Source organism: Streptomyces sp. NPDC059851, assembly GCF_042732005.1.
In the GTDB taxonomy this organism is placed as follows: Bacteria; Actinomycetota; Actinomycetes; order Streptomycetales; family Streptomycetaceae; genus Streptomyces.
Genome location: NZ_JBHWJJ010000008.1, coordinates 57,267 through 111,367 on the forward strand (window position 1 = coordinate 57,267; position 54,101 = coordinate 111,367).

Annotated in this window: 52 protein-coding genes, 3 tRNA genes and 3 pseudogenes (1 of these 58 only partly in view); 29 read left to right on the plus strand and 29 right to left on the minus strand. The window is 71.2% G+C overall.

All coding sequences use genetic code 11. The features are described 5' to 3' along the window. Positions 1-106: 106 nt before the first annotated feature. Both ACFV7Q_RS04165 and ACFV7Q_RS04170 read right to left on the minus strand, forming a co-directional pair. Complete coding sequence (locus ACFV7Q_RS04165) at positions 107-1,561, minus strand: FGGY family carbohydrate kinase (protein WP_385423360.1); 1,455 nt, start codon at positions 1,559-1,561, stop codon at positions 107-109. Between the two features lie 120 nt (positions 1,562-1,681). Beyond that, positions 1,682-1,990 carry a YtxH domain-containing protein gene (locus ACFV7Q_RS04170; protein ID WP_385423362.1) on the minus strand — a complete coding sequence of 103 codons (309 nt, stop codon included), beginning with the start codon at positions 1,988-1,990 and terminating at the stop codon, positions 1,682-1,684. A gap of 145 nt (positions 1,991-2,135) precedes the next feature. Here ACFV7Q_RS04170 and ACFV7Q_RS04175 point away from each other — a divergent pair. The 3 genes from ACFV7Q_RS04175 (at position 2,136) to ACFV7Q_RS04185 (ending at position 2,561) form a co-directional block, all read left to right on the plus strand. Then, positions 2,136-2,208: transfer RNA gene (locus ACFV7Q_RS04175), tRNA-Asn, on the plus strand. Between the two features lie 5 nt (positions 2,209-2,213). After that, a tRNA-Asn gene (locus ACFV7Q_RS04180) sits at positions 2,214-2,286 on the plus strand. Between the two features lie 201 nt (positions 2,287-2,487). Then, a tRNA-Ile gene (locus tag ACFV7Q_RS04185) sits at positions 2,488-2,561 on the plus strand. Positions 2,562-3,458: 897 nt separating this feature from the next. Here ACFV7Q_RS04185 and ACFV7Q_RS04190 read toward each other — a convergent pair. The 3 genes from ACFV7Q_RS04190 to ACFV7Q_RS04200 form a co-directional block, all read right to left on the minus strand. Next, positions 3,459-4,349 carry an RNA polymerase sigma-70 factor gene (locus tag ACFV7Q_RS04190; RefSeq protein WP_385423364.1) on the minus strand — a complete coding sequence of 297 codons (891 nt, stop codon included), beginning with the start codon at positions 4,347-4,349 and terminating at the stop codon, positions 3,459-3,461. After that, entirely contained in the window at positions 4,346-5,443 is a 1,098-nt protein-coding gene (locus ACFV7Q_RS04195) for an NAD(P)/FAD-dependent oxidoreductase (protein ID WP_385423366.1), read from the minus strand. Before ACFV7Q_RS04195 ends, ACFV7Q_RS04190 begins: the two co-directional genes overlap by 4 nt. Positions 5,444-5,674: 231 nt before the next feature. Next, the gene (locus ACFV7Q_RS04200; protein ID WP_385423368.1) at positions 5,675-6,844 is read right to left on the minus strand and encodes a glutamate--cysteine ligase; all 1,170 of its coding nucleotides are present in this window, start codon (positions 6,842-6,844) and stop codon (positions 5,675-5,677) included. A gap of 290 nt (positions 6,845-7,134) precedes the next feature. On the opposite strand from ACFV7Q_RS04200, the gene ACFV7Q_RS04205 reads away from it, so the two are divergent. Then, positions 7,135-8,358 carry an MFS transporter gene (locus ACFV7Q_RS04205; RefSeq protein ID WP_385423464.1) on the plus strand — a complete coding sequence of 408 codons (1,224 nt, stop codon included), beginning with the start codon at positions 7,135-7,137 and terminating at the stop codon, positions 8,356-8,358. Positions 8,359-8,367: 9 nt separating this feature from the next. On the opposite strand, the gene ACFV7Q_RS04210 is transcribed toward ACFV7Q_RS04205, so the two are convergent. Then, positions 8,368-9,711 carry a carboxyl transferase domain-containing protein gene (locus tag ACFV7Q_RS04210; protein WP_385423370.1) on the minus strand — a complete coding sequence of 448 codons (1,344 nt, stop codon included), beginning with the start codon at positions 9,709-9,711 and terminating at the stop codon, positions 8,368-8,370. Positions 9,712-9,986: 275 nt separating this feature from the next. Between ACFV7Q_RS04210 and ACFV7Q_RS04215 the strand changes: the two genes are divergently transcribed. Then, positions 9,987-12,743, plus strand: coding sequence for a PKD domain-containing protein (locus tag ACFV7Q_RS04215; protein WP_385423372.1), 2,757 nt, complete (start codon positions 9,987-9,989; stop codon positions 12,741-12,743). A 73-nt stretch (positions 12,744-12,816) separates the two neighbouring features. On the opposite strand, the gene ACFV7Q_RS04220 is transcribed toward ACFV7Q_RS04215, so the two are convergent. Continuing rightward, on the minus strand, positions 12,817-13,563 hold the full coding sequence (locus tag ACFV7Q_RS04220) for a LysE family transporter (RefSeq protein ID WP_385423374.1): 747 nt from the start codon (positions 13,561-13,563) through the stop codon (positions 12,817-12,819). A 70-nt stretch (positions 13,564-13,633) separates the two neighbouring features. Between ACFV7Q_RS04220 and ACFV7Q_RS04225 the strand changes: the two genes are divergently transcribed. Then, positions 13,634-14,086, plus strand: a complete 453-nt coding sequence (locus ACFV7Q_RS04225) for an Lrp/AsnC family transcriptional regulator (RefSeq protein WP_385423376.1) — start codon at positions 13,634-13,636, stop codon at positions 14,084-14,086. A gap of 183 nt (positions 14,087-14,269) precedes the next feature. Here ACFV7Q_RS04225 and ACFV7Q_RS04230 read toward each other — a convergent pair whose 3' ends face one another. Further along, positions 14,270-15,307 carry a rod shape-determining protein gene (locus tag ACFV7Q_RS04230; RefSeq protein ID WP_385423378.1) on the minus strand — a complete coding sequence of 346 codons (1,038 nt, stop codon included), beginning with the start codon at positions 15,305-15,307 and terminating at the stop codon, positions 14,270-14,272. A gap of 221 nt (positions 15,308-15,528) precedes the next feature. On the opposite strand from ACFV7Q_RS04230, the gene ACFV7Q_RS04235 reads away from it, so the two are divergent. Next, positions 15,529-16,278 carry an esterase/lipase family protein gene (locus tag ACFV7Q_RS04235; RefSeq protein ID WP_385423380.1) on the plus strand — a complete coding sequence of 250 codons (750 nt, stop codon included), beginning with the start codon at positions 15,529-15,531 and terminating at the stop codon, positions 16,276-16,278. Here ACFV7Q_RS04235 and ACFV7Q_RS04240 read toward each other — a convergent pair. Then, positions 16,275-16,901 carry a hypothetical protein gene (locus tag ACFV7Q_RS04240; RefSeq protein ID WP_385423382.1) on the minus strand — a complete coding sequence of 209 codons (627 nt, stop codon included), beginning with the start codon at positions 16,899-16,901 and terminating at the stop codon, positions 16,275-16,277. The two genes, ACFV7Q_RS04235 and ACFV7Q_RS04240, sit on opposite strands and share 4 nt — an antisense overlap. A gap of 79 nt (positions 16,902-16,980) precedes the next feature. Here ACFV7Q_RS04240 and ACFV7Q_RS04245 point away from each other — a divergent pair, with 79 nt between their 5' ends. Further along, positions 16,981-17,760, plus strand: a complete 780-nt coding sequence (locus tag ACFV7Q_RS04245; protein ID WP_385423384.1) for a hypothetical protein — start codon at positions 16,981-16,983, stop codon at positions 17,758-17,760. Positions 17,761-17,790: 30 nt separating this feature from the next. Here ACFV7Q_RS04245 and ACFV7Q_RS04250 read toward each other — a convergent pair whose 3' ends face one another. Next, on the minus strand, positions 17,791-18,213 hold the full coding sequence (locus tag ACFV7Q_RS04250) for a MarR family winged helix-turn-helix transcriptional regulator (protein ID WP_385423386.1): 423 nt from the start codon (positions 18,211-18,213) through the stop codon (positions 17,791-17,793). Between the two features lie 92 nt (positions 18,214-18,305). On the opposite strand from ACFV7Q_RS04250, the pseudogene ACFV7Q_RS04255 reads away from it, so the two are divergent. From ACFV7Q_RS04255 to ACFV7Q_RS04290, 8 genes and pseudogenes are all read left to right on the plus strand, one after another. Then, positions 18,306-18,497 (plus strand): annotated as a pseudogene (locus ACFV7Q_RS04255) (NADP-dependent oxidoreductase); the annotation flags it as partial. A 94-nt stretch (positions 18,498-18,591) separates the two neighbouring features. Beyond that, positions 18,592-20,091 carry a recombinase family protein gene (locus ACFV7Q_RS04260; RefSeq protein WP_385423388.1) on the plus strand — a complete coding sequence of 500 codons (1,500 nt, stop codon included), beginning with the start codon at positions 18,592-18,594 and terminating at the stop codon, positions 20,089-20,091. Positions 20,092-20,496: 405 nt separating this feature from the next. Then, positions 20,497-20,769, plus strand: coding sequence for a helix-turn-helix domain-containing protein (locus ACFV7Q_RS04265; RefSeq protein ID WP_385423390.1), 273 nt, complete (start codon positions 20,497-20,499; stop codon positions 20,767-20,769). Between the two features lie 57 nt (positions 20,770-20,826). Next, positions 20,827-21,729 carry a P22 phage major capsid protein family protein gene (locus tag ACFV7Q_RS04270; protein WP_385423392.1) on the plus strand — a complete coding sequence of 301 codons (903 nt, stop codon included), beginning with the start codon at positions 20,827-20,829 and terminating at the stop codon, positions 21,727-21,729. A 176-nt stretch (positions 21,730-21,905) separates the two neighbouring features. Further along, the gene (locus ACFV7Q_RS04275) at positions 21,906-22,247 is read left to right on the plus strand and encodes a hypothetical protein (protein ID WP_385423394.1); all 342 of its coding nucleotides are present in this window, start codon (positions 21,906-21,908) and stop codon (positions 22,245-22,247) included. Between the two features lie 307 nt (positions 22,248-22,554). Continuing rightward, complete coding sequence (locus ACFV7Q_RS04280; protein WP_385423396.1) at positions 22,555-23,022, plus strand: HNH endonuclease; 468 nt, start codon at positions 22,555-22,557, stop codon at positions 23,020-23,022. A 238-nt stretch (positions 23,023-23,260) separates the two neighbouring features. Then, positions 23,261-23,995 (plus strand): hypothetical protein, encoded by a 735-nt coding sequence (locus tag ACFV7Q_RS04285; RefSeq protein WP_385423398.1) that lies wholly within the window; start codon positions 23,261-23,263, stop codon positions 23,993-23,995. Between the two features lie 88 nt (positions 23,996-24,083). Further along, positions 24,084-25,436 (plus strand): DUF3987 domain-containing protein, encoded by a 1,353-nt coding sequence (locus ACFV7Q_RS04290; RefSeq protein ID WP_385423400.1) that lies wholly within the window; start codon positions 24,084-24,086, stop codon positions 25,434-25,436. Between the two features lie 128 nt (positions 25,437-25,564). On the opposite strand, the gene ACFV7Q_RS04295 is transcribed toward ACFV7Q_RS04290, so the two are convergent. The 6 genes from ACFV7Q_RS04295 to ACFV7Q_RS04320 all read right to left on the minus strand — a co-directional run bounded on the left by ACFV7Q_RS04295 (position 25,565) and on the right by ACFV7Q_RS04320 (position 28,815). Further along, positions 25,565-25,993: a hypothetical protein gene (locus ACFV7Q_RS04295; RefSeq protein WP_385423402.1), complete on the minus strand. Its 429-nt coding sequence runs from the start codon at positions 25,991-25,993 to the stop codon at positions 25,565-25,567. A gap of 71 nt (positions 25,994-26,064) precedes the next feature. Then, entirely contained in the window at positions 26,065-26,496 is a 432-nt protein-coding gene (locus tag ACFV7Q_RS04300) for a glycine-rich domain-containing protein (protein ID WP_385423404.1), read from the minus strand. Positions 26,497-26,655: 159 nt separating this feature from the next. Beyond that, the gene (locus ACFV7Q_RS04305) at positions 26,656-26,874 is read right to left on the minus strand and encodes a hypothetical protein (protein WP_385423406.1); all 219 of its coding nucleotides are present in this window, start codon (positions 26,872-26,874) and stop codon (positions 26,656-26,658) included. 303 nt (positions 26,875-27,177) lie between these two features. Next, the gene (locus ACFV7Q_RS04310; RefSeq protein WP_385423408.1) at positions 27,178-28,026 is read right to left on the minus strand and encodes a helix-turn-helix domain-containing protein; all 849 of its coding nucleotides are present in this window, start codon (positions 28,024-28,026) and stop codon (positions 27,178-27,180) included. Between the two features lie 26 nt (positions 28,027-28,052). Then, the gene (locus ACFV7Q_RS04315) at positions 28,053-28,583 is read right to left on the minus strand and encodes a DUF6879 family protein (RefSeq protein WP_385423410.1); all 531 of its coding nucleotides are present in this window, start codon (positions 28,581-28,583) and stop codon (positions 28,053-28,055) included. Further along, positions 28,558-28,815 (minus strand): hypothetical protein, encoded by a 258-nt coding sequence (locus tag ACFV7Q_RS04320; protein WP_385423412.1) that lies wholly within the window; start codon positions 28,813-28,815, stop codon positions 28,558-28,560. The genes ACFV7Q_RS04315 and ACFV7Q_RS04320 overlap by 26 nt, the downstream gene beginning before the upstream one ends. Positions 28,816-29,123: 308 nt before the next feature. On the opposite strand from ACFV7Q_RS04320, the gene ACFV7Q_RS04325 reads away from it, so the two are divergent. The 3 genes and pseudogenes from ACFV7Q_RS04325 to ACFV7Q_RS04335 all read left to right on the plus strand — a co-directional run. Then, on the plus strand, positions 29,124-30,197 hold the full coding sequence (locus ACFV7Q_RS04325; protein WP_385423414.1) for an NADP-dependent oxidoreductase: 1,074 nt from the start codon (positions 29,124-29,126) through the stop codon (positions 30,195-30,197). Positions 30,198-30,261: 64 nt separating this feature from the next. After that, entirely contained in the window at positions 30,262-30,684 is a 423-nt protein-coding gene (locus ACFV7Q_RS04330; RefSeq protein WP_385423416.1) for an organic hydroperoxide resistance protein, read from the plus strand. A 69-nt stretch (positions 30,685-30,753) separates the two neighbouring features. After that, positions 30,754-31,503 (plus strand): annotated as a pseudogene (locus ACFV7Q_RS04335) (EI24 domain-containing protein); the annotation flags it as partial. 358 nt (positions 31,504-31,861) lie between these two features. Here ACFV7Q_RS04335 and ACFV7Q_RS04340 read toward each other — a convergent pair. Continuing rightward, positions 31,862-32,752 carry an NAD(P)-dependent oxidoreductase gene (locus ACFV7Q_RS04340; RefSeq protein WP_385423418.1) on the minus strand — a complete coding sequence of 297 codons (891 nt, stop codon included), beginning with the start codon at positions 32,750-32,752 and terminating at the stop codon, positions 31,862-31,864. Positions 32,753-32,849: 97 nt separating this feature from the next. Between ACFV7Q_RS04340 and ACFV7Q_RS04345 the strand changes: the two genes are divergently transcribed. Then, positions 32,850-33,194 carry a winged helix-turn-helix transcriptional regulator gene (locus tag ACFV7Q_RS04345; protein WP_385423420.1) on the plus strand — a complete coding sequence of 115 codons (345 nt, stop codon included), beginning with the start codon at positions 32,850-32,852 and terminating at the stop codon, positions 33,192-33,194. On the opposite strand, the gene ACFV7Q_RS04350 is transcribed toward ACFV7Q_RS04345, so the two are convergent. Beyond that, positions 33,191-33,925 (minus strand): hypothetical protein, encoded by a 735-nt coding sequence (locus ACFV7Q_RS04350; RefSeq protein ID WP_385423422.1) that lies wholly within the window; start codon positions 33,923-33,925, stop codon positions 33,191-33,193. The genes ACFV7Q_RS04345 and ACFV7Q_RS04350 overlap by 4 nt on opposite strands. A 123-nt stretch (positions 33,926-34,048) precedes the next feature. Between ACFV7Q_RS04350 and ACFV7Q_RS04355 the strand changes: the two genes are divergently transcribed. The 3 genes from ACFV7Q_RS04355 (at position 34,049) to ACFV7Q_RS04365 (ending at position 38,256) form a co-directional block, all read left to right on the plus strand. Further along, positions 34,049-34,699, plus strand: a complete 651-nt coding sequence (locus ACFV7Q_RS04355) for a DUF1707 and DUF4190 domain-containing protein (protein WP_385423424.1) — start codon at positions 34,049-34,051, stop codon at positions 34,697-34,699. 241 nt (positions 34,700-34,940) lie between these two features. Continuing rightward, entirely contained in the window at positions 34,941-36,653 is a 1,713-nt protein-coding gene (locus ACFV7Q_RS04360; RefSeq protein WP_385423426.1) for a hypothetical protein, read from the plus strand. Positions 36,654-36,666: 13 nt separating this feature from the next. After that, positions 36,667-38,256 carry a DUF2142 domain-containing protein gene (locus tag ACFV7Q_RS04365; protein WP_385423428.1) on the plus strand — a complete coding sequence of 530 codons (1,590 nt, stop codon included), beginning with the start codon at positions 36,667-36,669 and terminating at the stop codon, positions 38,254-38,256. 7 nt (positions 38,257-38,263) lie between these two features. Here ACFV7Q_RS04365 and ACFV7Q_RS04370 read toward each other — a convergent pair whose 3' ends face one another. Together ACFV7Q_RS04370 and ACFV7Q_RS04375 are read right to left on the minus strand one after the other, a co-directional pair. Beyond that, a complete protein-coding gene (locus ACFV7Q_RS04370) occupies positions 38,264-38,977 on the minus strand; it encodes a carbon-nitrogen hydrolase family protein (protein ID WP_385423430.1) in 714 nt (237 codons plus the stop codon). A gap of 87 nt (positions 38,978-39,064) precedes the next feature. Beyond that, positions 39,065-39,961 carry an SGNH/GDSL hydrolase family protein gene (locus ACFV7Q_RS04375; protein ID WP_385423432.1) on the minus strand — a complete coding sequence of 299 codons (897 nt, stop codon included), beginning with the start codon at positions 39,959-39,961 and terminating at the stop codon, positions 39,065-39,067. A gap of 252 nt (positions 39,962-40,213) precedes the next feature. Between ACFV7Q_RS04375 and ACFV7Q_RS04380 the strand changes: the two genes are divergently transcribed. Then, complete coding sequence (locus ACFV7Q_RS04380) at positions 40,214-40,708, plus strand: DUF3145 domain-containing protein (protein WP_385423434.1); 495 nt, start codon at positions 40,214-40,216, stop codon at positions 40,706-40,708. A 115-nt stretch (positions 40,709-40,823) separates the two neighbouring features. Here ACFV7Q_RS04380 and fabF read toward each other — a convergent pair whose 3' ends face one another. The 5 genes from fabF to ACFV7Q_RS04405 form a co-directional block, all read right to left on the minus strand. Further along, positions 40,824-42,089, minus strand: coding sequence for a beta-ketoacyl-ACP synthase II (gene fabF / locus ACFV7Q_RS04385; RefSeq protein ID WP_385423436.1), 1,266 nt, complete (start codon positions 42,087-42,089; stop codon positions 40,824-40,826). A 79-nt stretch (positions 42,090-42,168) separates the two neighbouring features. After that, entirely contained in the window at positions 42,169-42,417 is a 249-nt protein-coding gene (locus ACFV7Q_RS04390) for an acyl carrier protein (protein WP_385423438.1), read from the minus strand. 57 nt (positions 42,418-42,474) lie between these two features. Then, the gene (locus ACFV7Q_RS04395; RefSeq protein ID WP_385423440.1) at positions 42,475-43,479 is read right to left on the minus strand and encodes a ketoacyl-ACP synthase III; all 1,005 of its coding nucleotides are present in this window, start codon (positions 43,477-43,479) and stop codon (positions 42,475-42,477) included. A gap of 19 nt (positions 43,480-43,498) precedes the next feature. Beyond that, a complete protein-coding gene (locus tag ACFV7Q_RS04400) occupies positions 43,499-44,416 on the minus strand; it encodes an ACP S-malonyltransferase (RefSeq protein ID WP_385423442.1) in 918 nt (305 codons plus the stop codon). A gap of 89 nt (positions 44,417-44,505) precedes the next feature. Next, on the minus strand, positions 44,506-45,711 hold the full coding sequence (locus tag ACFV7Q_RS04405; RefSeq protein ID WP_385423443.1) for a PucR family transcriptional regulator: 1,206 nt from the start codon (positions 45,709-45,711) through the stop codon (positions 44,506-44,508). A gap of 69 nt (positions 45,712-45,780) precedes the next feature. On the opposite strand from ACFV7Q_RS04405, the gene ACFV7Q_RS04410 reads away from it, so the two are divergent. Continuing rightward, positions 45,781-46,434 (plus strand): pirin family protein, encoded by a 654-nt coding sequence (locus ACFV7Q_RS04410; RefSeq protein ID WP_385423444.1) that lies wholly within the window; start codon positions 45,781-45,783, stop codon positions 46,432-46,434. A 24-nt stretch (positions 46,435-46,458) separates the two neighbouring features. Here the strand turns inward: ACFV7Q_RS04410 and ACFV7Q_RS04415 are convergent, their stop codons facing one another. Beyond that, complete coding sequence (locus ACFV7Q_RS04415; RefSeq protein WP_385423466.1) at positions 46,459-47,286, minus strand: serine hydrolase domain-containing protein; 828 nt, start codon at positions 47,284-47,286, stop codon at positions 46,459-46,461. A 70-nt stretch (positions 47,287-47,356) separates the two neighbouring features. On the opposite strand from ACFV7Q_RS04415, the gene ACFV7Q_RS04420 reads away from it, so the two are divergent. Both ACFV7Q_RS04420 and ACFV7Q_RS04425 read left to right on the plus strand, forming a co-directional pair. After that, positions 47,357-47,743: a MerR family transcriptional regulator gene (locus ACFV7Q_RS04420; RefSeq protein WP_385423446.1), complete on the plus strand. Its 387-nt coding sequence runs from the start codon at positions 47,357-47,359 to the stop codon at positions 47,741-47,743. Further along, entirely contained in the window at positions 47,740-48,756 is a 1,017-nt protein-coding gene (locus tag ACFV7Q_RS04425) for an aldo/keto reductase (RefSeq protein WP_385423448.1), read from the plus strand. Before ACFV7Q_RS04420 ends, ACFV7Q_RS04425 begins: the two co-directional genes overlap by 4 nt. Before the next feature lie 37 nt (positions 48,757-48,793). Here the strand turns inward: ACFV7Q_RS04425 and ACFV7Q_RS04430 are convergent, their stop codons facing one another. From ACFV7Q_RS04430 to ACFV7Q_RS04440, 3 genes are all read right to left on the minus strand, one after another. Next, a complete protein-coding gene (locus ACFV7Q_RS04430; protein WP_385423450.1) occupies positions 48,794-49,657 on the minus strand; it encodes a DUF4429 domain-containing protein in 864 nt (287 codons plus the stop codon). A 66-nt stretch (positions 49,658-49,723) separates the two neighbouring features. Further along, complete coding sequence (locus ACFV7Q_RS04435; RefSeq protein WP_385423468.1) at positions 49,724-50,863, minus strand: alpha/beta hydrolase; 1,140 nt, start codon at positions 50,861-50,863, stop codon at positions 49,724-49,726. Positions 50,864-51,179: 316 nt separating this feature from the next. Continuing rightward, positions 51,180-51,824, minus strand: coding sequence for a TetR/AcrR family transcriptional regulator (locus tag ACFV7Q_RS04440; protein ID WP_385423452.1), 645 nt, complete (start codon positions 51,822-51,824; stop codon positions 51,180-51,182). Between the two features lie 220 nt (positions 51,825-52,044). On the opposite strand from ACFV7Q_RS04440, the pseudogene ACFV7Q_RS04445 reads away from it, so the two are divergent. Continuing rightward, positions 52,045-53,651, plus strand: a pseudogene (locus ACFV7Q_RS04445) (MFS transporter). Positions 53,652-53,936: 285 nt separating this feature from the next. After that, a protein-coding gene (locus ACFV7Q_RS04450; RefSeq protein ID WP_385423454.1) for a peptidase inhibitor family I36 protein crosses the window boundary here: on the plus strand, positions 53,937-54,101 show its 5' end (the start). The gene runs 366 nt beyond the window's last position; 165 of the gene's 531 nt are visible here — the first part of the coding sequence; the start codon lies at positions 53,937-53,939; its stop codon lies beyond the right edge, outside the window.

Below are 54,101 nucleotides of genomic sequence, written 5' to 3' on the forward strand. Positions count from 1 at the left end.
GTCAAAAGGAGGAGACGGGTCCTACACCCGCCGGCGCACCCGGGCCGAGCCCCCGGGCCCGGCCGGGCCCCGCGGGTCCCGTGGAAACGGCAGTCCGGGGGAGGTCCTACGCCTGGAAGGCGCCCGGGTGGAGCTGCTCCCGCGTCGCGATGTACTGCTGGCGCACCGCCTGCGCAGCCGGGTAGTCCTCGCCCGGCTCGAAGACCTGCGCGGCCGGGGCCGGCCACACCGGCGGGGTGTGCGGGGCCAGCGTCCCCTGCTGCACCCCGAGCGCCCACGCCGCCTGGCGCGCCGCGCCCAGCGCCGCGTAGTCGGCCGGCGCCGGTACGACGATCTGCGTACCGAACAGTCCGGGGGCCGCGGCCTGTACGGCGGGCAGCTCGGCCGCCGCACCCAGCAGGAACACCCGGCGCACCTCGACCCCGCGCAGGCGCAGGACGTCGAGCGCGTCGACCAGCCCGCACAGCATGCCCTCGAACGCGGCCCGCGCCAGGTGCTCCGGCTTCATGGAGTCCCGCCGCAGCCCGGACAGGGTGCCCGCGGTGTGCGGCAGGTTCGGCGTGCGCTCACCTTCCAGGTACGGCAGGAGTACGAGGCCGTATGCGCCCGGCGTCGACTTCAGCGCGAGCTCGGACAGCCCCGGCAGATCGGTGCCCAGCAGGTCGGCGGTGCCCCGCAGGGCGCGCACAGCGTTGGAGGTGTTCACCACCGGCAGGTGCATGCCGCTGCCGTCGGCCAGGGACGTCACCAGGCCGCTCGGCTCCTGCACGGCCGAGTGGTGGACGGCCATCACGGAGCCCGAGGCGCCCAGCGACACCACGGCGTCCCCGGGGCCCATGCCCAGTCCGAGCGCGGCGGCCATGGTCTCCCCGGTGCCGGCGGAGATCAGCAGCCCCTCCGGGGTCATCCCGGCGGGCTCGGCCGGCGCGAGCACCTCCGGCAGCAGCGCCACGTGCCCGAGCGCCAGCTCCACCAGGTCGGGGCGGTAGGCGCCGGTCGCCGGCGACCAGTAGCCGGTCCCGGAAGCCCCGCCGCGGTCGGTGGTGCGGCGGGCGGGCCGGCCCAGCAGCTGCCAGACCAGCCAGTCGTGCGGGGACATCAGCACCGCCACCCGGCGGGCCGCGTCGGGCTCGTTGCGGGCCAGCCAGGCGAGCTTCGCCACCGGCTGCGCGGAGTGCGGGACGGAGCCCACGGCCTCGGCCCAGGCCTGCCGGCCCCCGAGGGCCTCGGTGAGGTCCGCGGCGGCGACCTGGCCCCGCTTGTCGTTGCCGACAAGGGCGGGGCGTACGAGGGCGCCCTGCGCGTCCAGCGGCAGCAGCGCGTGCTGCTGCGCGGAGACGCCGATGGCCTGGACCCCTTCGAGGAGCCCCCCGCCGGCGGCCTCGCCGAGGGAGAGCAGCCAGGCCTGCGGGTCGGTGTCGTGGGGGTGGAAGCCCTCGTGATCACCCGCGGGCTGCGGATGCGGCGCGTAGCCCTGGCGCAGCACGGCACCCGTGTCGGTGTCGCAGACGACGATGCGAGTGAAGGCGGAAGAGCTGTCCAGCCCGGCGACTATCCCCATGCTGAGAATTCTGCCGCACCGACGACCGGGATCCGCCGCCCAGGCGGGCGGCGGATCCCGTGTGCACGTGCGGCGAACCGGCCCCGGAACAGCGGTGGAACCGGCGGTGAACCCCCCGCCTCAGGTGTTGGTGGTGCCCCAGTCGTCGTCGTAGCCCGCGGAGCCGTTGGGCCGGCCCCTCAGCACCCGTACGCGGTCGGTCACCGAGGCGGGCAGGACGTCCCCGACCCGATCACCCACCACCGTGAACGCCTTGCCCGCGAACTGGCGCCCCTGCTGGCCGGCGGTCTCCGCCGCGTTGCGCACGGCCGGGTTCTGCGCGACCCCCCGCGCGCACTTCTTCATCTGCTCGTAGCGCTCGCGCCCGGCCCGGGTACCGAGGACGTACCCGAGGACCAGTCCGCTCACGAACGTGACCTTGTAGCGCATGCCTGCCACCCTTCGTCGTGTGGTGCCCGGCCCGCTGTCGATACCGATTGGCGGAGCACCCCCCTGCTTGCGCTAATCTATGACTCGCAACGGGCGCTCGCCCCCCGGCAAGGCCGGAGGTGGGCCGTTCGGTGCAACGCAGCAATCCCCTGTAGCTCAATTGGCAGAGCAGCCGGCTGTTAACCGGCAGGTTACTGGTTCGAGTCCAGTCGGGGGAGCGCGATCCCCTGTAGCTCAATTGGCAGAGCATTCGGCTGTTAACCGGAGGGTTGCTGGTTCGAGTCCAGCCGGGGGAGCAGAGCGAAGAGGGCCCCGCGGGGTCCTCTTCTTTTTTGCCCCGCGGGCAGAAGTTTTGCCCTGCGGGTGGAACCGGGCAGCCCTGAAACCGGTCTCCACCGACAGCGAAGCCGATCACACGGCCCAGCCGAGGCAGGAGATCGTATGAGCGGCTATGCTGCGGCAGACGGCGCGCACACTTGTACGCGCCACGCCGTGAAGGGGCGGTAGCTCAGCCGGTTAGAGCAGCGGACTCATAATCCGTCGGCCGTGGGTTCGAGTCCCACCCGCCCCACTGCGCACCAGGTGTGCAGAAACGATCTGACCAGCTCTTTGCTGGCGGCGTGAGTCACTTCGGTGATCTTGGCGGCCCTCCGGGGCCGCCTTTCGCGTTCCAGGGGCACTGCGGGGACACAGCGGGGACGCGCGTGTGTCTGTTTTGTTGGATCTTGTGTAAGCGTCGTCTTGGCGTGCGCTGGGCGTGTGAGTGATCACAGTCTGGAGCTCGCCGAACACTCTGGCGTCCGCGTAGCCAGCACGGGGAACGGTCCGTACTGGAAACGGCCTCTGCGGGGCCACTGGCAATGACGGAGGGCCACTGGTAGGACCGGTGTGGGGTTGGGGGCTGCGCGAAGGGCAGCATCGAGCCCTGGACCGCTTCCACGAGCAGCAGGGGGCGACCGCACCGCGCAGTACCGAACGGTGGAACCACCAGCCTCCTCAGCGCCGGGCCCTCGCGCCGCGCCGAGCTTCTCCAACGTACGTGGACCCCGCCCCAGAGGCCGACCCGAATGACACGGTCGCCTACTCGGCTCTCGGCTGAGCTTCGGGTCATCCGTCAGGCTGTGCTGTCGGCCTCACCCCGCCGGTCGAGCAGCTAGCTGCCCAGCCAGCAACCGACCGCGGAAGTCGAGGCACGAGTGGCGGCAAGGGGCAGCCCGATCCCTGCCGAAGCCTGCTGCGCCCTCGCCACCGACGGGCTGACCCTTGCCGCTCGCTCCGAAAGCGAGCAAATGAGAACAGATCTTCCGAAAGGTCGGCATGCGGCGAGCGTGGCCTCCTCCGCGTCCAGCTGCGTCCGCTCGGCTGCTGGGGGCTGCCCCGAACTCCTCATTGGTGAGGGGGAGACGGGGAAGCTGGGCATCGCCGGGGTCGCCGTCCCGTTTGTGACTCGGCCTTGACGTCGCGCGGGTCACACCTTGACCGCCGTGAGCTTCGCCGGGTTGCGGACGCAGTAGAGGGCCGTCACGACCCCGCCGCGGATCTCGACCGAGGTCACCTGATCGAGTTCGCCGTCGATGAGCACCGCGAGGGAGGGCATCCCGTTGTAGGCGCCGATGCGGACGTCGAGTTCGCCCATGCGGGCGCCCTTGGCCAGGAGCCCGAGGAGCAGCCTGGCCACCTTGTCGGGCCCGACCACGGGGCGCCGCACCGCGTTCACGACCCCGCCGCCGTCAGCCAGGTACACCACGTCGGGTGCGAGCAGGTCCATGAGGCCTTGGACGTCACCGGTCGCGGCCGCCGTCAGGAACCGTTCGGCGACCGGCTGCGCCTCGGCGGGGGTGGCTACCGCGGTGTGTCGCCTCGCGCGCACGCTGCTGCGGGCGCGCTGGTTCAACTGCCGTACCGCAGCCTCGGACTTGCCCACCGCGGCAGCGATTTCCGCGTAGTCGAAGCCGAACACCTCCCGCAACACGAAAACCGCGCGCTGGGCAGGGGTCAGGGCCTCCAGAACCAGCAGCATCGCGGTGGTCACGGCCTCGCCGGTGAGCACGTGGTCGATGCCATCGGGCGCGTCGCCGGCAGCGTCGGTCACCAGCGGCTCGGGCAGCCACGGACCCACGTACTGCTCCCGCCGTCGGACGGCCGACCGTAGTACGCCGAGCGCCTGCCGGGTGACGATCCTTGCCAGATAGGCCCGCGTGTTCTCCACGGTGGTGCGGTTCACCGACCGCCACCGCAGGTAGCTGTCCTGAAGGACGTCTTCGGCGTCGGCCACCGACCCGAGGATCTCGTAGGCGATCGAGAACAGCAGAGCCCTGTGCCTGGTGAACTCGTCGGCAGGATCCGGCTGCTCGGTCACTTCGGCCCCTGCAGCCAGGCGTAGGTGGCGGTGAGGGTGCCGAGCTTCGCGTAGCGGCAGACTCGCTCCTTGAGCACGGCCGCGGTGCGCCCGGCGAAGTAGAGCCGCCGCGCGGTGTCGTTCCTGCGGCTGGCCTGCAGCAGCCCGTCGTGCCGGCCCAGGCTCAACGCCTGTCCGCTGTACCCCATGGAGTAGGGCTCGGGCTCACGACCTTGGATCATCCGCGCCAGCGTATCCGCTGCGTGTGCGCCCTGAGGCATGGCCGTCGCGCAGGCCGCGCGGGCTCCGGGAACCGCTGCGCAGTCGCCGACGGCGAAGATCCGCGGGTCGGTCACGCTGCGCAGATGCTGGTCGACCACCGCACGCCCGTAGGTATCCACCTGCAGTCCACTGCGGGCGGCCAGGTCGGGCACGGTCCCGGTGATCGCCCACAGCGTCAGGTCGGAAGCGAACTGCCGGCGCGAGTGGAGATGTACTGTGTCGACTCCTTCCTCCCCGGCGCCAGGATCGATCTGCGCGACGGAGCCCTCCACGACCTCGACGTTCAAGCGGTCCAGGCCGGTGCGCACACGCTTCTGCGCTCCTGCCGACAGGCTCGCGGCGATCGTCCGTCCCACGATCCGCACGCGGAGGTCGGGTCGGCCGAAGGCGATCTCGGACGCCGTCTCGATGCCCGTCAGTCCGCCACCGATGACGGTGACCGCCCTCCCACTGGGGAGTCCGGCCAGCGCGGCCCGCGCCTCCTGGGCACCCTCCCAGGTCCCCACCGCAACGGTGCCCGGCAGCGGTGCGACCGTGCTGCCCACCGCGAGGAACAGGTAATCGAAGTCGAGGCTCGCTCCGTCTTCGAGAGTGACCTGGCCGTCGCCGATCTTGTCGACGGTGCCCCTGCGCGCTGCGACCCTCTGGTTCAGCATCGACGTCAGCGGGGTCGCCGCGGTTCCGGTTCCGGCGACCTGCTCGTGCAGCCGCACCCGCTCGATGAAGTCCGGACGGGGGTTGACCACCGTAATCTCCGCTGCCGTCACCTTCTTGGCCAGCCGGTTCGCCGCGATCGTCCCCGCGTAACCGGCTCCCACCACCAGGACCCTCATGTGTGCCTCCTGTTGTGCAATGAGTTCACACACGGGATGGAGCCGACCTCGTGTTTGTGACGGGCAAGTCGAGTGACCTGCATCACTCGCGGATCTGGTGCTCGTCGACGAACAGACCGCTGTTCGCCCATGCCCTCATCGGGCCGGATGCGCCCTCCCATGGGATCGAGCCCTACCCGCCCCACCGCAAGCCGCAGGTGCGGAAACGATTGCACCTGCGGCCCGGGTGGGTCAGACGTTCTCCGTTTCGTCCGCCAGATGGCGCAGGACGTCCCCGAGGTCCTGGCGGCGGGCGTACGCCGCGCGCTGGCGGTGGGCGCCCGAGCCGTCGCGGAGCAGGCGCCCCAGGGTCTCCGCCGCGTGGTCCAGCTCCCCGCAGGCGGCCAGCTCCGGGGCCACCAGGTCGAGCAGGGCCTCCGCGAGGTCCGCCGCCGGGAGTTCGGCTCCCGTGTACGGGTCCAGGCCGAAGCCCTCCAGTCCGTCGTGGGCCGCCCGCCAGCGGGCCAGGTACAGCACGTCGTCCCGGACGTCCGGCTCGGGGCGCCCCTGCGCCATGTCCCCGAGCACCGTGGCGACCAGGGCGCGGACCAGTTCCGCCTGGAGGATGGCCGTGTCGATGTCCGAGGACATGTCGGGCGCCCGGATCTCGAGCGTCGGCCAGTGCCCGGACGGGCGGAGGTCCCAGTAGACCATCTTGGTGTCGAGGGCCGCCCCGGAGCCGAGCAGGGTCTGCACCGAGCGCCGGAAGTGTGCCGTGGACGTGAAGTGCGGGGGCAGGCCCGCCGAGGGCCAGCCCGACCAGGCCATCGCGCGCCAGCTGGCGTGGGCGGTGTCCCGCCCGGCCCAGAACGGCGAGTTGGCGGCCAGTGCGATCAGGGTGGGCAGCCATGGTCTGACCCGGTTGGACACGGCGACCGCCGTGTCCACGTCGAAGGTGCCGATGTGGATGTGGCGGCCGCAGCTGACCAGGGTGTCGGTGAGCGCGCCGAAGCGGCGGTGCTGCTCGCGCTGGCGCGGCTCGTCGTCGGTCAGGTGCAGCGGCCCTTCTACGGCCATGACCGGCGAGGGTGCGGCCAGCAGCCGGCAGCCGTGGGCGCGGGCCGCCCGGGAGAGGGTGCGCCGCAGCGCCGCCAGCTCCTCGCGCAGCTTCGGGGCCGAGTCGGCGACCGGGGTGGAGATCTCCACCTGGTAGCGGGTGCCTTCCGCGTGGACCTCGTGGGGGAGGCCCGCGGCGGTTTCGAGGACGCGGGGGGCGGCCGGGACCACCCGGAAGGTGCGGGCGTCGACGAGGAGGAACTCCTCCTCGACGCCGACCGTCAGGGGTGCGTGGACGTCGTCGTCCGCGTTGACGGCGGTGCCCGCGTTGTCGGTGCTCGTGGTGCTGTTGCCAGGTTCGATCACTACGCCTCCCTGGACATACGAGTCGTTTCATCATGAGCCGCCACCAGGCGGCGAGCGCGCGCCGATTCAGTCAAATGTCTTGCAACAATGGCGAGTTACCGGCAAGAATCCGCGCGGTCCGCAACCGCGGATCCGGATGGGGCGACTGTTGCGGGTGTGCGCAGGGCGGCGTTCGGACGCCCGGGCCCGCGGACGGCCGCCGGTTACCATCCGGTGTGACCGGTACGAGTGCATCCAGCCCCGGGCCCACCACCGGGTCCGCGCCGCCACCGCCGCGGCGCTCCTCGCGGTTGTTCGCCGATCTGACCCCGCTGCGGACCTCGCCCGACTACCGGCGGCTGTGGGTCGGCGGCACCGTTTCCTGGACGGGCCAGGCGATGACCGCCCTCGCGGTCTCGCTCCAGGTCTACGACACCACCGGTTCCAGCTTCGCCGTCGGCCTCGTCGGGCTGTGCTCGCTCGTGCCGCTCGTCGTCTTCGGCCTCTACGGCGGTGCCATCGCCGACACCGTGGACCGGCGCAAGCTCGGCCTGTACAGCTCCCTGGGCCTGGCCGCCCTGTCGGTGCTGCTGGCGGGTGCCGCGCTGCTCGACCACCACCGGGTCTGGCTGCTGTACTCGATCGTCGCGCTGCAGGCGGTCTGCGGGGCCCTCAACGGGCCGGCCCGGGCGGCCATGATGCCCCGGCTGCTGCCGGCCGAGCAGCTGCCCGCCGCCAACGCGCTGAACTCCGTGACGTTGACCTCCGGGGCCATGCTCGGCCCGGTCCTCGGCGGGCTCGTCGTCGGCCGCTGGGGTTACGAGGCCGCGTACCTGGTCGACGCCGTCGCCTTCACCGCCGCGCTCTACGCGACGTGGCGGCTGCCCGCGATGCTGCCCGACCGGGAGGGCGGCAAGCGGGGGAGGGCGTCCGTGCTCGACGGGCTGCGGTTCCTCGGGAGCCGGCCCAACATCCGGATGACCTTCTTCAGCGACCTGGCCGCGATGGTCCTGGCCCACCCCAAGTCGCTGTTCCCGGCCGTCGCCGTGATCTGGTACGGCGGCGACGCCACCACCGTCGGCCTGCTCGCCGCCGCCCCCGCCGTCGGGGCGCTGCTGGGCGGGCTGTTCTCCGGCTGGCAGGGCCGGATCCGGCGGCACGGGCTGGCGATCCTGCTGTCCGTGGCCGCGTGGGGCACGGCCGTGGCCGTGTTCGGGCTCACCCGGAACCTGTGGCTGGGCCTGTTCTTCCTGGCCCTGGCCGGCTGTGCGGACACCGTGTCCATGGTGTTCCGTTCCACGATGATGCAGACAGCCACCCCGGACGAGATGCGGGGCCGCCTCCAGGGCGTCTTCATCGTGGTCGTCGCGGGCGGGCCGCGGCTCGGTGACTTCCTCGCCGGGACCGTCGCCGACCTCGCCTCCCCGACCGTGGCGATCACCGGCGGCGGCCTCGCCTGCGTCCTGGTCCTGGCGCTGCTCGCCGCCCGCTGGCGCGGCTTCGCCCGCTACGACTCCCGCTCGCCGCAGCCGTAGTCCCGGGCCTCAGGCGGGGCCGACGATGCCGCGGGCGACGCCCAGGGACACGAGGTCCTGGGGGCGGATGCGGAGCTGGTCCGCGGTGGCCGCGGCCTCGGACGGGGGCCGCTTGAGGATGGCCGCGGCGAGCTCGGGGGCGATGACGGAGAAGTAGCTGTCCGGTGTGACCCAGGTGTTGCCCGGAGCCGCCAGTGCCAGGGCCCCGCCCGAGCCGCCCTCGCCGATGAGGAGGGTGGTGACCGGGACGGAGGCCGCCGCGACCGCGGCGAAGGCGTCGGCGATGGCCGCACCGGCCCCCGCCCGCTCCGCCGCGGCGTCGTTGGCCGCGCCGGGGGTGTCCACCAGGGTCAGGACGGGGATGCCGAGCCGGTCCGCGAGGCGGATCAGGCGGGCGGCCGTACGGTATCCCGCCGGGCGGGTCGCGGTGCCGCACTGGGCGGCGTACGCGACGGCCCGGCCCTCGTGCAGCCCGAAGCCGCACAGCATTCCGGGGTCGGTGCCGCCGGCCCGGTCCCCGGACAGGGGCAGGCGAAGCGTGAAGTACGCGTCCAGGTAGGCCTCGGCGTGCGGCCGGCCGGGGTGCCGGGCCTGCCGTACGGCGTCCCAGCCGCCGGCCGGGGGCGGTACGTCCGCCAGCGCGGCCGGCGGCTCCACCGGCCCGGCCGGGCGGGGCGCGGCCAGGACCCGGAGCCAGTCGGCCAGTAGGCCGGGCAGCCGGGCGGGCTCCACCACCGCGTCCACGTGCCCGGAGGCGTACTGGCTCTCCGCGGTGTACGCCGCCGGGTCGGCGTCCGCGGGCCGCACCCGGGACCCGGCGAAACCGACCTGGGCACCCGGGAGCGCGAGGACGACGTCCGCTCCGGCGCCCAGGGTGGCCCAGCCGCCGCCGGTGGTGGGGTCGCGCAGGACGGCGATCTGGGGGAGCCCGGCGGCCCGGGTCAGGACGCACTGGCGGGCCACGCGCTGGAGTTGGGTCAGGGCGAGCATTCCCTCCTGCATCCGGGAGCCGCCGGTGGCGATGAGGGACACCAGCGGAAGGCGGTGTTCGCGGGCGTGGGCGTAGGCCGCTTCGAGCCGGTCTCCGGTGCGTTCGCCGAGGGAGCCGCCGAGGAAGCCGAACTCGAAGGAGACCAGGGCCGCGCGTCGGCCGCCGATGGGGGCGGTCCCGACGACCACGGACTCCTGTTCGCCGGTCCGGTCCGCGGCGCGGGCCCGGGAGGCGTCGTAGCCGGTCCAGGCCAGTGGGCCGTCGGTGGCCGACTCCCGTGCGGGCGCGGGCAGTTCGACGAAGCCGGCGGGGTCGGTCACGGAGGCGATGGCCGCGCGGGCCGAGAGGCGGGTCGTGGTCACGGAGCCACCCTAGGTCCGCCCGCCGGCGGGGCCGAGCGGTTCGAGCCACCATCGACGGCTGCCCGGCCGCCCGGCCGTCCGTGGCCGGAGGGTTTGGGGTAGTGGTGGCGGCTTCATCCGAAGTGACAGCGGCTGACGGGCCCTGGATGATGATCGCGGCGTCCGCGGGTCCGTTCCGGCCGGCGCCACGGGGGGAACGGGCCGCCGCGCACTCGACGTGCGGCGCCGCACCGGTCCTGAGTACATGTCAGTCTTTCCCAGAAGGAATCCACCTGGTGCGTCCCATTCGCGCAACGGCCATGCTCACCGCGGGGCTCCTCGGTCTCCTAGGCCTTCCGGCCACCGCGGCGGCCGCCGAGGCACCGGCCGGCCTCTACGTGAACAACCGCGACGGCTCCAACTGCTCCGACGGCGGTCCCGGTTCGCAAGCGGTTCCGTACTGCACGATCTCGGCCGCGGCCAAGGTCGTCCAGCCGGGCCAGACCGTACGGATCAAGGCGGAGAACACCTACGACGAGGCCGTCACCATCGACCGCTCCGGAGAGCCGGGCAAGCCGATCACCTTCGAAGTCGATCCCGTTCCGCAATTTTCCGGGGCGTGGCTGGCCAAGACCCTGACCATCAGCGGCGCCTCCCACGTGGCGGTCCGCGGGCTGAGCATCAGGGGCGTCCAGGTCAGCCGCTCGACCGACGTGGAACTGGAACAGATCGATGCCGGGCGGGGCCTGCTCGACTCCGTGGTGGTCGGCGAGGGAAGCACGGACGTGCGCGTCATCCGGAGCCGGATGAGCGGCGCCAGGATCGAAGGCGGCTCCCGGGGCACCGTCCTCAGCCGCAACATGATCGGCAGCGCTCCGCGGCCGGCGGTCACCGTGGTGGACGCGCCCGGCACAGTCGTCACCAACAACACGATCAGCGGCTACTGCGGGGCGACCGTCTCGGTCGGCGGCAGCTCCACCGGCTCCGCGCTGTTCAACAACGTGATCTACACCGAGGCCACTTCCGCCCGGTGCCAGTCGGCCGAAGCGCGCAACGGCACGGCCGTGTCGCAGAGCGCGACGGGGGGCACACGTGTCGACTACAACGTGATCGTCGGCCACGCCGCCCTGTCAGCGGCCTACAGCTGGGCGGGCACTGCGTACAAGGACCCGGCCGCCTTCGCCACCGCCACCGGCCAGGGCGCGCACGACATCCTGGCCCCGTCGCGCGACGACGTCAGCCAGATGGTCGGCTCGCCGACGATCGACTCCGGTGACCCGACGGCGCCGGGCGTGGTGCCCGCCGACTTCGACGGCCACCGCATCGCGGACGACCCGAGGGTGCCCAACACCGGCAAGAACGGCGGACACATCGACCGCGGGGCCCACGAGACGCACGACTACCTCGGCAACGTCTGGACGGCGATCGACCACACCTGGGCCCCGGTCGGCACCAGCGTCCAGGTGCAGGCCGTTTCGGACAGCCACTGGCCCACCGCGATGAGCTACCGCATCGACTTCGGCGACGGGACGGCCCCGGTCACCACCCGGCAGGGGACCGCGGCGCACGGCCTCGCCACGCACGTCTACAACTCGCCGTGCGAGTGCACGGTCAAGGTGACGGCGGTCAACGACGCCGGGCACGAAGTCTCCACCCAGCAGGCCGTCAAGGTGACCCCGGCCGGCCCGCTGACCGCGGGCTTCACGACCGAGCCGGTCCTGCCGACCTCGACCAACCAGATCGGCGGCCCCAAGCCGCTGACCGTGGACGTCGACACCCGGACGGCCACCGCGGCGCCGTGGCCCGTGGAGGGCGTGGACGTGGACTTTGGTGACGGCACGAGCGAGCACCGCGACCGCCTGGACACCTTCCGGCACACCTACAGCCGCCCCGGCGACCACAAGGTGACGGTCACCGTCCGGGACTCCAAGGACGCGACGTCCACGGTCAGTCGGAACGTGAAGGTCGACTACGCGCCGTCCGGGTACGTGGCGACGGCGCCGTTCCGCGTCCTCGACACCCGCACCACCGGCACGGCCGTCCAGGGCGGCTCCCCGCTTCCCGTGACCATGCCGGTCGGCCTTTCCGTCCCGGACCACGTCCACTCGGGCGGCATGGCCGCGGCCGTGCTCAACGTGACCGTCACCGGCGCCTCCGAGGACACGCACCTGAGCGTGTGGCCCTCCGGGCAGCCGCGCCCGGTCGCCTCGAACGTCAACGTCCGGGCGGGAGGTACGTCCTCGAACACGGTCACCGTGCCCGTCGGAGCCGACGGCAAGGTGCAGGCCCAGCTCAACTCGGGCAGGGCCTCGCTGATCGTGGACTTCGTCGGCTACTACCAGCCGGGCGCCGGCGAGTGGTTCACCCCGCTCGCCCCGACCCGCCTGGCCGACACCCGTACCGCCGGCGGCGCGCTGGCGGGCGGGCAGACCCGGACGGTGAAGGTCGCGGGCACGGGCGGCGTTCCCGCCGACGCCACCGCGGTCGCGCTGAACCTGACGGGCACCGGTTCCACGGCCGACGCGCACGTCATCGCCTACCCCGACCCGGCGAACCGGCCCGCGACGTCGAACCTCAACGTCGAGCCCGGCAAGGACAAGTCGAACCAGGTCCTCGTCCCCGTCGGCCCCGGCGGGACCATCACGCTCTACACCAACACCGGCTCCACCCACCTGGTCCTGGACGCGGTGGGCTGGTACGGCAAGGGAGGCAGGGCGCTGTTCACCCCGGCCGTTCCGAAGCGTCTGGCGGACACCCGTGCCACCGGCAAGCTCGCCCCCGGCGCCACCACCACGGTTGCGGGCCTGCCCGCCGGCGCCGTCGGCGCGGTCCTGAACGTCACCGCGACCGAGTCCACCGGGCCCGGCTTCCTGACCGCGTACGGGTACGGCACCGTCCGACCGGAGGCCAGCAGCCTCAACACCCGCCCCGGCGACACCGTCCCCAACCACGTCACCACCCCGGCTGCCAGCGGCCGGATCAGCATCTGGAACAGCTGGGGCGGCAGCACCCACGTGATCACCGACCTGCTCGGCTACTTCACCCAGCCCTGACCGGTCCCGCAGAACCGGAGCCCCGGCCGCCGCACACCGCGGAGGCCGGGGCCCTCGGCTGTTCGGGGTCCGGCTACGGCAACGGGAAGGCGATCTTCAGGGCGTAGGCGGCGACGAGGCCGTAGCCGAGGCGGAAGGTCCACACACGGACGCCGGGCGGAATCCTGCGGCCCGCGAGGGCCCCGACGGCGACGAGGGCCTGCTGCCACAGGAGGGAGGCGACGGCGACGCCGGCGAGGAAGGCGCCGGCGGCCGCGGCAGTGTGCAGGGCGGTTGCCTGGGCCGTGGTGAGGGCGGCGAAGTAGAGGGCGGTGGTGGGGTTCACGGCGGTGAGGCCGACGTAGCGGGCGAAGGCCCTGGCGGGGCCGCCCGCTGCGCGGCCGCCGCTCGCCGGGGCGCCCTCGGCCCCGCCGCCCCCGCTGCCCCCGCCGTTGTCGTCGGTGACCGTGGCGACCGCCCCGGTCCGCGCCCTGGCGGCCGCCCCCGCGGCCTCGCCCCCGGCTCCGGCCTGCTGCGCGGGCCCGGCGGCCCGGGACGCCCCGTACAGCCCTTGCGCGGCGATGGCCAGCAGGATCGCCGCCGCGGCCAGCCGGATCCACGCCTCGACCGGGGCCACGTGAGAGGCCACCCAGGGCCCCAGCGCCGTGGCCAGGGCGGCGTAGCCGAGGTCCACGGCCGCGATGCCCGCCGCCGCGGCCACGGCCGTACGGCGGTCGCGCATGGCCTCCTGGAGCAGCAGCACGCTCATCGCGCCCATCGGCATCGCCACGCCGAGCCCGGCGACCGTGCCCGCCAGGGCGGGAGTCAGTAGTTCCGTCATGCCCGGCAGGGTGCGGTGCACGGTGGCGGGCGCGGCGGCGATTATCGGCCGCCGCTGCGAGAATCGCGGTATGGACCGCCTCGACAGGGAAATCCTCGGCATCCTGCAGCAGGATGCGCGGATCTCGTACCGGGACCTCGGCGTCCGCGTCGGACTCAGCGCCAATGCCGCCGCCGACCGCGTCCGGCGGATGCGGCGCGACGGGGTGATCCGCGGGTTCACGGTCATCGTGGATCCGGCCGCCGACACCCGGGGCGGGCTCGTGGTCTTCATCGACCTGACCCTCCGGCAGGACACCACCAACGAGGAGTTCGAGCAGCGCGTCGCGGGGCTGCCCGGGATCACCGAAGTGGTGCACGTGACGGGGGAGTACGACTACCTCGTACGGGCCCGGGCCGCCGACCCGGCCGCGCTGGACACCCTGCTGCGGCGCCTCAAACGGGAGGCCGGGGTGGCCCAGTCCAGCACCCGGCTCGCGCTGCGGGCGGCGCAGCGGCCACCGTCCGGTCCGAACACCGGCTGACGGTCGCGCCGCGGGGGGTCGTCGGCCCCGAGCGCTCCGTAACGGGCCCCGCACGGTCCGGGGGTCGAGTCCGCGACGTGCTGGAGGGCGGCCTCCAGGTCCAGCTCCGATCCGACACTGGGGACCGCCTCCAGCAGCACGGGGACCGGCCCCGGTCGAGGGTGGTGGGACCCGGGCCGGGGGTCATCCGGTCAGTGGGTTGAGGACCATCGGGGCGACCTTCCCTTCGAGCATCGCGCCGAGGCCGAGCACGGCGCACACGTCCGGCCTCTCCGCGATGGCGACGGGCATGCCGGTGGCGTCGCGCAGCATCTGGTCCAGGCCGGGCAGGAGGGCGCTGCCTCCCACCATCATGATCCCCCGGTCCGTCAGGTCGGCGACCAGGTCCGGCGGGCAGTCGCGCAGCACCTTGCCGATGCCGTCGAGGACGGCGGTCAGCGGGGTGTGGATGGCGTCGCGGACGGCCGCGGTGTCGACGTGGACCGAGCGGGCCAGGCCGGTGGCGACGTCACGCCCGTGGATCAGGGTGGAGGCGGGGCCCTCGTCGGTGATGCCGTTGCCGTGCAGGGCCAGCTGGAGGGGCCGGACGGCCTGGCTGGGCAGCATCAGCTCGTGGGCGTGGCGCAGGTGCTGGACCACGGCGTGGTCGATGGCCTCGCCGCCGACGGGGATCCGCTGGGCGGTGACGATGGAGCCGAGGGAGAGGACGGCGACCTGGGTGGCGGCGGCCCCGCACACCATGATCATCGTCGCGGTCGGCTGCTCCACGGGCAGGCCGCAGCCGACGGCCGCCGCGATCAGGGTGTCGACGAGCTCGACGCGACGGGCGCCGAGGCCGACCATCGTCTCCACGGCGGCCCGCTGGGCGAGCGGGTCGGCGTCGTGCGGGGTGCAGGCGGCGGCGCGCAGCCGGGGCTTGCGGCGCAGGGCGCGGCGCAGCTTCTCGCCGAGCAGGTGGCGCAGCATCCGCTGGGCCATGTCGATGTCGACGACGGTTCCGCCGGAGACGGGGCGGACGACCCGGATGTAGTCGGGCGTGCGGCCGGTCATCCGCTCGGCGAAGGTCCCGACGGCGATGAGCGCGCCGGTACGGGTGTTGACGGCGGCCACGCTGGGTTCGTCCACGACCAGGCCGGCGCCCTTGACGTACACGCGGGTCCTGGCGGCCCCGAGGTCGACGGCGACGTGGCAGCGGCGCAACTGCTCAAGACTGACGGTCACGGCAGATCCTCCCGAGGGCGCTGATGCTGGAAGACCGGCGGCTGCCGGTTGCATTTCATATCTTCTCGGGCAAACGGGGCGTGCCGCCCGTTGAGATGCTCCAGCCGGGGTGCGCCACACGGGGCGGGGGGTGCTGCACGGGGGTGGATTTCTGTACCGACAGGCAGCACCATGCCCGCACTGCCCGCGCTACTCGCGCGTAACGAGATAAAGGGGACCGGATGCTGACGCCCCGCCAGGAAGCGACGGCGTTCCTGACGCTCTGCGCGGCACTCTGCGCGGCGGTCTGCCCGACGCCCCTCGCGCCGCTGCCGGCCGCCCGTGCCGCCGCCGCGCCGGCGGCTCCCGCGCACCGCCCGGTCGTCCTCGTCCACGGCTACAACGCCGATCCGGGCGTCTGGGGTTCCCTGCGCGCGGACCTGCGCGCGGCCGGGTACGCCGACGCGGAGCTCCACTCCTGGGGCTACGACACCCACCGGTCCGTCAACGAGGTCCTGGCCGGCCAGCTCGGCGCGTACGTCGACCAGGTCCGCCGGCGGACCGGCGCAGAGCGCGTGGACATCGTCTCGCACTCCTTCGGTTCGCTCGTCAGCCGCTGGTACGTCACGTACGGCGGCGGCACCGCGGCCGTGGACCGCTGGGTTTCGCTGGCCGGACCCAACCACGGCACCTCCACCGCCTGGGCCTGCGCCCCGTGGGACCAGGCGTGCCGGGACATGACGCCGAACTCGTACGTGGTGCGGAACCTGAACGCCGGGGACGAGACCCCGGGCGCGGTGCGCTACGCGACCTTCCGCTCGGACTGCGACGAGGTCGTCAACCCGGACAACAGCGTCCCGCTGGCCGGGGCGGCCAACGCGACGGTCGGCTGCCTCGGCCACAACGAACTGCTGGGCGACGACGCCACCTCGGCCGGGGTGCTCGCCTTCCTCGCAGAACGGCCTCCCGCCGCGCGACGGGGCTCCCGCTAGCGGGAGTCGAGCTCGGCGCCGTCCACGGACACCCGTTGGAGCAGGCCGTACGTGAACTCCGCCACGCAGGCCCGGCCCTGCGCGGTGAAGGCCAGCCGCCACCGGGTCGGCGCGGTGCCCTCCAACGGCCGCACCGGCGCGAAGGCCCGCGCGACCTCGTCCACCGTCGCCGACCAGGGCCGCAGGTCCTCCGGCGCGTCCAGTACGGGCCCGGGCGCGCCCGGGGCGCGGACCAGCCACTCGTTCCACACCGCCCCGTCCGGTGCGGCCAACACCTCGAAGCGCAGGTCGGGCCAGAGCGGCAGCGGCCACAGCAGGGCTTCGCACTGCAGGTCGCCGATGGTCCGCGGGGTCGTGGACTCCGGCGGGCCGAGCACCGAGCGGTACCGGGCCAGGGCCCCGCGCGAGCGGGGTGAGCGGACCATCGCCTGCCAGCGCCGGTTCGCCTCCCGCTGGTCGGCGAGGGAGGCGCCGAGCCGCCGGCGGGCCTCCTCGACGAGCTCCGGCCGGAAATCGGCCATGCGCCGCAGCAGTACGAGCTGGAAGGCGGTCCGCCCGAAGGCCCCCGGTCCCGTCGGTGGCGTCGGCGGCGTGGGCGGGGGCGGGGGCGGCGGCGGTGTCATGCGGACCACGATTCCACACAGGACCTTTACGAACTCGCGATGCGGATGTGGCTTGAAACCACGTAGCGTCACATGCGCCATGGACTACTGCCACGCCTGCCGGAGGCACCTCAACGGCGCACTGGCGTGCGCCGGGTGCGGAACCCCGGCCGAGTACCTGCCCCCCGCCACCTCGGGCGTCCCCGTTGCGCCCGCCGCCCCGTACGGCTCCGCAGACGTTCCGTACGGCTCCGACGGCGTTCCGTACGGGCCCCCGGTCCCTCCGGGAGCGCCCCGGGCGGAGGACGCCGAACCCTTCGCGGATTCCCTCGTCGTGTTGTCCGGTACCGGCGGGCGCCGGCCCGGTGCCCGCGCCCGGGCGGAGAACCGCCGGCGCCGGCGGACCCTCGTCACGGTCGGGCTCGGGCTGGCGGTCGCCGTCGGCGGTTCCGTGGCCCTGGCGCAGGTGATGGCGGGCGGTGAGCACACCGATCGGGCGGCGAACGTCATGCTGACCGACGACGACGGTCCGCAGGAGCCGGCTCCGCTGCCCAGCAGTACCGGCGGGCCCAGCACTCCGGCCCCGCTGAAGCCGGCCAAGGCCACGGCGGGGGCGAAGGCCGCCGCTGGCGCTGCGCAGCCGGCCCGGTCCGGGGACTCCGCCGGGGGCGGCACGCAGCCGGCCCCCGGGGCGTCGGCCTCCGCCTCGGGCGGGTCCGGACCGCAGCAGGGTTCCGGGAAGCAGCCGTCCGTAAAGCCCGGTCAGACGGGGCAGCCCTCGCCCAGCGCTTCGGGCACGGGGTCCGCGCAGCCGGTCCCGCCGCTGCCGAGCCCGTCGCCGACGAAGCCGCCGAAGACCTGCTGGTGGATCTTCTGCTGAACCGGCGGTTCCAGCTGCTGGGCCGGCGGCTCAGCCCAGCATCCGCTTGAGCAGGTCGCGCAGGACCGCCCGCTCGGCCGTGGACAGCCCGGCCAGCGGCTCGCGCGCGAAGTCCAAGGACGCGCGCAGCCGGTCGGCCGTCTGCAGCCCCTCCTCGGTCGGCGCGGCCAGCTTCACGCGCCGGTCGGCCGGGTCCGGCCGGCGCTCGACCAGGCCGCGCGACTCCAGTCGGTCCACTATTCCGGTGATGTTGGACGGCTCGCACTTCAGCTTCTGCGCGATGTGCCGCATCGGCATCGGTTCGAGCGACAGCAGGTTCAGCACGCGCGCCTGCGCGCCGGTCAGCTGGTGGCTGGCGGCGGCCTGCTCGTACTCCTCGTGGTAGCGGGCCACGACGGTGCCGATGAGCTCGACGACCTCGACGGTCAGGGGGTCCACGTGACGACTGGGCATGGATCCAGCGTACCCATTTGCTTGACAACCTGAAATATCCAGGCGCATGGTTGTTTCACGTCCTGAAGCATTTTCCCGGTTTGGAGTGCACCATGTCCGAGACCCCCGCGATCCCTGCCGTCAGCCGCGAGTGGCACCTCGTCCGCCGTCCCCAGGGCTGGCCGGTGGCCGAGGACTTCGCCCTGCGCGAGGTACCGGTCGCAGCCCCGGCCCCCGGCCGGATCCTGGTGCGCAACCTCCACATGTCCGTGGACCCGTACATGCGCGGCCGGATGACGAGCGTTTGACAACATCCGCTAGCATGGCGAACCAGGGCGCACGGCAAGGGAATCCGGGGCCACTGGAGTGCGGCGGGGGCCGCGCAGGGGAGGGGACGGCATGAGGCGTGTACTGCTTGCGGAGCGCATCTCGGACGACAAGGGCGAGCGCTCGGAGTCCATCGAAGACCAGGACATGAAGCTCAGGACCAGGGCCATCAGGGAGGGGGTGGAGATCGTCGGCACCGCCGTTGACCTGTCTGTGTCCGGCGATGTGGACATGTTCGCCCGACCTGATCTTGGTGAATGGCTCAAGCCCGAGGGCCGTGAAAGGTGGGATGAGCTGTGGGTGACCACCCAGGACCGCCTTTCCCGTAGCGAACCGCACTTTATGGCCTTCGTCTTCAAGGTGATCGAGTGGGACAAGACCCTGGTTGTCTTGGATGACCCATCTCTCGATCTGACCACCCCGGAGGGGCGTGCTATTGCCCACGTCAAATCCCTGGGGCCTCACAAGGAGTTGGAGCGAATCAAGGCGCGTGTTCAGGACTCCCACGACCGGCGCCGCTTCACCACTCGTTGGCCGGGCGGGATTCCTCCCTTCGGCTACAAGACTGTGCACAGATTCGAGGATGGCAAGACGGCCGCCTACCTCGAACTCGATGAAGGCATGGTCATGGAGCTTCGCGAGATGCGGCGAATCATGATCGAAGGTGAATCGTTCGCCGGCCTGGCCAAGCACCTGAACGCGGAAGGCGTTCTGACAGCCCGAGACAGGGCCAGGGTGCGAAGGGGGAAGCCTGTCAAGGCCCGGGGCGGGGAGGAGGGCACGCCTGAGCGCTGGTCGGAGACCTCCGTGAAGAAGCTTCTGACCGACGAAGCTCTCTTGGGGCGGAAAAAGCACAACCGGGAAGTGATCTACGGCATGGACGGAAGGCCCATCCAAATTGCCGATGCTGTCTTCACGGATGATGAGTGGGAGTCGCTTCAAGCAGCGATCCGGCGGCGAATGCACACCTCTGTCCGACGGGTGAATGGGACCAGCCCCATGTACGGGGTGGTGCACTGCGGTCGATGCGGAGCCAAGGCCATTCACAAGGTCTCGACTCTCCGGGGTGTCACCTATCGGTACTACCAGTGCGGTGCCTGGCCCAAGGAGAACCGCTGTGCTGGAATCTCCTGCCGTGCTGAGCCAATTGAAGAAATGGTCGAGATTCACTTTCTCCAGAAGTTCGGCCGGGACAGGGTTACCAAGAAGGTGTGGGTTCCTGGATCTGACAGTTCCAAAGAGCTTGCCGAAATCATCAAGCGTATGGAGCGTCTGCGAAAGCAGGATGAAGAAGGTGACTGGGATGATGACCAGGAAGGCTATCGGTTCCGAATGAACCAGTACAAGGTTCGTAAGCGGGAACTTGAGGCGAAGCCGGTCAAGAAAGCTGGATGGGCGGAAGAGGACCAAGGGCTTACCTTCTCTGAGCTCTGGCCCACCCTCGACCTGGAGGGGAAGCGCAAGCAGCTCATTGACTCTGGATACGCTGTGATGGTCGGGGAGAAGACTTTTGAGGTGGAGCCCAGGCCGGAGTCCTACTCGGAGAGGCAGACCAAAGAGCTTTCGGTATAGAAGGTTGACCGGTCCCTGAGCTGGTGAAAGGTAAGAGGCCCCCTGCTTGAGGCAGGGGGCCTCTGCTTATAGAGAGCCCCACTAGATATAGAGAACCCCTCAAGAAGTATGTACATGTCCTCTGACGTGAAGTGGGACAGTACCCAAGGAATGTGAGACGAGGGTCACACGGTGAGTGGATGCCGGAGCCTGAAGCTTGGCGTAGCCCAACGCGATGTTGGGAGTGATCCCTGTCTCTCTTGCTCATTCGAGTGTCCCGAAAGGCTTGAAAGGACACGTACATAAATAGTGAGAGAGCCTTTTTGGGATATCTCTAGCCGGCCCCGGCCTCCTCTTGCCCTGGAGGCCGGGGCCATCTCTTTTGGTCAAGATTCGCATCTAGGCAACTCACTGCGAGGAGGAGCCATGTTCAAGCGCAACCACTTCACAGCCCGCCGTATCGCTCTCGGTATCTCCGTTGAGGAACTGGCCCATGAGCTTCATGTCTCACCGTCAACTGTCTACCGGTGGGAGTCCGGGGCCACATGCCCAAGTCTGCGCATTCTCGTACCGGCCACCCGCATCCTTTGTGTTCCGCTGCTGGCCCTAATCGAGGACGACGGTTCCGGGGATCGGCGCATTGCCGAGGCTCTGGATTCTTTGCTTAGGACTGACATGCACAAGGAGATTGCCGCGTGAACGGAAGTCTCCTTGCTCAGTCTTCGAACTCAAACCATTGATTAATTAGAGGTGCCCATGACCGAACAGCCTATGAGTGTCCAGGAAGCTGTCCTATCCGAGAACAGTTTCGCCATTTCCCAGATTATTGCTTCGACAGCCCTTGACATGCTGGTGGGGTTCAAGGGGCTGTCTCACACCGTGCACCGGGATGCCGAAAGGGACTTCCGGGGCGGGGTAGGGACTAAGGTCCGCATCCGTCGTCCCGAAGTGCTCAAGGCTGGCAATTTCAATGGTTCAGTGAACAGCATGGTCCAGCCAGTCAAGGAGACCACTGTTGAACTGGAGATCACTGATCACGCACTTTCGGCGGTCGAGATCACCGACAAGGAAATGCGCTTCGATCTGCACACGTTCGAGGAGCAGATTACGCTTCCCCAGTCCGCCGGAGTCGGTGACTACCTGGAACAGAACATCGCCAACACGATGAACAAGCGCTCGGTGGACGGTGCTTCGGGGCTCATTACCATCAATGCTGCCCAGCCTCGGCATGCGATCATCGACGCCGGAACCGTCCTGGACAAGGGCCGGACGCTGGGCCGCCGCTGGCTGGCTGTCTCCCCGGACGTCAAGAACGTCCTCCTCAAGGACGACAACTTCTCTCAGGTCGCCCAGGCAGGAACCGATGAGACGCTCCGTGGTGGGGTCATTGGTGAGGCGTACGGCTTCACTGTCGTCTACTCGCCGTACCTGGCTGACAAGACTGCCGTGGCCTACGTCGGTTCGGCGTTCGCCATGGCCGTGTGCTCCCCGCCCGTGGTGCGAAGTGAGTTCTCCGCCTCGGCCGGACATCAGGGTTACTCCATGCGCTGGCTGATGACCTTCAACGAGGACAGCCTGAACCAGCGCTCCATTATGGATGCCTACGTCGGATCGTGTGTCCTAGACGATCGACGCTCGGTCGGCCTCAAGCTCGCCTGACCCGCGTAACGGGTTGCTCCTTACAGCGTCCGGGGTCTCTGCCGAAACGGCGGAGGCCCCGCTTTCTTTGTTGGCTTCGAGCTCCCCTCTCACCTCAGAACACTCCCGTCTCGCTCGGCCGTGCGGCCCTGCGAGCCGGCAGTGACTCCCCACGACATATGAAGGAGGACGCCGTCATGCCTAAGATGCGTAACCCCAATTCCCCGCACTCCCGATACAAGGGGCTGGAAGTGCTGCCCACTGATCACGGCCTGCCTGTTCCCGAGCTACCCGCGGCCCGTCAGTGGACCCAGGCTGAACATGAGCAGTGGCGACAGTGGTGGGAATCGCCCCAGGCCGCGAGGTGGGACGAGTCGTACGTCCCGACCGTGGCCGCGATGCTGACCTACTTCGGGAAGATCCTCGACGGCACATCCAACGCCACACATCAGATGGAGTTCCGGCACCTGGCAACTTCCCTGGGTCTCACTGCGGACGGAATGAAGCGTCTCGGCTGGGCTTTCGAAGGAGACGAGTGAGCAGGCGGGCGGCCAAGGCCGGAGCCGCGCGGACCCATGATGGCCTGCATCGTCCCGGCACCGAGTGCCCCTGGATGGAACGGCAGTGCTCCAGGTGCCTCGCGGAGGTCAGTGTTCACGTGGGCTGGGAGCTGACGGGCCAGCCACGGCCCTGGGGCGACAGCCTGGAGCATCACCCGGAACACTGCTTCGTCTGCCGACAGGCGGATCAACAAGACTGACTGTCGGTGCCGTCAACTACCTTCCTACCAAAGGCGAGTCGGGAGGGTTAGTGGGGCGGGATCGGTTTCAGTTGTGGGTGCACCTGATGGTGCTCATGTCCAATGAGGGACTCTGCGTTTACTGCGAAGACGCTGAGTCGGAGGTAATGGATCACGTCATCCCCCTAGCCAAAGGGGGCCCACATCACTGGAAGAACCTTGTTCCAGCGTGCACGGCTTGCAACGAAAGTAAGGGAGACAGACTGTTCCCCCGCTGGCTCATGGAAATCGAAGCCAATCCAAAGGGTTGGGCGCACCTAACGATTCGAGATGTTTGCGAGATAATCCACGAAGAGCAAAACAGGGCTATTGAACGAATAGAGGCCGCGAGCGCTGAGATAGCCAACGAAAAGCGTATCAAGTGGTTCGTCAACAACACCTGGCTCGGCGTTCCAGAGAGTAGGGCCTTCATTGATCGATGGAGGAGGGAACTCATAGGAGAAAAGGAGCTGGCGGCTCGCCAGGCAGGCTACCCACTTCCCCCACGTCCTCGGCTTCTGGGTTCCATATCTTGATTGGCGATCCCGCCTCCAGGAAGGCGCCCCCGGCGGTCCCCATTTCCTTCTAACTAGGCATTACCCCGGCAATTGTATTCACGAGAGTAATGATCTAGAAATCTGTTCGTTACCGTTCCGTGATAAGGAATTGGCAGGGTTGATCGCGTCGCACCGGTGAGTGCGGCAGCCGTAAGAGCAGTGCTCCGGCCCATCGACTCCATGCCTCATCGGCCCCGAATCAAAGGATTCCCACGTCATGCGTAAGACGGTTCTCATCCCCGTTCTCAAGACGCTTTGTGACGCCCATCTTGCGAAGGATGGGAGCGAGGAAGAGGCCACGGAAGCGCTGACCCTGGGAGTGCGTACGTGGGACCTCTGCGGATCTCACGCCGAGTCCTTCGGGTTGTACCTGGTGGATGCCCTGGGGTCGCCGGAAGACGTCGCGGCCGACCCTGACCCCGTGGCGCTGGCTGATGTGGTGCCTGTCGAGTCGGAGTGCGACGACGTGCCGGACGTGGCTGAGGAAGCGGCGGAGCCTGACGCTGTGCGGTCCGTGATGATCGCGGGGGAGGTTCCGGGCTACGACTGGGACACGGCGCGTGAGGCGATGCGGAACCTGGGCTACGAGGTGGTTGGCCGTGCCGATGACAGCACGGTCCTGCTGATCCTCGGTGAAGGTGGGGACCGCAACGCTACGAAGCTGCGGGACGCTGCCGAGCATGACATCCCCTGCATGGACGTCCGGGCCCCGGGACGGTTCAAGGCCGCTGTCTGTGCTGGTGAGTTGGTTGGTAGTGACCCGCTTCCGGAGCCGGCGAAGGTGGACCGTTCGGGGATGAGCACGCGGGAGCGGAACCGGCTGATCCGTCGCTGGGCGCGCGAGAACGGGTGGCCGAACCTTCCCGCTCAGGGGCGTGTCCCGCTGAACGTCCGTCACGCGTACGAGCTGGCCAACCGGACTCCTACGCAGGGAAAAGCAGTTGCGGCCTGAATGCCGCCCTCACTATGCCGGGCACCGAGTACGCCCGGCCGCCCCGGCCAGTGGCCACCCAACTAACCCTCCTTGAGATAGAGGCAGCATGAGCACCCCCGTTCTGTACGGTCCCATCGGTCGCGCGGTTCGAAAGATCACCCCGTTCCTTGAGACGGACCCGTTGGGGGTGTATGTGGCGGCCCTGTCGATGTGGTCGGCCGCGATCGGTGGAACGGTCAAGGTGTCGTCGCGTGGCAGCAGCAGGCCCGTGCTCGTCTGGTCCGCGCTCTGCGCCGGTACAGGAAGGGGGAAGGGGACCGCCCTGCGGGCGGCGATTCAGGTCATGGACGGCTCCCTGGGGCGCTTCCTCGCCACGCACACCACATCCGGGATCACGTCCGGGGCCAGTCTGGTCAATCACCTGTGGGAGCAACAGGAAGCGACCGCCGAGACGGAGCACGGGCGCGACGTCCGGGCTCTGGTGGTGGAGGAGGAATGGACGGAGGTCTTGAAGCGGGTCAAGCGCGATCCGTCGTTCACCACCAAGCTACGCGCAGCCTGGGACGGTGCAACGGTCCGGAACACGACCAAAGATGAAGCGCAGGAAGTACGCGACCCTGCGATGGTCCTCCACTCGCACATCACCCCGTCTGACTGGGCCAAGTACGTTGGAGAGTCGGAGGCGGCCGGAGGCTCGTACAACCGCATCCTGCCGTTCCTGCTCGGCTCCGTTCCGATGCTGGACGATGACCGGATCAGCCTGCCGAAAGTGGACGGTTCCGAACTGTCCGACGCTTACGGCTGGGCTACCGCCCGACCCCGGGTGATCACCCTCTCCGAGGACTCACGGCCACTGTGGCGGATCGTCCGCCGCTATGCCCGCATCCTGGGTGAGACCCTGCCCGAAGCACAGTCGGTGTTCATCGAGAGAACGGCCGAACAAACCCTTCGGGTAGCAGCTTGCCTGGCAGCGTCCGAGTGCTCCGAGACCATCACGGAAGAGATGCTGTCGGCCGCCTTCACCCTCGTACGCCGCTCTGTCCAGGACGCGGTCCGGATCACCAGGGGGGCCAGTACTCCGAAGATGAAGCGGCAACCGCTCAGCCTGACGGAGAAGGTCCGGGCCCGGATCGAGTTGCACGGTGGTCGGGCCACCTCTTCTCAGGTCCTGCCCTACGTGGGAGCCACCGCCGAAGAGGTCAAGGCATTGCCCGGCATCGTCGTCACCGTGGAACGGTCGGGGAAGACGGGCCGCCCGGCTACCGTCTTCACGCTCCCCGGTGACAGTTCCAGTGACGCTGTGCCGCAGCCGGCCAGCGCGGAGCGTGAGGCAAACCGGGCCACGGTCGTCCGCCTGGACACCTACCGCCCGGCCCCCAAGCAATCCAAGGAACCGGTACCGGTGAAGCGGCCAGCCGTTCCCGTTCTCGATTCCAACCCATTCCGCGCGCTGCTCTGAACCATCCCAACAAACCAAGCAAGCCCCGGCCAATCGGCCGGGGCTTCTTTCGTTGCTTCGACTATGCCAGTGGGCAGGGCAGTTCGGGACGGGATCCGCTTGGGCAGCAGGACGCCAGGGCTAGCGAGCTACGCTCGGTAGAGCGAAGGGCGCTCGGCTACCTGGTCAGGGCTGAGGCCATCCACGGTCAGGTTGCCGGTCCACAGGTGGTCTCGGTTGGCGTAGGTGGTTTCGAAGCTGACGCGCTTCCCACCAGGCTCCAGCTTCCAGCCCTGCTCTTGGAATTGCGCGATGCGGTCGCTGCCACAGACGAACGCCCGGGTGGCCTGAGTGAGCACCCATTGAGCTAGCTCCGTCTCGCTGGCCGTGGGCCGGCCGCAAGTTCGTGCCATCTGCCACAGGCGCCCCCACTCGACCCCGGGAGTCAGCGGGCCGACGACGGCCACGTCGCCGATACGACGCTCGTCCAGGTGGTGCACGGCGTAGCCGAAGACCACGCCGAACATGGCGAACACGGTGACCCTGCTGCTCCCGGTCAGACCCTCGTCAGATGCCATGGGCGGTACCTTTGCTCAGGGTAGGACCCGGGCACCTGTGACGTGCCCGGGTCCTACTTCGTTCGAGGGGATCAGCAGCCGTCGCCGTCGCCGCAGCAGGCCGGGGGGTTGCAGTCCTTCGCGGCGCCCCACATCCGCTCGTCGACGTAGAAGCCCGCGGCCTTGACCCGCTCCACCACGGAGCCGATCAGGGGCCGTGTGCGGACGGTGGCCTTCGGTTCGTGGTCCAGGAAGTAGCCGAACTGTTCCTGGCACCACGCGGCGTAGGCGCGGGTGTGGAGCGCGAACGAGTGCCAGCCCGGGTCAACGACCTGGGACGGGGTCATCTCGAACGCGCGGGTGTCGCCCATGACCTTGAGGAAGGCAAGGGCCTGGTCCACGATCCGGCGTGCGGTGGACAGCTCGTGTCCGTACTCCTCCGCGCAGAACTCCGACACCTTCTCGAACAGCTCGGGACTGACGAGGTCCCGCCCGTGCCGTAAGGCGACGGGGGATTCCAGCATGGTCGTCACAGTGAGATTCCCTCTCTCGACGGTTGGGGGCTGGCTACGCGGCGGGCGGGGGCGGGAACTTCTCTCCGTCGCCCTCGGTCTTGTCGCGGGGGTCAGTCATGCCTGCACCTCCTGATCTGCTTGACGGCCTGCTGAGGCCGTCTCCCGCCCTCAGCGGGCGGAAGTCTCCGTGGCCCTCATGGCCTCGGCAATCTGCTCCACCACGGCGGCGGGGAGCATCCCCAGGTGTACGTACGGGAGGCCGTTGTAGGTGACCGTGGGCCGTATGCCGCTCCATGCCGCTTCGGGGATGCCGAGGGTGGCCAAGGCAGCCCGTATGGACTCGGCGGCATCAGTGGCTCGTGTTCGGCCGTCTCTCCAGGTCTGCATGTCCATCAGTGGCCGGTCCCGTGCATACGCAGCAGGATGTTGCAGTCAGCGATCGTGCTGCTGTCCCGCTCCATCGCAGCGGCCTTCCGGAGCTGGCCCAGCCGCGCGCACTCGGGGCAACCGGCCACCGGCCGGGGCGAGGGGCGTTCCTTCCGCGTAGGCAGCGTCACCGTTGGTTCGTGCCACCGATTCGGTTCCGTCTTCATTACGCCGCGCCCTCCCGATCGCTTCCGAGGTCGACGGAATGACCCTAGAAAGCGGGGAACGGAGCGGGCCACGGTCTTGCACGAGCTTGCACGCGAACTAACCGAGGGACGTGATCGCATCCGAGATCAGAGCCCGGGCGGGAGCACCGTAGACAGCGAGCTTGGACAGCTCGGAGAACGCCTTGGCGTACGTGGCAACCTCGCTGGGCGCCGTGACGTTCACTGCGGCCGTGAGCAGCTCCACGCTGGCTTGGCGGCCGTCGAAGAGATAGAAGGCTTCCAAGGGCCAGACAAGCCGCTGGGCCGTGAAAGGGATTACCCCGAGGCTCACGTTTGGAAGCGCCATGACGGCCAGCAGGTAGCCGAGCTGTCCAGCCATGGCGGGAGCGTCGCCAATGCGGTAGCGGAGCACCGTTTCTTCCAACAGGAGAGCGAAGCGGCGGTTGCCGTCATGGAGTACGCGGGAGCGCTCGATTCGGGATGCTGCCGCCGTCTGCGAGTCGTCAGGGGTGCCTTGGAAGGCGGCGATGGTCGATAGCAGAGCTGCCGCGTACGCCTCGGTCTGGAGCATCCCCGGCACCACGTTCGAGCAGTACACGCGGAAGTGGCGGGTCTGCTCGTAAAGAGGGACAACCTCCTCCTGCGCCCGGCGCATGCCGTGCCGGTGCAGCTTTTGCCAGTGGACGTACATCTGGTCGGCTTGGCGGTTCGCCGCGATCAGGTCGTCTGTCTGGTCCTCTGCTCCGCACGCTTTGCACCAGGCGCGGATGTCGGCGGCCGATGCAGGGGTCTTGGCCCGCTCGATGCGGGACGACTTCGCGGGACTCCAGCCGCACCGAAGAGCCAACTCATGCCCGGTCAGTTCCGCGTCTTTGCGTAGGCCCCCGAGACGGGCGGCGATGGCTTCGCGGGCGGCTTGGGCGCTGGACGAGGGGGACGCAGACATGAGTGGGCTCTTCGTTTTCCGTCAGGTCAGACCGTGTACTTCTCGTGCGGGATGCCGCGCTCCCAGACTGCCTCGAACGCAGCCGAGGCCAGTCGTGCCACGGCGGGTTCGGAACGAACCTCCCAGCCGGGCTCGGACCAGTTCCCATCACCGGAGAAGTGGTTGAAGAGCACGATCTCTCCGTCGAACACCCAGCAGTCGTTTCCGGGGAGCGCGATGTCCGAAGCCTGCCGCCTGGGGAGCCAGCGAACCTGCTCCCCGGCGTGCAGGTTGACCACGGTGCCGGCGTGCTCGTACCGGATGTAATCCGTTACCGGTTCCGACACAACGCGAGCGCGGCGGACCGCCACGCCTCGGGCAACCGTGCTCCGAATCAAATCAACCCACGGCGTCCAGTACGAGGACGTCGGGTCAATGTCGCGCTGGCCCGTGCGCTTCCAGGTCTCGAAGTCCTCGGCCTCATCTCCGACGCCGTACGAGTCGCGCAGCTCCAGGTGCACAGCCGAGTGCTTGGCTGCGGCCAGCAGCTCGTTAAAGCCCGGTTCCTTCTGCGACATCGCACGCCTTCCTCAGCATCGGCACCATACGGGCCGGAATCCGAATCACGGCTTCGTGCGGCGGGATACCCGGAGCGTGCCCGGGAACCTCGAACGCCGCGCACTCCGCCTCTAGCTTCTCGTCTGGCTTCCAGCCCTGAAGCACCAGCTCCCCCTTCTCCTCGTCCACCCATACGGTGGGGGAGCCCTGCTGCCCGGTGTCTGGATCAATCCCGATGAACCGTAGTGCCATGACTGCCTCCGGTGTCGAGTGGCTTACGCCAACTTGCACGAGCTTCGTTGTGGCGGCGCCTGAGCGTCAAGGCTGACGGTCGTACACAGGGGCCCTTGTAGGGCAGTTCTCGGCCACGCGGAAGGCAGCTTCGAGGGTTGGCTATGTGACGAACGCAAGACCTACAGCGACAGAGTGTGGCGACTGAGGGGTGGGCTGGCCCTACGGGTGCACTGAGGCGCGCACAGGAGCGGCAGCCAGAATGGTTGACAACCTGAAATATTGAAGTGCATGGTTGTTTCATCACCTGAAGCATCTAGGAGCAACTCATGTCTCTGCCGACCGTCAGCCGCGAGTGGCACCTCATCGCCCGCCCCCAGGGTGAGCCGAAGCCGGAAGACTTCGCGCTGCGCGAGGTTCCTGTGGCTGAGCCTGCCCCTGGCCGCATCCTCGTCCGCAACCTCTACATGTCGGTCGACCCCTACATGAGGGGACGCATGTCCCAGCTTGACCTGGACGTCGAACTTGGTCACAAGGCCGGTATCCGAGGCCGGATGAACGACGTGAAGTCCTACGTCCCGCCCTTCCAGCTGGACCGGCCCATGGACGGCGGTGCGGTCGGCGAGGTCGTCGCCTCGGCCGCCGAGGGCTTCGAGGTCGGCGACCACGTCCTGCACGGTCTGGGCTGGCGCGAGTACGCCGACGTGAACGCCGCCCAGGCCACCAAGGTCGACGCCTCGCTCGCCCCGCTCTCCGCCTACCTCGGCGTGCTCGGCATGCCGGGCCTCACGGCCTACGCCGGCCTCTTCGAGGTGGCCTCCTTCAAGGAGGGCGACTCCGTCTTCGTCTCCGGCGCGGCGGGCGCGGTCGGCAGCCTCGTCGGCCAGTTCGCGAAGATCAAGGGTGCGGCGCGGGTCATCGGCTCGGCCGGTTCGGACGAGAAGGTGACGCTCCTCACGGAGAAGTACGGCTTCGACTCCGCCTTCAACTACAAGAACGGCCCCGTCGCCGAACAGCTGAAGGACGCCGCCCCCGAAGGCATCGACGTCTACTTCGACAACGTCGGCGGCGACCACCTGGAGGCCGCGATCTCCTCCCTGAACGTGCACGGCCGGGCCACCCTGTGCGGGGCCATCGCCCAGTACAACGACACCGAGCCCGCCCCCGGCCCCCGCAACCTCGTGATGGCCATCGGCAAGCGGCTGCGCCTGCAGGGCATCCTGGTCAACGACCACGCCGCGCTCCAGCCGCAGTTCGTCAAGGACGTGGCCGGCTGGCTGCGCTCGGGCGAACTCGTGGCCGACGAGACGGTGGTCGAGGGAGTGGAGAACGCGACCGGGGCCTTCCTCGGAATGCTGCGCGGCGAGAACACCGGAAAGATGATCGTTTCCTTCACCGGTTAGGCTCGTCCTGAACCGTCGCGATCGTGGGCGCGAGTCGCGGCGACCACCAGAAGGATCCTGTTACATGTCCATCCAGCAGTCCGACGTCCTCTACACCGCCGTGGCCACCGCGGAGAACGGCCGTGACGGCCGCGTCTCCACCAGCGACGGTCAGCTCGACGTCGTGGTGAACCCGCCGAAGGAGATGGGCGGCAGCGGCGCCGGCACCAACCCGGAGCAGCTCTTCGCGGCCGGCTACAGCGCGTGCTTCCAGGGCGCCCTCGGCGTCGTCGCCCGCAACGAGAACGCCGACGTCTCCGGGGCCACCGTCACCGCCGAGGTCGGCATCGGCAAGAACGACGAGGGCTTCGGCCTGATCGTGAAGATCTCGGCCGTGATCCCGAACGTGGACCGGGCCAAGGCAGAGGAGCTCATCGAGAAGGCCCACCAGGTCTGCCCGTACTCCAAGGCCACCGCCGGCAACATCACGGTCGAGCTCGCCGTCTGATCCGGTACGCGCTCGCGTTCGAAGGCCGCCCACCGACCGGAGGGCGGCCTTCACCGTAAGCTGGACCCCATGCGCGATCTTGCGGGGGGATTCGGCTACCTACTGGCCGGACAGAAATGGGTGTTCCGTCACGGACGGTGGCTGGGCCTCGGCCTGCTGCCGGGGCTGGTGTCGCTGGTGCTGTACGCCGGCGCGTTCATCGCCCTCGGCTACGGAGCCGACGACCTGACGGCCTGGGCCACGCCCTTCGCCGACGACTGGTCCTCGCCCTGGCAGGGGCTGTTCCGGGGCTTCCTGACCGCCTTGGTCTTCGGCCTCGGACTGTTCCTCGCGGTGATCACCTTCACCGCCGTGACCCTGCTCGTCGGCCAGCCCTTCTACGAGTCGCTGTCGGAGCAGGTCGACCGCAGCGAGGGCGGCGACGTGCCGGAGTCGGGGCTGCCGCTGATCCGGGAGCTGTGGATCTCCGCCCGGGACAGCCTGAAGGTGCTCCTGCGGGTCGCGCTGTTCGGGATCCTGCTGTTCGCCCTCGGGTTCATCCCGGTGGTCGGCCAGACCGTGATCCCGGTCATCGGGTTCTGCGTGTCCGGTTTCTTCCTCGCCGAGGAGCTCACCGCCGTCGCCTTCCAGCGGCGCGAGGTGGAGCTGAAGGAGCGGCTCGGGCTGCTGCGCGGGCGGCGGACGCTGGCGCTCGGGTTCGGCGTGCCCCTGGTGCTGGCCTTCCTGCTGCCGCTGGTGGCGGTGTTCCTCATGCCGGGTGCGGTGGCCGGGGCGACGCTCATGGTCAGGCACCTGCGCGGCGAGGACGGGGACCGGGACGCCGAGGGCGAGGGGCACACCCCGGCCCGGGCGGCGCAGGCCCCCGGCGAGGCCCGGGTCCAGCCCCACGGCTACGGCCAGCAGCCGGGCGGGCAGCCGGCGCAGGGCGCCCCCTACCCGCCGCAGCCGCAGCATCCCGCTCAGCCCCGGCCGCAGGCCCCGTACCCGGCGCAGCAGCCCGCGCCGTCCCCCCAGTACCCGCCGTCTCCTCAGTACCCGCAGTCACCTCAGTACCCGCAGTCTCCCCAGTACCCCGCGGGCGGTCCGGCCCAGGGGCCTGCCGGGGGCTTCGGGCCGCCGACGAACCCGTACTCCTGATCCACCGGCCGGTGGCCGCCGCCGGCCGCCGGTCCGCGGCCTACCGCCGCAGCAGGGTGATGGCGCCCGCGGTGTCCTCGCCGGCGTGCGCGGCCCGGTCGGCGTCCAGGCGGCGCCGCATCAGCTCGAAGTACGGGTTGATCAGCTCCGCGCTGACCCCCTGCTCCTCGGCGGTGCGCAGCAGCGTCCCCGTGGCCGCCACCTGCATGGCCAGGTTCGACACCACACCGGTGGTGAAGTCCCGCGAGGTCAGCCGCTCGGCCGCGTTGCCCACGAAGAAGCCCATCGCGCCCAGCCACTCCGACAGCAGCGGGGCCAGGTCCTTCGGGGCGATGTCCTCGCCCTCGATGAGCGCGAAGGCGTGCGAGATGCCGCCGAACATGCCGTACATGGCGCTGAGCAGCGCCACGTCGTGCAGCGCGGCGTGGCCCGGGTCCCCGCCGACGTAGCGGGCCGGGGCCGGAACCTCCAGGACGGTCCGGTGGGTGTCGAACAGGTCACGGGAGCCGCTGTAGAAGACGTAGCCGCCGGATTCGGGCGCCCCGATCATCACCGGGGTGGCCATGATGCCGGCGTCCACGAACCGGGCGCCGCGGGCCTCGGCCCAGGCCGCGCGGGCCCGGCCCTCGCCCGGGGTGCCGGTGGTGAGGTTCACCAGGTCCTTGCCGGCCAGGTCGGTGCCGTCCAGGGCCGAGCCGACGCTGGCGTCGTCCAACAGGCAGACGACGACGAGGTCGTTCGCGGCCACCGCCTCGGCGGGGTTCGCGGCGACCAGGGCGCCTTCGGCGGCGAGGGCCTCGGCCTTGGCGGCGGTGCGGTTCCAGACGGTCAGGGAGTGGCCGGCGGCGAGCCAGGTGCGGGCCAGGGCGGTGCCCATGTCGCCGAGGCCGAGCAGGGTGAGGGAGCGCTGTGCAACGTTCGTGTCGGTCATGGGGTTCAGACTGGTGGCGGGCCGAAAGGTCCTCAAGTACGTACTTTGGAGTGGGTGGTTACTTCAAAGTGAGTGAGCACGTGGGGAGGGGTGCGTGATGTCGGTGACGCGGAGGCCCGGGGCGGACCACTGCGGTGTGGCCGCGGCGATGTCCGTGATCGACGGCAAGTGGAAGGTGTCGCTGTTGTGGGAGCTGGACCAGCGGCCGCGCCGCTTCGGCGAGCTGCGGCGGCTGGTCCCGGGGGTGTCGGAGAAGGTGCTCGCCGCCCAGCTGCGCGAGCTGGAGTCGGACGGCCTCGTGTACCGCGAGGCGTACGACGAGGTCCCGCCGCGCGTGGAGTACTCCCTGACGCCGCTGGGCCACGGCCTCAACGCGGCCCTGGAGCCCCTCGGGGAGTGGGGGAGCCGGAACCTCCTCACCGATGAGGAGGCGTCCGCCTAGCGGGCGTGGAGGTCGGTCCGGGGCTCCACCCACAGGGCTTCGCCGAGGGCGCACAGTTCGCCCTCGGCCGTGGCCAGGGCCGTGCCCACGCGGTACTTGCGGCCCTCCCCGCCGAGCATCCAGGAGTACGACACCAGCCCCGTGCCGACCGGGACCGACCGCAGCAGCCGGCCCGTCAGGGCGGCCGTGACCGCGCCGGCCCGCCGGTCGTCGAGGAGGCGGCCCGCCGCGTTGCCCGGGCAGTCCAGCGCGCCCCACACCAGCTCGGCCGGCAGCAGCCCGTCGGCGTCGGCGAGCGCGGGCCCCGGGGTCCAGGCGGTGGCGACCAGGGCCGTGCCGGGCACCCGGCCGCAGTGCAGGCGCAGGCCCGTGTCCGGGGTGCGGTCCAGGCCGCAGCCGAAGCAGTCGACCGACCCGTCCGGCGGCGCCGCCCGGTAGGCGTCGGCCGCCGCCCGGGCCTGCTCCCAGGACGGGGCCGGCGGGGGCTCGACCGTCGGCTCTCCCGGGACCGCGGCGGCCAGCAGGTCCGTGCCGTCGGTCAGCTCGGCCCCGCCGCCGGCGGTCGGGGCGAGCCGGACCGGGGCGTCGGTGGGCACGGGACGGCGGAAGTCCACCCGTACGCCCTTCGCGGCCGCGTGCGCGGCCAGCACCCCGGCGACGTACCCGCCGAAGGCGACTCCCGGGTACCCGCAGAGGAGGCCCGGAACCGTGATCGTCTCGAAGTCGGTCATGACCGACACCTCATCACACGCGCCGCCCCCGCGGCAGAGCGGCAACCTTTGCCGCAGCCCGTTCGTCCTCCATTCTGGGACGGACGCGCGCACGGACGCGTGCAGGGCTTCGGAGGTGGCGGGATGGCTCAGCAGCCGTGGGGGCAGCAGTACCCGGTCCACCCGCCCGCGTCCCCGTACGGGGCGCCGCCGCCCGTGCAGCCGGGGCAGGCGTGGCCGTCGGTGCAGGTCCCGCCGTCCGCGATGCGCGCCTCGCACACCGACCGCGACCGCACGGTGGACGTCCTCAAGGCCGCCTACGCCGAGGGCCGGCTCTCCCGCGAGGAGTACGGGCAGCGCTTCGACGCGGCCTCCCAGGCGCAGACGTACGGCCAGCTCGCGCAACTGGTGGCCGATCTGCCGGCCGGGCCGATGGCCGTCCCCTACGGCGCCGGGCCGGCGGCGCCGGCCTTCGCCGGGCACCCGGCTGCGCCGCCCCTCGCCGTGCCGATGCCCCTGGCCATGCCCCTGCCCATGCCCATGACCGTGCCGACGCCGGTGCGGCGGGTCAACGGGCTGGCGATCGCGTCACTCGTCCTGGGTGTGCTGTGCCTGCCGACCCTCGGCATGGTCGCCCCCGGCGCCGTGATCACCGGCCACATCGCCAAGGCGCAGATCCGGGCCCGCGGCGAGGAGGGCGAAGCGCCGGCGACCCTCGGTCTCGCGCTCGGCTGGTTGGCGATGGGCGGCTGGACGCTGCTCTTCGTGCTGGCGGGCTTCGGCGCGCTCGGCTGAGCGAGCGAGCGGAGGCAGTGCCTCCGCTCCTGCCGCCCCTGGGAGGCGGCCCGATAGTATGCCCGGCAGCGAAAGTGAGTATGCCTGGCAGTGAAAGCCGGAACCGCCCACACCGCCCTCCCCGGCCCGTCGCCCGCCCCAGGAGCACCGGACCGGCGGGCGCGGACGCCGGGCGGAGGCTTGCTGCGCAACGACGCCCGGCCGCCCGGCCGAGCACCGACCAGCAGTAGGGACACCGTCAGTGACAGTCAGCACCGAGGGGTCGGCGGACGTGCGTCCGGGTACCCCGAGCGGACCGGCCGCCGGGCACACCCCCGCACCCACGGACACCGGCCCGGGGCGCGGCCTGCGCACCCGCGGCGGCCTCCTGCTGCTGGAAGCCGCCGTGGCGTTCGGTGCCGCCCTGGTCCTGCCGGTGCTGGCGCGCAGCTTCAAGCTCGACCCGCTGAACCGGATCGCCCAGGTCAGCGGCCTCGCCGGGCTCCAGCTGCGGTTCGCCCTGCTCGGACTGTTGCTCGTCGCCGCGGTGGTGCTCGCGATGCGGCTGCGCCACGGCCGCCACTTCGACCTGGCCGCCCGGCTCGCCTCCGCCGGAATCGCGGGCCTGGCCAGCGGTTTCGTCGCCGCGGGTGCGGTGATCGCGCTGCTGGGCACGCCGTGGCCGATGTTCGGCCTCAACGGCGACAGCGGCCGCATCGTCGAGTGGGCCCACGCCGTCGCCAACGGCCGGCCCTCCGGCTCGCCGGTCTACCCGCCGCTGCCCCTGTACACCCTCGGCTACTACGCCGAGTGGTTCCACGGCGGCAACACCGCGTACGCCTTCAAGGACCTGCAGATCCTCGGCACCGCCGCGTTTGGTCCGCTGGTCTACCTGGCCTGGCGGACGCTGCTGAGCCCCGTGCGGGCGCTGGCCTTCGGCGTGGTCCCCGCCTTCGCACTGATCGACTCGTACAAGCCGTACAGCCAGACGGTGCTGGTGCTGCTCGTGCCGGTGCTGGTGGCGATGGTGGTGTCCCTGCGCCGCACGGGAACCGAGCGCTGGCGGCCGGTACTGCTCAAGGGCGCCGGGTTCGGCACGGTCCTGGGCGTGCTCTTCCTCGCCTACTCCGGCTGGTTCCTGTGGAGTGCGGCCGGTGTGCTGTTCGCCGCCCTGCTGTACTTCCCCTGGCGGACCGGGCCGGCCAAGGGCGCGGCGTTCATGGCGGCCTCCCTGGGAGCCTTCCTGCTGGTCGCCGGGCGCTACCTGATGGTCATGCTGATCGAGGGGCAGACCACCAAGGACTACAACTTCCGCTTCGACAACTTCACCGACCCGGCCTACTACCTGATGTGGCGCACCGACATGCCGGGCAAGGTGGGCGACTGGCCACCGCCCGGCGAGTTCGGCGGTGTCGGGCTGTTCGCGCTGGTGACGTTCGTCTGCCTGGGCGCGGCGATCTGGCTGGGTCTGCGCAAGCCGCTGGCGGTGACCATCGCCGCCATGTTCATCAGCGCCTGGGTGATGCGCATGTACATCGCCTCGCACATGTACGAGACGCAGACCGTCCAGCTGTACACGCGCACCAACAACCAGCTGCTCTACTGCGGGCTGATCTTGTGCGCGCTGGTGGCCCACCTGGTCTCGCTGCGGCTGGCCGACCGGCGTTCCGCTGCCGCTCCCCTCTCCGCTGCTGCGGGGGCGGCCGGCGGTACGGGCAGCGGCGGCCCGGCCGGCTCCGGCTTCCCCGGCCGGGAGGGCGCGGTGATCGGAACGCTGTGCGCGCTCCTGCTGCTGCTCGGTACGGTCTCCTCGTCGATGTCCGACCGCTACATGCCCGCGCAGGACGGCACGTACCGGATCCTGCCGTGGGTGTCGCACACCATCCGGATGCAGGACGGGACGTGCCCGAAGTTCGCTCCGGAGGGCCAGTGCTCCAAGGACGGCGACCAGGGCTGGCTGAGCTACATCCGATGACCAGGGGCAACCGATGATCTCCGCACTGACGCGGGTGGCCGACGGGGCCGCCCGGACCCCCAAGCGGCTCTGGGCCACCGCCTTCGCGCTGTTCTTCGCACTGGCGGCCTCTTGGTCGGCCGCCACCCCGCTCGGCGGCTCACCCGACGAGCACGCGCACTTCATCCGCGCCGCCGCCGTCGCCAGGGGCCAGATCAACGGCCCCGAAGTGATGGTCCCCCACACGGTGGCGGGCATCGAGGGCGAGTTCGCCGAGACCGGGGTGCAGCTTCCCCAGTGGTACGGGCAGCTGCCGAAGCAGCACGAGTGCTACGCCTGGAAGGAGGGCACGCCCGCCTCCTGCGCGCCGGCCCTCGGGCACTCCGGGAAGACCGTCCAGGTCACCACCGCAGCCGGCCGCTACCACCCGGCCTACTACCTGGTCACGGGATGGCCGAGCCTGCTGGTGGAAGGGCCGCACGGGCTGTACCTGATGCGGCTGGCCTCGGCGGCGCTCTGCTCCGCCCTGTTGGCCAGTGCCGTGGTAACGGCCGCGGAGTGGCGGCGCCGGTCGGTGGCGCTGCTCGGGGTGTTCGCCGCGGCCACGCCCATGGCCCTGTACATGGGGGGCATGGTCAACCCGAGCGGCGGTGAGATCGCCGCCGGGGTACTGGTGTGGACGGCCCTGCTGTCGGTCCTGATGTCGCCCGACCCCCGGCTGCTGAACCGGCGGCTCGCCCGGGTGGGCATCGGCGGCCTGGTGCTGATCAACATCCGTCCGCTCGGACTGATCTGGTTCGCCGGCGCGGTCTCCTTCGCGCTGCTCCTGCAGCAGCGGGGCGTCCTCGGCCAAGTGCTGCGCCGCAAGGCGCTGTGGCTGTGGACGGCGCTGCTCGGCGTGGCCACGGCCGGTGCGCTGCTGTGGGCGGGAGCCCACCCGGACAACTCGGTGATCAACACGCCGGGGACGCTCACCATGAAGGAGGCCGCGCGGCAGACCTTCGGCAACACCCAGACCTACGTCCACCAGATGCTCGGCTACTTCGGCTGGCTGGACACGCCGGCGCCGGCCTTCACCTGGCTGGTGTGGTGGGGCGTGCTCGCGGTGCTGACGGCGCTGGGGCTGGTCTACGGGCGCGGGCGCGAGGTGGTGGCGCTGCTGGGCATGCTCGTGGCGATCGTGGTGGTGCCGGTGGTGGCCCAGACGCTCCAGGCGGAAAAGCTCGGCATGGTGTGGCAGGGCCGCTACCTGCTGCCCTTCGCCGTGGGCCTGCCGCTGATGGCGGTGATGACCGCGGCGAGCCGGTCGCCCGAGGGCGGCTTCCCCTGGCGCAGGCTGACCGGTTTCGCGGTGGCCGGGCTGGCGCTCGCCGATGCGGCGGCGTTCTTCTGGACGCTGCGGCGCTTCGCGGTCGGCACATCCGGCCCCTGGGTGCCGTTCTCGGCGCACTGGGCGCCGCCCGGCGGTTGGGCGCTGTGGACCGCGGTGTACACGGCCGCGGCGTTCGCGGTGGTGCTGCCGGCACTGGCCCGGGACCGGGATGCCGCCGCGTCGGGGGACCGGCTGCAGCACGATGCCGCACGCAGGGGGCAGCACCGCCCGAGGGTGCCGGCGGCCGGCTGACCCGCCGTCAGGCGGTGACCTCGGCCGTCACCACCATCGCCGTACGGTCGTCGGCCTCGGCGAGCAGGTGGCCGCCGGGGGCCCAGACCGCGGCCCCTCCGCAGCCGGTCCAGGGGCCGGCCGCGCCGACGTGGTTGGCGAGGACCACGTACAGGCCGTGCTCCTTGGCGAGCCCGGGGTACACCGTCGCCCGCTCCTCGGTCCCGCCGCCCGTCCCGTACAGGGAGGAGGCGAGGTGGACGCGGCAGCCGGCCGCCGCCGCGCGCCCGGCGAGCTCGGGGAAGTGGTTGTCGAAGCAGATGCCGAGCGAGAAGCGGATCCCGCCGAGCTCGAAGTGTCCGTCGCGGTCGCCCGCCGCGAAGGCGTCCTGCTCCTGCCGGTACAGGTGCTGCTTGACGTACGTGGTGACGGGCGCACCGTCCGCACAGTAGACCAGCGTGGCGATGACGGGCCGCGGGCCGTCGCTGCGCAGTGCGACGTTGACGGCGACCGCGGTGCCGGCGGACCGGAGCGGGTCGAGCCGGGGATCGTCCGGGTCCGCGATCCACAGGCCCGGGTCGGCGGCGAGGGCGGCCAGCTCGTAGCCGGTGGGGGTGAGCTCGGGGAACACCACGAGCCCGGCGCCCGCGTCCCGGGCTTCGACGGCGAGGGCGGCGGCCCGTGCGGTGTTGCCGGGGATGTCGGCGGGTATGCAGGTCAGCTGCGCTGCGGCGATCTTCATGCGCCCCAGGATGCCCGACCGAGGCCGCCGGGAGGCCGGTGGCCGGAAAGCACCCCTGAAACCGGTCGGGGAGGGGGAGCGGGGCGGTCAGCGCGGGGGTTCGGCGGCGGTCACCTGGCGGTGCGCCAGTTCCGCGAGCCGAGCCTGCCCGACCCTGCCGGGGTGGAACCAGTCCCAGTGGCTCAACTGGTCGGCGGCGAAGGGGTACTGGAACACGGCGCCGCCGTCGTAGCGGCACAGTGCGTCCTTCCCGCAGACCTCGCGGAGCACCTCGTTGTACTCGACCACCCGCGCCCGCACCTGCTCGCGCCTGGCCGTCGCCGTGGCCGCGGACGACAGTGGATCCGCGAGCATCGACTGGCAGATGCCCAACTTCCACACCTGACGCACCATCGGACTGTCCTTGCCCTGCTGCCACAGCCGCTGGAGGTCCGGCACGCTGGAGACGTACACCTGGGAGGCGGGCGACGACGCCCGCAGCGTGCGGAGGGCCTTCTCGAAGCCCGCCCGGAACTCCGCCACGGGGGTCATCGTCGAAGTCGACGGACGGCACGCGTCGTTCGAGCCGACCATGACCGTGACCAGGTCGGGCTTGTGCTCGGCCGCCGAGGCCAGCTGTCCTTCCAGGTCAGCCATCCGCGAGCCGGTGACCGCGTGGTTCCAGCTGCGTGCCGCCACCTGCGCGTCCCCGAGCAGCCGGGCGGCGAGGGAGCGGACCGCGGGGTCGCTCCCGGTGGCCCAGGAGACCTCCGGGCAGTCGGCCAGTACCGAGCAGGCGTCGAAGCCACGGGTGATGGAGTCTCCGACGGCGGCGATCGACGCGGGCGCGGTGTTCCAGCGCGGCGCGGCCTGCGCGCCCCGCTCCCCCTGCTCGGGGACCGCGGCCGCCTGACACCCGGTCAGCACCCCGGCCAGGAGGGCCAGGGTCGCACCCGTGCCCGCGCGTGTGCGTCGCGTGCGGCGTCCGGGGGCGGTGGTGCGCATCGGGTGGTCCCCTCCTCGTCGCCCCGCGTCCTCACGGGGGGCGTCCTGCTGAGTGAAAGCTCTGGGTTTGGCGGCCTCGGACCGACCGTACGACACACCATGGCCCCTGCCGCACGGTAGCTTTTCCCCCGTGGCGTTTCGGCCGCAGGCCCCGCAGCGCAATGTCTGATTGTTTCCGTTACATTACATCACGTCACATTCTGTCCGTTTTCTGGAGTTTATTCCCGACCTCGTCCCACACTGGAGGTCCCGGTGACGACACGTGGAGTTCTGTACGTGCATTCCGCTCCGCGCGCGCTCTGCCCGCACGTGGAATGGGCCGTTGCGGGCGTGCTCGGGGTGCGGGTGAACCTCGACTGGATCCGGCAGCCCGCCTCTCCGGGCACTTGGAGAGCGGAGTTCTCCTGGCAGGCCGAGGCGGGCACCGCGTCGAAGCTCGCCTCCGCACTGCGCGGCTGGCACCTGCTGCGCTTCGAAGTGACCGCCGAACCCTGCGCCACCGCCGAGGGCGAGCGCTACAGTTCCACACCGGACCTCGGCATCTTCCACGCCGTCACCGGCCTGCACGGCGACATCCTGATCCCCGAGGACCGGCTGCGCGCCGCCCTCGCCCGCTCCGCGCTCGGCGAGACCGACCTGGAAGCGGAGATCTCCCGGCTGCTCGGCAAGCCCTGGGACGACGAACTGGAGCCCTTCCGGTACGCCGGCGAGGGCGCGCCCGTGCGCTGGCTCCACCAGGTCGTGTAGCTGCCCGAGCGGCACGCGGCGACGCGAGAGGCCCACCCGTGGATCCCGGGTGGGCCTCTCGCGTAGGGGTGGTGCGGCGTCCGCGCGCGGCGCGGCGGACGGCGCCCCCTCGGGGTCAGACGCTGCGGAACGCCAGCGTGACGTTGTGGCCGCCGAAGCCGAACGAGTTGTTGATCGCGGCGATCGGGCCCTCGGCGGGCAGCTCGCGCGGCTCGCCGCGGACGATGTCCGCGTCGATGTCCTCGTCCAGCTCGTCGATGTTGATCGTCGGCGGGGCGGTCCGGTGGTAGAGCGCCAGCACGGTCGCGACGGTCTCGATACCGCCGGCGCCGCCGAGCAGGTGGCCGGTCATCGACTTGGTCGCGGAGATGGCGATGTGGTCGAGGTCGTCGCCCAGGACCTTGCGCAGGGCCTTCACCTCGGCCGTGTCGCCCTGCGGGGTCGACGTGGCGTGGGCGTTGACGTGGACCAGCTCGGCCGGGTTCAGGCCCGTGTTGTCGAGCAGGTTCTGCACGGCGGCGGCGACGCCGCGGCCGGTCGGCTCCGGCTGCGCGATGTGGTGGCTGTCCGCGGACAGGCCCTGTCCCAGCACCTCGCAGTAGACGCGGGCACCGCGCGCGGCGGCGTGCTCCGCGGACTCCAGCACCACGACGCCCGCGCCCTCGCCGAGGACGAAGCCGTCACGGTCCTTGTCGTACGGGCGGGAGGCCAGCTGCGGGTTCTCGTTGTTCTTGGACATCGCCATCATGTTGGCGAACGCGGCGATCGGCAGCGGGTGGATCGCCGCCTCGGTGCCGCCCGCGACGACCACGTCGGCGCGGCCGGTGCGGATCATCTCGACGGCGTAGCCGATGGCTTCGGCTCCGGAGGCGCAGGCGCTGACCGGGGTGTGCACGCCCGCCTGGGCGTTGACCTCCAGGCCGACGTTGGCCGACGGGCCGTTCGGCATGAGCATGGGGACGGTGTGCGGGGAGACCCGGCGCACACCCTTTTCCTTCAGTACGTCGTACTGGTCGAGCAGGGTGGTGACACCGCCGATACCGGAGGCGATCACGGTGCCCAGGCGGTCCGGCGCGACGGACTCGTCCTCGCCCGCCGGGGCCTTGTAGCCGGCGTCGGCCCAGGCCTCGCGGGCCGCGATGACGGCGAACTGGGCCGAGCGGTCCAGCTTGCGCGCGAGCGGCTTCGGGAGGACCTCGCTCGGGTCGACGGCGACCGGGGCGGCAATACGGACCGGGAGTTCGGCGAAGCGCTCGCCCTCCAGGGGCTTGACGCCGGAACGGCCGGCGAGCAGACCTTCCCAGGTCGAAGCGCTGTCGCCACCCAGCGGAGTGGTTGCGCCGATACCGGTGACGACCACGGTGCGATTGGTCGGGCTCACAGGAATTCTTTCTCCACGTCTCAGGGGGTGCTGAATTGTCACGGCGCCACCGCCGGGTGGCGACAAACGCTCGTCAGGCTCAGGCCTGGTGCTTCAGGATGTAGTCGGCAGCGTCACCGACGGTCCGGAGGCCCTTGACGTCCTCGTCCGGGATCTTGACGTCGAAGCGCTCTTCGGCGGCGACGACGACCTCGACCATGGAGAGGGAGTCGACGTCCAGGTCGTCGGTGAACGACTTGTCGATCTCGACGTCCTCGACCGGGATACCGGCGATCTCGTTGACGATCTCCGCCAGACCCTCGACGATCTCTTCCTGCGTGGCGGCCATGTGGCGCTCCTTCTGTAGCTGACTGCGGTGAAACAGGCCGGGATGTGGTTCCGGGCCCTAGGGGAGGGTAACGACCGTCGCGGCGTAGACGAGCCCCGCCCCGAAGCCGATGACGAGCGCGGTGTCGCCGCTCTTCGCCGCTCCGGTCGCCAGGAGCCGCTCCATTGCGAGCGGGATCGAGGCGGCCGACGTGTTGCCGGTGGTTTCCACGTCACGGGCGACCGTGACGTGCTCCGGCAGCTTGAGGGTCTTCACCATCGAATCGATGATCCGCATGTTGGCCTGGTGCGGAATGAAGACGTCCAGGTCACCCGGGGCGATCCCGGCGGCGTCGAGCGCCTGCTGGGCCACCTTCGCCATCTCGAAGACGGCCCAGCGGAACACCGCCTGGCCCTCCTGCGTGATGGCCGGGAACTTCTCGCCGGCGTCCTTGCCGAGGTACTCGTCCCACGGCACGGTCTGCTTGATCGTCTCGGACTTGTCGCCCTCCGAGCCCCACACCGTGGGGCCTATGGCCGGCACGTCCGAGGGGCCGACGACCACGGCGCCGGCGCCGTCACCGAACAGGAAGGCCGTCGCGCGGTCCTCCAGGTCGGTCAGGTCCGACAGCCGCTCCACGCCGATGACCAGCACGTACTGGGCCGAGCCCTCGATGACGAGGCCCTTGGCGAGGGTCAGGCCGTAGCCGAAGCCGGCACAGCCCGCCGAGATGTCGAACGCGGCCGGCTTGACCGCGCCGATCCGGTGCGCGATCTCGGTCGCGACCGCCGGGGTCTGCCGGAAGTGGGAGACCGTCGAGACGATCACGGCGCCGATCTGCTCCGGAGAGACACCGGCATCGGCCAGCGCCTTGCCGGAGGCCTCCACCGACATCGCGGCGACGGTCTCCTCTGCCGAGGCCCAGTGCCGGCTCGCGATGCCCGAGCGGGAGCGGATCCACTCGTCGGAGGAGTCGATCTTCTCCAGGATGACGTCGTTGGAGACCACCCGGGAGGGGCGGTAGCCGCCGACGCCGACGATGCGGGCGTACGGGGAGCCCTGGGCAGGCTTGATCTTCGACATGCTGTGTGGGCTCCTTCTCTCAGGCCGAGTGCTCGGCGATGAGCGCCGCGGCCTTGTCGAGATCGTCCGGGGTCTTCAGGGCCACGTTCGGCACGCCCTTGAGCGCGCGCTTGGCCAGACCCGTCAGGGTGCCGCCCGGGCTGAGCTCGACGAGCCCGGTGACGCCGAGTGCGGCGAACGTCTCCATGCACAGGTCCCAGCGGACCGGGTTCGCGACCTGGCCCACCAGGCGGGCGACGACCTCGGCGCCCGAGGTGACGACCTGGCCGTCCTTGTTCGAGACGTACTTCAGCTCCGGGTCGGCCGGGGCCAGGGCCTTGGCGGCCCCGTCCAGCGTGGCGACCGCGGGAGCCATGTGGTGCGTGTGGAAGGCGCCCGCGACCTGCAGCGCGACGACCTTCACGGAGCCCTCGGGCTTCTCGGCGACCAGGGCGTCGATCTGCTCCTTGGTGCCGGCGGCCACGATCTGGCCCGCGCCGTTGATGTTGGCGGGGGTCAAACCCAGCTTCTCCAGGTGCGCGACGACCACGTCCCGGTCCCCGCCCAGCACCGCGGCCATGCCGGTCTCGGTGACGGCGGCGGCCTCGGCCATCGCCAGACCCCGGGTCCGGACGAAGGACAGCGCGTCGGCGTCGGAGAGGACGCCCGCGTACGCGGCGGCGGTGATCTCCCCGACGCTGTGGCCCGCGACGGCGCCGAAGGCCGTACGGGAGCCCAGCTCCGAGGCGGCGAGCAGACCCGCGGCGACGAGCAGCGGCTGGGCCACGGCGGTGTCGCGGATCTCGTCCGCGTCCGCCTTCGTGCCGTAGTGGGCGAGGTCGAGCCCGATGGCCTCCGACCACGCGGCGACACGGTCAGCGGCGCCGGGCAGTTCGAGCCAGGGGGTCAGGAAGCCGGGCGTCTGTGCGCCTTGGCCGGGAGCGACGAGTACGAGCACCCTCACACTCTCTCTTGTCGAGGGTCCCAGCCGCCCGTGGGGACAGGGACCAAGAACCGTCAGGGTAATTGTTGAAGTCCGACAAAAGTCTAGGACTGCTGATCGTTGTCAGCCAGACGCCCGAGGATCAGGGCGATCCGCAACGTGAACGCCGAGCGGACATCGGAAGGCGACCAGCCGGTGACGTCGGTCACACGTCGGAGCCGGTAGCGCACCGTGTTCGGGTGCACGAACAGCATCCGCGCCGCCCCCTCCAGACTGCTCGCCTGCTCCAGGTAGACGCTCAGCGTCTCCAGCAGCGCCGACCCCGCCTCCTCCAGCGGTCTGTAGATCTCCTCCACCAGCTGCTCCCGGGCAGAGGGATCCGAGGCGATCGCGCGCTCGGGCAGGAGATCGTCCGCGAGCACCGGCCGCGGGGCGTCCTGCCAGGCCGAACAGGCCTTCAGACCGGCCGCGGCCGCCTGCGCGGACCGGGTCGCGTTCAGCAGGTCCGCGACCACCGGGCCCGCAACCACCGGGCCCGCGGCGAACGGGCCGATCAGCGACTTCGCGACCTGGAGCGGATTGTCGCTGCCGCCCGCGATCACCACCAGCCGGTCGCCGAGCACACCGGTGAGGACCTGCAGCTTGTGGTGCCGGGCCGCCCGCCGGATCGCCTCCACGGTCAGCTCGCTGTCGCCCTCCGGCGCGGTGCCGAGCACCACGCACACGTGCTCCGGCGAGTTCCAGCCGAGGGCCGCGGCCCGCGAGAGCGCGCCCTCGTCGGCCTCCCCGGACAGCACCGCGTTCACCACCAGGGACTCCAGCCGGGCGTCCCACGCCCCGCGCGCCTCGGCGGCCTGCGCGTACACCTGGGCCGTCGCGAACGCGATCTCGCGGGCGTACACCAGCAGGGCCTCGCGCAGGATCGACTCGTCGCCCGGGGCCGCCACCTCCTCGATCGCGGCCTCCATGACCTCGATCGTGGTGCGGACCATCTCGACGGTCTGGCGCAGCGTGATCGCCCGGGTCAGTTCGCGCGGCGCCGTCCCGAACACGTCGGTGGAGATCGCCTGCGGGGTCTCGGGGTGCCGGAACCATTCGGTGAACGCGGCGATACCGGCCTGGGCGACCAGGCCGATCCAGGACCGGTTCTCCGGGGGCATCGCCCGGTACCACGGCAGGGTCTCGTCCATGCGTGCGATCGCGTTCGCGGCGAGCCGGCCGGAGGACTTCTCCAGTCGGCGCAGCGTCGCGGCATGCGGATGGGCGGCAGTGCGATGCGCGGGGGAATGCTCACGTTCGGGTTGGGGCACGGGACAAGACTGCCTTATCGGGACGGCGGCGCGGAGTGCGGCCTCACACCCAAGGTCTACCGTGGGCACATGATTGATGTACGCCGCGGTGCCGACCGGTACCCGGGTGGTGATCCCGAGGCGGGGATCAGCACCCGGCACGCCTTCTCCTTCGGGAGCTTCTACGACCCGGACAACCTGCGCTTCGGCCCGCTCCTGGCCTGCAACGAGGAGGCCCTCGCCCCGGGCGCCGGGTTCGAGGAGCACGCGCACAGCCACACCGAGATCGTCACCTGGGTCATCGAGGGTGAGTTGACGCACAAGGGCAGCACCGGCGAGGAGGCCGTGGTCCGCCACGGCGACGTGCAGCACCTCGGCGCCGGATCCGGTGCCCGGCACGTCGAGCGCAACGACGGCGCCGAGCCGCTGCGCTTCGTGCAGACCTGGCTCGCGCCGCTGGCCCCCGGCGGGGAGCCCGCGTACCGACTGGTCCGCGGGCTCGCCGACGGCACCCCGTACGAGGTCCCCGCGGCCGGGGCCGTCCTGCACGTCCGGCGCCCGGGTGCGGGTGAGCACGTGGACGTCCCCGCCGCGGAGCGCGTCTACCTGCACGTGGTCCGCGGTGACCTGCGGTTGGACGGGGTGGAGCTCGGCCCCGGGGATTCGGCCCGGATCACCGGCGAGCAGGGCCTCCAGGCCGTGGCGGGGTCCCCCGGGGAACTGCTGATCTGGGAACTCGGGTAGTCCCCGCCCGGCCCCGTTCCCCGCTCAGCGGTGGAGCGGGCCGGAGAGCTCGGCGAGGACGCCGTCCGTGAAGGGCGGCCAGGCCTCCACGGCCCACGGGCCGAAGGCCCGGTCCGTCAGCACCACGCAGGCGGCACGCGCGGCGGGGTCCACCCACAGGAAGGTGCCGGCCTGGCCGAAGTGGCCGAAGGTGCCCGGCGAGGAGGAGGAACCCGTCCAGTGCGGGCTCTTGGCGCCGCGGATCTCCAGGCCGAGCCCGAAGTCGTTCGGGGCTTGGTGCCCGTAGCCGGGGAGCACGCCCTTGAGGCCGGGGTGGACCGTGGCGGTGGCCTCGGCGACCGTGCGCGGGTCGAGCAGGCGGGGCGCCTGCAGCTCGGCGGCGAAGCGGACCAGGTCCGACACGGTGGAGACGCCGTCCTTGGCGGGCGAGCCCTCCAGGGTGGTCGAGGCCATGCCGAGCGGCTCGAACACCGCCTGGTGCACGTATGCGGCGAAGGGGATGCCGGTGGCCTTGGTGATGTGGTCGCCGAGCACCTCGAAGCCGGCGTTCGAGTACAGCCGGCGCGTCCCGGGCGCGGCCATGACCCGGTGCTCGTCGAAGGCCAGGCCGCTGGTGTGCGCCAGGAGGTGACGCACCGTCGCACCCTCGGGGCCCGCGGGCTCGTCCAGCTCGACCGCTCCCTCCTCGTACGCGACGAGTGCGGCGTACGCCGCGAGCGGCTTGGTCACCGAGGCCAGCGCGAACCGGTGGTCGACGGGCCCGTGGGAGCCCGCCAGGCTCCCGTCGGACCGCACGACGGCCGCCGCGGCGGTCGGCACCGGCCAGTTGTCGATGATCCGCAGGCTGTCCAGGGTCTCCACGCTCTCCATGCCGCCGAGCCTACTTGCTTGGAGTGCGCTCAAGGGTTCTAGCGTGGGCGTCATGAGCCTGACAGGGACGCAGACGCGGTACACGATCAGCGAGGTCGAGGCCCTGACCGGGCTGAGCCAGCACACCCTGCGCTGGTACGAGCGGATCGGCCTGATGCCGCACGTGGACCGGTCCCACTCGGGGCAGCGGCGCTTCAGCGACACCGACCTGCGCTGGCTGTCCTTCGTGGGCAAGCTGCGCGCCACCGGGATGTCCGTGGCCGACATGGTCACCTACGCCGAACTGGTCCGCGAGGGCGAGCACACCGTCGACCGGCGGCGAGAACTGCTGGAGCGGACCCGGCGCGACGTGCGGGCGCGGATCGCGGAGCTGACCGACGCGCTCGCCGTACTCGACTTCAAGATCGATCTCTACACGGGGAAGGCGGCACGCGAGTGACGCAGAACACCACCATCGAGCAGACCGAACTCGGCTCGGGCGGCCCACGGGTCGGCATCCAGGGCCTCGGCTGCATGGGCATGAGCGAGTTCTACGGGGAGACGGACGAGGAGGCGGCCCGCGCCACGCTCTGGGCGGCGCTCGACGCCGGGGTCACCCTCTTCGACACCGCGGACGTCTACGGTCGGGGCCGCAACGAGGAGTTCCTCGCACCCTTCGTCGCCGCCCACCGCGAAAGGATCACCCTCGCCACCAAGTTCGGCATCGAGCGCACCGACGACCCGCAGTACCGGGGCGTGCGCAACGACCGGGCGTACCTCCGCAGGGCGGTGGAGGACAGCCTGCGGCGCCTCGGCACCGATGTGATCGACCTGTACTACATGCACCGTCACGACCCGTCGGTGCCGTTCGCCGAGTCGGTGGGCGCCATGTCGGAGCTGGTTCAGGAGGGCAAGGTGCGCCACCTGGGGCTCAGCGAGGTCACCGGGGCGGAGCTGCGGGAGGCGTGCGCGGTGCACCCGATCGCGGCCCTCCAGTCGGAGTGGTCGTTGTTCAGCCGGGACGTGGAGCGCAGCGCGGTGGGCGCGGCGGCGGAGCTCGGCGTGGCCTTCGTGCCGTACTCCCCGCTCGGCCGCGGCTTCCTGACCGGCGCCTTCGCGGACGCGGCGGAGCTGTCGCAGGGTGACTTCCGCCTCCTCCAGCCGCGGTTCACCGGCGCCAACGCCAAGGCCAACACTGCGCTGCTGGAGCCGGTGCGGCAGGTCGCGCGGGCCCACGGGGCCACCCCGGCGCAGATCGCGCTGGCCTGGGTGCAGCAGCGGGCGCGGGCGCACGGGCTGACGGTGGTCCCGATCCCGGGCACCCGCCGGCCGGAACGGCTCGCGGAGAACACCGCCGCGACCCGGATCACGCTGACGGAGCCGGAGCTGGCCCTGCTGGAGCCGATCGCCGGCCAGGTCTCCGGGGACCGCCACCCGGACATGACCTTCACCTCGGCGGCCCGCGAGGCGTAGCCGCGACGAGGGGCGGGGCGCCGCGGGGGCGCCGGCGCTACGTCTCGGAGAGGTCGGTGGAGAAACGATCCCGCAGGGCCGAGTACTCCGCGTCCGTCAACAGGCCCGCGCTGTGCAGCTCGCTCAGGTGGTGCAGGCGCTCGTCCGTGCGTCGCGCCGGCACCGAGGCGACCGGGGTGCGCACCCGCATCCCGGCGAGCACGGCCGCGGCGAACGGCAGCGACTCGTGCACCGCCCCGTACCCGGTGCCGAACACGGCGGTGGCGAGGTCGTGGTCCGGCCGCGGGTCGGCCCCGGTGTCGTCCCGGCGTATGAGCCGCAGGTGACCGCCCGGCCCCTCCGGCGAACGCCATTCGACGCCGGCCAGCTCCGAGAGCGGGTAACGCTGGTCCCCCGCCTTCCACTTGGTGCCGGTGGCGCCCGTGCGCGACCACTGGAAGCTGACGGCCGAGCCGTCGAAGCCCACGCGCGCGTCGTACGCCTTCAGCTGGAGCGGCGGTTCCGCCACCGGCACGAGGAAGCGCTCGGCCGGCTCGTCCGCCTCGGGGCCCAGCCGCTCGCGCAGCCGGTCGACGAACTCCCGCGCCTGCTCCGCCCGGTCACCCGGCACCACCAGACGGTACGGGTCGCAGACCGCGCGCAGCTGTCCTGCGGCGGCCTCCATCAGCGGATCCGCGCCCGGTCTCGGCACGGCCTGCAGTACCACCGCCTCGCGTCTGCCCGTGGTCGGACGGGCGGTGAGCTCCGCTGCGGACAGCGCCTCGAAAGGGATCCGCCGCGCCCCGAGGGCGTTCCAGAGCCTTGGCGTTCGCATCCCCCGGTTGAAGCGGATGAGCACCGAGTCCGAGTCGAACTCCCAGGCGGCATGATTTCCGGCCAGTACGTCACCCATGCGGCACATGGTAAGGGGATACGCCCCCGCGCGTCCCCCTCGGTACGGGGCCCGTTTTCCACGGCTCTACGCGTGTCAGTCCGCGTCTGTCCCGGAAATTCCACGGCGGCAGGCATCGTCCCCGGTCGCGCAGACAACGGAGTCGAAGGTGCCGGTTCCGATTTTGGCGAAGTTGTCCAGGGAGCCCGTACCTGGCTCGAAATAGCCGGTGTGTCGCTTGGCCCCCGCCGAGGACAGCAGCCGCGCGCCGAACTCCGGCGACACCGGGTCCGCACCGTGTCCCAAACCGCCGACCTCCAGGTGCGGTACGTCCGCGATCCAGTCACCGGAGTCCCGGGTGGCCCACACGCGGGCCGAGGTGCCCAGTTCGGCCACCGAGCCCGCGCGCATGCCCGGGCTGCCCGCCACGACGACGTCCGTCACCCGGGGGGGCAGCGCGTGCGCGGCGACCCCGCACACCACCGAACCGTAGCTGTGGCAGAACAGCGCCACGCTCGCGTCCCCCGGCAGCGACGCCGCCAGCGCCTGCAGCCGAACGGCGCCGTCCACGGCCATCCGCCCGGTGGCCGCGTCCATGCCGACCCCGGACGGGGCGGTGTAGTCGGCCCAGGCGATGACCGCGGTCCGGCTGTCCGGAGCCGCGGCGCGCTCGGCCGCGTACAGCGACTGCGCCATGCCGACCGGGGCGGTCAGCCGGCGCTGCGTGCGCTCGAAGGTGAGGACGTCGGTGTCCACGCCGGGGACGATCACCGAGACCCGCTCGGCCCGGTCGAGGTCGCCGAAGACCTCGGCGACCCGGCCGCCGCCGGTGGGGTTGAACGCGAGGATCTGGCGGCCGGGTTCGGCGAGGGACGCGAAGCGGTGGGCGCGGCGGACGGCCGAGTTGCGGTCGGCCGGCGTCAGGCTGACGTCGTGGCCGCGGGCCTGCTCGGCCTTCTCCGCCAGGCCGAGGGCGCGCAGGTTGGCGCGGTAGCGCAGCGCGGCGGGAGCCCCGTCGAGGTTGCCGACGACGAACGGGTGGGCGTCGGCGAGCCGGGCCCGCTGGCCGGCGTCGATGTCGGCGAAGAACCGGGTCACCGTGCGCACGGGGGCGTCGGCGGGCGGTACGGGCCGGCCGTCGATCCGGGCCGTGGACCAGGCGGTGAGGGCGGCGGCGCGCAGCGTGGTGCCCGCGTCGGGCCGGTGCACGGAGGTCCAGCCGGTGGTCGCCAGCATGATGAAGACGACCGCCAGTGCGAGCAGGATGCGCAGGACGGCCGGGCGCGGATCGGCGCCGACGGCGGTGGGGTGGGCGAGGCCGGGCAGGTTCACTGGGACCAGCCTATGAGACCGGAACCGGCCCTGAGGCACAGGGTGATGGGGACCACGGGGTGAGCCGGCACACGGTGACCGGGCTCACGGTGACCGGGCTCACGGTGACCCCGCTGACGGGGGAGGCGGCCCATGGTGACCGGCTCACGGGGGAGGCGGGCCACGGTGACCCGGCTCACGGCGACGGGGGTCCCGAAGGCCCGCCTGCGGCGCCCCGGTGTCAGCGCCAGTCAGCGGCGAGCGCCGGGCCGATCCGGTCGAGGTAGGCGTCGGTCATGTCCCGCAGGGCGGCGACGCTGGCGTCCCCGCCCTGCCCCCACAGCCGTCCGGTGACCCGCATCACACCCGAGAACGCGGCGACGGCCACCCGGGGGCGCGGGTCGGCGTCCACGTCAAGGCCCTCGCGCTCAGCGATCAGCCGGGCGATGTGCTCCTCCAGTTCGGTGCACCGGCGCAGGTGGACCGCGAGCAGTGCCGGGGTCGACTCGATGAGCTGGTAGGTGCGCATGTAGAGGTCGAACGGGACCACCTCGGACAGGGCCTCGTCGAGGGTGTCCCACGTGTCGCGCACGGCGGCCCGCAGCGCGGTGAGGGGGCCCTCGGCGGCCGGCCGGGCCCGCAGCGCGGCGAGGAGGTGCGATTCGGCCAGCTCCTGGGCGGCGAAGGCGACCTCCTCCTTGTTCGCGAAGTAGCGGAAGAAGGTGCGCTGGGAGACGTCCACGGCGTCGGTGATCTCGTCGACGGTGGTCTGCTCGTACCCCTGCGAGATGAAGAGGAGGAGGGCGGCCCGCAGCAACGCGTCCCGGGTGCGCCGCTTCTTGCGTTCGCGCAGTCCGGGTGCCGCCGCCGGCCGCTCGTCGGTCATCACCGCGGGAGTCCTTTCAGGGCTGGTTACGGTCCACGGCCGGTCCGGGTGCAGGGCTCAGGGGTGCCAACGCGCCGCCACCGGGCCCGGCCTGACGCCGAGTAAGCGGTCAGGGTACCTGTGACGGACCTGACAGCCACTGCCCCGTTAAGCCGTTTGTGAAGTGTCAGTCGCTGTCACTAGCCTGCTCGTATGACTCATCAGATCACCGTCGACGGCAGTGGCGACGGGACGCCCGTCGACGACCGGACACCCGTCAAGGAGCCGGGCGGGGCACCGGCCCGGTCGGGGCTCCGCGGCCACCCCTGGTTAACACTCTTCGCCGTGGCCATCGGCGTCATGATGGTCACCCTGGACGGCACGATCGTCGCCGTCGCCAACCCCGAGATCCAAAAGGACCTCGGCGCCTCGCTCTCGGACGTCCAGTGGATAACCAACGGCTACCTGCTGGCGCTCGCCGTCTCCCTCATCACCGCCGGCAAACTCGGCGACCGGTTCGGCCACCGCCAGACCTTCCTCCTCGGCATCGTCGGCTTCGCCGGCGCGTCCGCCGCGATCGGCCTGTCCTCCAGCGTCGAGCTCCTCATCGGCTTCCGCGTGGTCCAGGGCCTGTTCGGCGCCCTGCTGATGCCCGCCGCGCTCGGCCTGCTGCGCGCCACCTTCCCCGCCGAGAAGCTCAACATGGCCATCGGGATCTGGGGCATGGTCATCGGCGCCTCGACCGCCGGCGGACCCATCGTGGGCGGCCTGCTCGTGGAGCACGTCAGCTGGCAGTCCGTCTTCTTCGTCAACGTGCCCGTGGGCATCGTCGCCCTGGCCTTCGGCCTGGTCATCCTGCTCGACCACCGTGCCGAGAACGCCCCCCGCTCCTTCGACCTCCCCGGCGTCCTGCTGCTGTCGGTCGGGATGTTCTCCCTCATCTGGGCGCTGATCAAGGCCTCGGAGTGGGGCTGGGGGGACAGCCGGACCCTGCTGTTCCTCGGCGGGTCCGTGGTCTGCTTCGTGCTCTTCGCCGTCTGGGAGAGCAGGGCCGGCGAGCCGCTGATCCCGCTGGGGATGTTCCGCTCGCTGCCGCTGTCCGCGGGCACCGTGCTCATGGTGCTGATGGCGTTCGCCTTCATGGGCGGCCTGTTCTTCGTCACCTTCTACCTGCAGAACGTCCACGGCATGAGCCCGGTCGACAGCGGCCTGCACCTGCTGCCGCTGACCGGCATGATGATCGTCGGCTCGCCGCTGGCAGGCGCCGCCATCACCGCGATCGGGCCGCGCATCCCGCTCGTCGCCGGCATGGTGGCCACCGCCGCCGCCTGCTTCGGGCTGTCCGGGCTCACCCCCGGCACCGGAACCCTTGAGATGTCGCTGTGGTTCTGCCTCCTCGGCGTGGGCCTCGCCCCCGTCATGGTCGGCGCCACCGAGGTCATCGTCGGCAACGCCCCGCTGGAGCTGTCCGGTGTGGCCGGAGGGTTGCAGCAGGCCGCCATGCAGGTCGGCGGCAGCCTCGGCACCGCCGTCCTCGGCGCGGTCATGGCCCGTACGGTCGGTGACTCGTTCGGGGACAACTGGCGGGCCGCGGAGCTGCCGCCGCTCGCCCCGGAGCAGCAGGCCCTCGTCGAGAAAGGGGTCCAGGTCGGCATCGCACCGGTCCCGGAGGGCGCGCCGCAGCCCGTCGCCGACGCCATCACCAAGGTGGCGCACGACACCTTCGTGTCCGGCATGAGCACCGCCTTCACCGTCGCCGGGGTCGTCGCGGTGCTCGCCGCGGTCGTGGCCTGCTTCACCAAGCGCGGTGAGAACGCCTCCGCGGGGGCGGGCGCGGCCCACGTCTGAGCCCGGCCCCGCCCTCTTGCCCCTCCCGCTGCCGTCCCGGCGGCCCCGGGGGGCAGGGGGGCGACGGGCCGGGGGCGAACGGCGCACGGGCGGGGGCGAGCGGGCGCACGGGCGTCAACCCGCTGGGCGCCACAGCCCCGCCGGACGGTTCCGGCGGGGCTGTCGCCTATCCGGGTGGACCCGCCCGCGCTCCCTTCCGCCGGACCGTCCGCGCAGGTCAGCGTGGTGGACGAGCCGCTCCGGAACCGGTCCGGGGAGGCCCCGTCCACAAGGAGTTGACCCGTCATGCGTACGAGTTCCCCCGCAGGTGCGATCCCTGCCCGCGCCGCCGCCGCCCGCACCACGGCCCGTACGACCGCTGCTGCCCCGGCCCCGGCCGGTACGGCCACGGCGCGCGCCGCCTCCGGGCGCGCCCGTGCGGCCCTGGCCGCGGCCGCCCTGGCAGTGGTC

Bases quoted from the DNA above. Each gene is read 5' to 3' on its own strand.
- ACFV7Q_RS04435 (WP_385423468.1), bottom strand. From the start codon at position 50,863: ATGCTGGCGACCACCGGCTGGACCTCCGTGCACCGGCCCGACGCGGGC.
- ACFV7Q_RS04310 (WP_385423408.1), bottom strand. From the start codon at position 28,026: ATGTCTGCGTCCCCCTCGTCCAGCGCCCAAGCCGCCCGCGAAGCCATC.
- ACFV7Q_RS04440 (WP_385423452.1), bottom strand. From the start codon at position 51,824: ATGACCGACGAGCGGCCGGCGGCGGCACCCGGACTGCGCGAACGCAAG.
- ACFV7Q_RS04300 (WP_385423404.1), bottom strand. From the start codon at position 26,496: ATGCTGGAATCCCCCGTCGCCTTACGGCACGGGCGGGACCTCGTCAGT.
- ACFV7Q_RS04390 (WP_385423438.1), bottom strand. From the start codon at position 42,417: ATGGCCGCCACGCAGGAAGAGATCGTCGAGGGTCTGGCGGAGATCGTC.
- ACFV7Q_RS04375 (WP_385423432.1), bottom strand. From the start codon at position 39,961: ATGCGCACCACCGCCCCCGGACGCCGCACGCGACGCACACGCGCGGGC.
- ACFV7Q_RS04285 (WP_385423398.1), top strand. From the start codon at position 23,261: ATGCGTAAGACGGTTCTCATCCCCGTTCTCAAGACGCTTTGTGACGCC.
- ACFV7Q_RS04245 (WP_385423384.1), top strand. From the start codon at position 16,981: ATGGACTACTGCCACGCCTGCCGGAGGCACCTCAACGGCGCACTGGCG.
- ACFV7Q_RS04170 (WP_385423362.1), bottom strand. From the start codon at position 1,990: ATGCGCTACAAGGTCACGTTCGTGAGCGGACTGGTCCTCGGGTACGTC.
- ACFV7Q_RS04235 (WP_385423380.1), top strand. From the start codon at position 15,529: ATGCTGACGCCCCGCCAGGAAGCGACGGCGTTCCTGACGCTCTGCGCG.
- ACFV7Q_RS04195 (WP_385423366.1), bottom strand. From the start codon at position 5,443: ATGAGGGTCCTGGTGGTGGGAGCCGGTTACGCGGGGACGATCGCGGCG.
- ACFV7Q_RS04165 (WP_385423360.1), bottom strand. From the start codon at position 1,561: ATGGGGATAGTCGCCGGGCTGGACAGCTCTTCCGCCTTCACTCGCATC.
- ACFV7Q_RS04325 (WP_385423414.1), top strand. From the start codon at position 29,124: ATGTCTCTGCCGACCGTCAGCCGCGAGTGGCACCTCATCGCCCGCCCC.
- ACFV7Q_RS04345 (WP_385423420.1), top strand. From the start codon at position 32,850: ATGTCGGTGACGCGGAGGCCCGGGGCGGACCACTGCGGTGTGGCCGCG.
- ACFV7Q_RS04430 (WP_385423450.1), bottom strand. From the start codon at position 49,657: ATGTGCCGCATGGGTGACGTACTGGCCGGAAATCATGCCGCCTGGGAG.
- ACFV7Q_RS04280 (WP_385423396.1), top strand. From the start codon at position 22,555: ATGGTGCTCATGTCCAATGAGGGACTCTGCGTTTACTGCGAAGACGCT.
- ACFV7Q_RS04220 (WP_385423374.1), bottom strand. From the start codon at position 13,563: ATGACGGAACTACTGACTCCCGCCCTGGCGGGCACGGTCGCCGGGCTC.
- ACFV7Q_RS04315 (WP_385423410.1), bottom strand. From the start codon at position 28,583: ATGTCGCAGAAGGAACCGGGCTTTAACGAGCTGCTGGCCGCAGCCAAG.
- ACFV7Q_RS04265 (WP_385423390.1), top strand. From the start codon at position 20,497: ATGTTCAAGCGCAACCACTTCACAGCCCGCCGTATCGCTCTCGGTATC.
- ACFV7Q_RS04260 (WP_385423388.1), top strand. From the start codon at position 18,592: ATGAGGCGTGTACTGCTTGCGGAGCGCATCTCGGACGACAAGGGCGAG.
- ACFV7Q_RS04420 (WP_385423446.1), top strand. From the start codon at position 47,357: ATGAGCCTGACAGGGACGCAGACGCGGTACACGATCAGCGAGGTCGAG.
- ACFV7Q_RS04365 (WP_385423428.1), top strand. From the start codon at position 36,667: ATGATCTCCGCACTGACGCGGGTGGCCGACGGGGCCGCCCGGACCCCC.
- ACFV7Q_RS04350 (WP_385423422.1), bottom strand. From the start codon at position 33,925: ATGACCGACTTCGAGACGATCACGGTTCCGGGCCTCCTCTGCGGGTAC.
- ACFV7Q_RS04225 (WP_385423376.1), top strand. From the start codon at position 13,634: ATGGACCGCCTCGACAGGGAAATCCTCGGCATCCTGCAGCAGGATGCG.
- ACFV7Q_RS04295 (WP_385423402.1), bottom strand. From the start codon at position 25,993: ATGGCATCTGACGAGGGTCTGACCGGGAGCAGCAGGGTCACCGTGTTC.
- ACFV7Q_RS04320 (WP_385423412.1), bottom strand. From the start codon at position 28,815: ATGGCACTACGGTTCATCGGGATTGATCCAGACACCGGGCAGCAGGGC.
- ACFV7Q_RS04270 (WP_385423392.1), top strand. From the start codon at position 20,827: ATGACCGAACAGCCTATGAGTGTCCAGGAAGCTGTCCTATCCGAGAAC.
- ACFV7Q_RS04305 (WP_385423406.1), bottom strand. From the start codon at position 26,874: ATGCAGACCTGGAGAGACGGCCGAACACGAGCCACTGATGCCGCCGAG.
- ACFV7Q_RS04250 (WP_385423386.1), bottom strand. From the start codon at position 18,213: ATGCCCAGTCGTCACGTGGACCCCCTGACCGTCGAGGTCGTCGAGCTC.
- ACFV7Q_RS04370 (WP_385423430.1), bottom strand. From the start codon at position 38,977: ATGAAGATCGCCGCAGCGCAGCTGACCTGCATACCCGCCGACATCCCC.
- ACFV7Q_RS04340 (WP_385423418.1), bottom strand. From the start codon at position 32,752: ATGACCGACACGAACGTTGCACAGCGCTCCCTCACCCTGCTCGGCCTC.
- ACFV7Q_RS04240 (WP_385423382.1), bottom strand. From the start codon at position 16,901: ATGACACCGCCGCCGCCCCCGCCCCCGCCCACGCCGCCGACGCCACCG.
- ACFV7Q_RS04330 (WP_385423416.1), top strand. From the start codon at position 30,262: ATGTCCATCCAGCAGTCCGACGTCCTCTACACCGCCGTGGCCACCGCG.
- ACFV7Q_RS04275 (WP_385423394.1), top strand. From the start codon at position 21,906: ATGCCTAAGATGCGTAACCCCAATTCCCCGCACTCCCGATACAAGGGG.
- ACFV7Q_RS04410 (WP_385423444.1), top strand. From the start codon at position 45,781: ATGATTGATGTACGCCGCGGTGCCGACCGGTACCCGGGTGGTGATCCC.
- ACFV7Q_RS04395 (WP_385423440.1), bottom strand. From the start codon at position 43,479: ATGTCGAAGATCAAGCCTGCCCAGGGCTCCCCGTACGCCCGCATCGTC.
- ACFV7Q_RS04355 (WP_385423424.1), top strand. From the start codon at position 34,049: ATGGCTCAGCAGCCGTGGGGGCAGCAGTACCCGGTCCACCCGCCCGCG.
- ACFV7Q_RS04290 (WP_385423400.1), top strand. From the start codon at position 24,084: ATGAGCACCCCCGTTCTGTACGGTCCCATCGGTCGCGCGGTTCGAAAG.